The 56,741-nt window shown below is 63.3% G+C and carries 54 protein-coding genes (2 of these 54 running past the window's edge); 25 read left to right on the forward strand and 29 right to left on the reverse strand.

Annotation, left to right across the window (positions count from 1 at the left end):
* The 14 genes from BHD07_RS16990 to BHD07_RS17055 form a co-directional block, all read right to left on the reverse strand.
* Positions 1-626, reverse strand: the 5' portion of a protein-coding gene (locus tag BHD07_RS16990; protein ID WP_338281856.1) for a cupin domain-containing protein. Its footprint begins 346 nt before the window's first position; only the first 626 of its 972 coding nucleotides appear in the window; the start codon lies at positions 624-626; its stop codon lies off the left edge, out of view.
* Positions 627-698: 72 nt separating this feature from the next.
* A complete protein-coding gene (locus BHD07_RS16995; RefSeq protein WP_338281858.1) occupies positions 699-1,727 on the reverse strand; it encodes a LacI family DNA-binding transcriptional regulator in 1,029 nt (342 codons plus the stop codon).
* The gene (locus BHD07_RS17000) at positions 1,727-2,491 is read right to left on the reverse strand and encodes an SDR family NAD(P)-dependent oxidoreductase (protein ID WP_338281860.1); all 765 of its coding nucleotides are present in this window, start codon (positions 2,489-2,491) and stop codon (positions 1,727-1,729) included. Before BHD07_RS17000 ends, BHD07_RS16995 begins: the two co-directional genes overlap by 1 nt.
* Before the next feature lie 72 nt (positions 2,492-2,563).
* Positions 2,564-3,880, reverse strand: coding sequence for a histidinol dehydrogenase (gene hisD / locus BHD07_RS17005; protein ID WP_338281862.1), 1,317 nt, complete (start codon positions 3,878-3,880; stop codon positions 2,564-2,566).
* Positions 3,881-3,937: 57 nt separating this feature from the next.
* On the reverse strand, positions 3,938-5,002 hold the full coding sequence (locus BHD07_RS17010; protein ID WP_338281864.1) for an ABC transporter ATP-binding protein: 1,065 nt from the start codon (positions 5,000-5,002) through the stop codon (positions 3,938-3,940).
* 5 nt (positions 5,003-5,007) lie between these two features.
* Positions 5,008-5,889 carry a carbohydrate ABC transporter permease gene (locus tag BHD07_RS17015; protein ID WP_275599398.1) on the reverse strand — a complete coding sequence of 294 codons (882 nt, stop codon included), beginning with the start codon at positions 5,887-5,889 and terminating at the stop codon, positions 5,008-5,010.
* A 12-nt stretch (positions 5,890-5,901) separates the two neighbouring features.
* The gene (locus BHD07_RS17020; RefSeq protein WP_338281867.1) at positions 5,902-6,930 is read right to left on the reverse strand and encodes a carbohydrate ABC transporter permease; all 1,029 of its coding nucleotides are present in this window, start codon (positions 6,928-6,930) and stop codon (positions 5,902-5,904) included.
* 99 nt (positions 6,931-7,029) lie between these two features.
* Entirely contained in the window at positions 7,030-8,175 is a 1,146-nt protein-coding gene (locus tag BHD07_RS17025; RefSeq protein WP_338281870.1) for an ABC transporter substrate-binding protein, read from the reverse strand.
* A 283-nt stretch (positions 8,176-8,458) separates the two neighbouring features.
* The gene (locus tag BHD07_RS17030) at positions 8,459-9,265 is read right to left on the reverse strand and encodes a glucose 1-dehydrogenase (protein ID WP_338281872.1); all 807 of its coding nucleotides are present in this window, start codon (positions 9,263-9,265) and stop codon (positions 8,459-8,461) included.
* Positions 9,266-9,525: 260 nt separating this feature from the next.
* Complete coding sequence (locus tag BHD07_RS17035; protein WP_338281874.1) at positions 9,526-11,220, reverse strand: M20/M25/M40 family metallo-hydrolase; 1,695 nt, start codon at positions 11,218-11,220, stop codon at positions 9,526-9,528.
* A 152-nt stretch (positions 11,221-11,372) separates the two neighbouring features.
* A complete protein-coding gene (locus BHD07_RS17040; RefSeq protein WP_338281876.1) occupies positions 11,373-13,025 on the reverse strand; it encodes an MFS transporter in 1,653 nt (550 codons plus the stop codon).
* Positions 13,022-14,119 (reverse strand): HlyD family secretion protein, encoded by a 1,098-nt coding sequence (locus BHD07_RS17045; protein ID WP_338281878.1) that lies wholly within the window; start codon positions 14,117-14,119, stop codon positions 13,022-13,024. The genes BHD07_RS17040 and BHD07_RS17045 overlap by 4 nt, the downstream gene beginning before the upstream one ends.
* An 87-nt stretch (positions 14,120-14,206) precedes the next feature.
* Positions 14,207-14,620 (reverse strand): cupin domain-containing protein, encoded by a 414-nt coding sequence (locus BHD07_RS17050; protein ID WP_100671340.1) that lies wholly within the window; start codon positions 14,618-14,620, stop codon positions 14,207-14,209.
* Between the two features lie 78 nt (positions 14,621-14,698).
* Positions 14,699-15,451, reverse strand: coding sequence for an SDR family oxidoreductase (locus tag BHD07_RS17055; RefSeq protein ID WP_338281881.1), 753 nt, complete (start codon positions 15,449-15,451; stop codon positions 14,699-14,701).
* A 255-nt stretch (positions 15,452-15,706) separates the two neighbouring features.
* Between BHD07_RS17055 and BHD07_RS17060 the strand changes: the two genes are divergently transcribed.
* Positions 15,707-17,302 (forward strand): winged helix-turn-helix domain-containing tetratricopeptide repeat protein, encoded by a 1,596-nt coding sequence (locus tag BHD07_RS17060; RefSeq protein WP_338281883.1) that lies wholly within the window; start codon positions 15,707-15,709, stop codon positions 17,300-17,302.
* Between the two features lie 51 nt (positions 17,303-17,353).
* On the opposite strand, the gene BHD07_RS17065 is transcribed toward BHD07_RS17060, so the two are convergent.
* Positions 17,354-17,815: a YbhB/YbcL family Raf kinase inhibitor-like protein gene (locus BHD07_RS17065; protein ID WP_338281885.1), complete on the reverse strand. Its 462-nt coding sequence runs from the start codon at positions 17,813-17,815 to the stop codon at positions 17,354-17,356.
* A 323-nt stretch (positions 17,816-18,138) separates the two neighbouring features.
* Between BHD07_RS17065 and glgA the strand changes: the two genes are divergently transcribed.
* The 3 genes from glgA to BHD07_RS17080 all read left to right on the forward strand — a co-directional run bounded on the left by glgA (position 18,139) and on the right by BHD07_RS17080 (position 21,731).
* Positions 18,139-19,599, forward strand: a complete 1,461-nt coding sequence (gene glgA / locus BHD07_RS17070; RefSeq protein WP_338281887.1) for a glycogen synthase GlgA — start codon at positions 18,139-18,141, stop codon at positions 19,597-19,599.
* 312 nt (positions 19,600-19,911) lie between these two features.
* Complete coding sequence (locus BHD07_RS17075) at positions 19,912-20,823, forward strand: DMT family transporter (protein WP_026168730.1); 912 nt, start codon at positions 19,912-19,914, stop codon at positions 20,821-20,823.
* 131 nt (positions 20,824-20,954) lie between these two features.
* Complete coding sequence (locus BHD07_RS17080) at positions 20,955-21,731, forward strand: ABC transporter substrate-binding protein (protein ID WP_338281890.1); 777 nt, start codon at positions 20,955-20,957, stop codon at positions 21,729-21,731.
* 51 nt (positions 21,732-21,782) lie between these two features.
* On the opposite strand, the gene BHD07_RS17085 is transcribed toward BHD07_RS17080, so the two are convergent.
* The gene (locus tag BHD07_RS17085) at positions 21,783-23,048 is read right to left on the reverse strand and encodes an adenylate/guanylate cyclase domain-containing protein (protein WP_275599409.1); all 1,266 of its coding nucleotides are present in this window, start codon (positions 23,046-23,048) and stop codon (positions 21,783-21,785) included.
* A gap of 1 nt (position 23,049) precedes the next feature.
* The gene (locus BHD07_RS17090; RefSeq protein WP_102763653.1) at positions 23,050-23,601 is read right to left on the reverse strand and encodes a methylated-DNA--[protein]-cysteine S-methyltransferase; all 552 of its coding nucleotides are present in this window, start codon (positions 23,599-23,601) and stop codon (positions 23,050-23,052) included.
* A 211-nt stretch (positions 23,602-23,812) separates the two neighbouring features.
* Between BHD07_RS17090 and BHD07_RS17095 the strand changes: the two genes are divergently transcribed.
* The 8 genes from BHD07_RS17095 to BHD07_RS17130 all read left to right on the forward strand — a co-directional run bounded on the left by BHD07_RS17095 (position 23,813) and on the right by BHD07_RS17130 (position 32,205).
* Positions 23,813-24,370 (forward strand): DNA-3-methyladenine glycosylase, encoded by a 558-nt coding sequence (locus tag BHD07_RS17095; protein ID WP_338282309.1) that lies wholly within the window; start codon positions 23,813-23,815, stop codon positions 24,368-24,370.
* Positions 24,371-24,589: 219 nt separating this feature from the next.
* Positions 24,590-25,852, forward strand: a complete 1,263-nt coding sequence (locus BHD07_RS17100) for a DUF2254 domain-containing protein (RefSeq protein WP_338281894.1) — start codon at positions 24,590-24,592, stop codon at positions 25,850-25,852.
* Between the two features lie 172 nt (positions 25,853-26,024).
* Positions 26,025-26,912 carry an NAD(P)-dependent oxidoreductase gene (locus tag BHD07_RS17105; RefSeq protein ID WP_338281895.1) on the forward strand — a complete coding sequence of 296 codons (888 nt, stop codon included), beginning with the start codon at positions 26,025-26,027 and terminating at the stop codon, positions 26,910-26,912.
* A 197-nt stretch (positions 26,913-27,109) separates the two neighbouring features.
* Positions 27,110-27,922 carry a TIM barrel protein gene (locus BHD07_RS17110; RefSeq protein WP_338281896.1) on the forward strand — a complete coding sequence of 271 codons (813 nt, stop codon included), beginning with the start codon at positions 27,110-27,112 and terminating at the stop codon, positions 27,920-27,922.
* 239 nt (positions 27,923-28,161) lie between these two features.
* The gene (locus BHD07_RS17115) at positions 28,162-29,091 is read left to right on the forward strand and encodes a sugar ABC transporter substrate-binding protein (RefSeq protein WP_100671316.1); all 930 of its coding nucleotides are present in this window, start codon (positions 28,162-28,164) and stop codon (positions 29,089-29,091) included.
* A 130-nt stretch (positions 29,092-29,221) separates the two neighbouring features.
* On the forward strand, positions 29,222-30,763 hold the full coding sequence (locus BHD07_RS17120; protein ID WP_338281900.1) for a sugar ABC transporter ATP-binding protein: 1,542 nt from the start codon (positions 29,222-29,224) through the stop codon (positions 30,761-30,763).
* A 92-nt stretch (positions 30,764-30,855) separates the two neighbouring features.
* Entirely contained in the window at positions 30,856-31,881 is a 1,026-nt protein-coding gene (locus tag BHD07_RS17125) for an ABC transporter permease (protein ID WP_018096205.1), read from the forward strand.
* Between the two features lie 201 nt (positions 31,882-32,082).
* Positions 32,083-32,205, forward strand: a complete 123-nt coding sequence (locus BHD07_RS17130; RefSeq protein WP_272939028.1) for a hypothetical protein — start codon at positions 32,083-32,085, stop codon at positions 32,203-32,205.
* A 59-nt stretch (positions 32,206-32,264) separates the two neighbouring features.
* Here BHD07_RS17130 and BHD07_RS17135 read toward each other — a convergent pair whose 3' ends face one another.
* The gene (locus tag BHD07_RS17135; protein ID WP_338281909.1) at positions 32,265-32,753 is read right to left on the reverse strand and encodes a GNAT family N-acetyltransferase; all 489 of its coding nucleotides are present in this window, start codon (positions 32,751-32,753) and stop codon (positions 32,265-32,267) included.
* 102 nt (positions 32,754-32,855) lie between these two features.
* On the reverse strand, positions 32,856-33,746 hold the full coding sequence (locus BHD07_RS17140) for a LysR family transcriptional regulator (protein ID WP_198516670.1): 891 nt from the start codon (positions 33,744-33,746) through the stop codon (positions 32,856-32,858).
* Positions 33,747-33,914: 168 nt separating this feature from the next.
* On the opposite strand from BHD07_RS17140, the gene BHD07_RS17145 reads away from it, so the two are divergent.
* Entirely contained in the window at positions 33,915-34,811 is an 897-nt protein-coding gene (locus BHD07_RS17145) for a DMT family transporter (RefSeq protein WP_338281912.1), read from the forward strand.
* Between the two features lie 72 nt (positions 34,812-34,883).
* Here the strand turns inward: BHD07_RS17145 and BHD07_RS17150 are convergent, their stop codons facing one another.
* The gene (locus BHD07_RS17150) at positions 34,884-35,909 is read right to left on the reverse strand and encodes a LacI family DNA-binding transcriptional regulator (RefSeq protein ID WP_338281914.1); all 1,026 of its coding nucleotides are present in this window, start codon (positions 35,907-35,909) and stop codon (positions 34,884-34,886) included.
* Between the two features lie 270 nt (positions 35,910-36,179).
* On the opposite strand from BHD07_RS17150, the gene BHD07_RS17155 reads away from it, so the two are divergent.
* The 3 genes from BHD07_RS17155 to BHD07_RS17165 all read left to right on the forward strand — a co-directional run bounded on the left by BHD07_RS17155 (position 36,180) and on the right by BHD07_RS17165 (position 39,810).
* On the forward strand, positions 36,180-37,706 hold the full coding sequence (locus BHD07_RS17155; RefSeq protein WP_026168724.1) for a sugar ABC transporter ATP-binding protein: 1,527 nt from the start codon (positions 36,180-36,182) through the stop codon (positions 37,704-37,706).
* A 77-nt stretch (positions 37,707-37,783) separates the two neighbouring features.
* A complete protein-coding gene (locus tag BHD07_RS17160; RefSeq protein ID WP_100671302.1) occupies positions 37,784-38,794 on the forward strand; it encodes an ABC transporter permease in 1,011 nt (336 codons plus the stop codon).
* 80 nt (positions 38,795-38,874) lie between these two features.
* Positions 38,875-39,810, forward strand: coding sequence for a substrate-binding domain-containing protein (locus BHD07_RS17165; protein ID WP_018096197.1), 936 nt, complete (start codon positions 38,875-38,877; stop codon positions 39,808-39,810).
* 148 nt (positions 39,811-39,958) lie between these two features.
* Here the strand turns inward: BHD07_RS17165 and BHD07_RS17170 are convergent, their stop codons facing one another.
* Both BHD07_RS17170 and BHD07_RS17175 read right to left on the reverse strand, forming a co-directional pair.
* The gene (locus BHD07_RS17170) at positions 39,959-41,350 is read right to left on the reverse strand and encodes a sensor histidine kinase (RefSeq protein WP_338281919.1); all 1,392 of its coding nucleotides are present in this window, start codon (positions 41,348-41,350) and stop codon (positions 39,959-39,961) included.
* Positions 41,347-42,024, reverse strand: a complete 678-nt coding sequence (locus BHD07_RS17175; protein WP_018096195.1) for a response regulator — start codon at positions 42,022-42,024, stop codon at positions 41,347-41,349. The genes BHD07_RS17170 and BHD07_RS17175 overlap by 4 nt, the downstream gene beginning before the upstream one ends.
* A 77-nt stretch (positions 42,025-42,101) precedes the next feature.
* Here BHD07_RS17175 and BHD07_RS17180 point away from each other — a divergent pair, with 77 nt between their 5' ends.
* The 5 genes from BHD07_RS17180 (at position 42,102) to BHD07_RS17200 (ending at position 46,808) form a co-directional block, all read left to right on the forward strand.
* A complete protein-coding gene (locus tag BHD07_RS17180; protein ID WP_338281922.1) occupies positions 42,102-43,169 on the forward strand; it encodes an ABC transporter substrate-binding protein in 1,068 nt (355 codons plus the stop codon).
* A gap of 234 nt (positions 43,170-43,403) precedes the next feature.
* Complete coding sequence (locus tag BHD07_RS17185; RefSeq protein ID WP_018096193.1) at positions 43,404-44,348, forward strand: Bug family tripartite tricarboxylate transporter substrate binding protein; 945 nt, start codon at positions 43,404-43,406, stop codon at positions 44,346-44,348.
* On the forward strand, positions 44,345-44,836 hold the full coding sequence (locus BHD07_RS17190) for a tripartite tricarboxylate transporter TctB family protein (RefSeq protein WP_100671292.1): 492 nt from the start codon (positions 44,345-44,347) through the stop codon (positions 44,834-44,836). The genes BHD07_RS17185 and BHD07_RS17190 overlap by 4 nt, the downstream gene beginning before the upstream one ends.
* 125 nt (positions 44,837-44,961) lie before the next feature.
* Positions 44,962-46,479: a tripartite tricarboxylate transporter permease gene (locus BHD07_RS17195; RefSeq protein ID WP_018096191.1), complete on the forward strand. Its 1,518-nt coding sequence runs from the start codon at positions 44,962-44,964 to the stop codon at positions 46,477-46,479.
* A gap of 164 nt (positions 46,480-46,643) precedes the next feature.
* On the forward strand, positions 46,644-46,808 hold the full coding sequence (locus BHD07_RS17200; RefSeq protein ID WP_198516669.1) for a hypothetical protein: 165 nt from the start codon (positions 46,644-46,646) through the stop codon (positions 46,806-46,808).
* Between the two features lie 41 nt (positions 46,809-46,849).
* Here BHD07_RS17200 and BHD07_RS17205 read toward each other — a convergent pair whose 3' ends face one another.
* A complete protein-coding gene (locus BHD07_RS17205) occupies positions 46,850-47,206 on the reverse strand; it encodes a DUF6065 family protein (protein WP_338282311.1) in 357 nt (118 codons plus the stop codon).
* Between the two features lie 53 nt (positions 47,207-47,259).
* Complete coding sequence (locus BHD07_RS17210) at positions 47,260-48,294, reverse strand: glutamine synthetase beta-grasp domain-containing protein (RefSeq protein ID WP_018096189.1); 1,035 nt, start codon at positions 48,292-48,294, stop codon at positions 47,260-47,262.
* Positions 48,295-48,857: 563 nt separating this feature from the next.
* On the opposite strand from BHD07_RS17210, the gene BHD07_RS17215 reads away from it, so the two are divergent.
* A complete protein-coding gene (locus BHD07_RS17215; protein WP_018096187.1) occupies positions 48,858-49,043 on the forward strand; it encodes a DUF2735 domain-containing protein in 186 nt (61 codons plus the stop codon).
* A gap of 20 nt (positions 49,044-49,063) precedes the next feature.
* Here the strand turns inward: BHD07_RS17215 and BHD07_RS17220 are convergent, their stop codons facing one another.
* Positions 49,064-49,738 carry an HAD family hydrolase gene (locus tag BHD07_RS17220; RefSeq protein WP_338281928.1) on the reverse strand — a complete coding sequence of 225 codons (675 nt, stop codon included), beginning with the start codon at positions 49,736-49,738 and terminating at the stop codon, positions 49,064-49,066.
* Positions 49,739-49,892: 154 nt separating this feature from the next.
* Positions 49,893-50,957: a glycosyltransferase family 2 protein gene (locus BHD07_RS17225; protein ID WP_338281930.1), complete on the reverse strand. Its 1,065-nt coding sequence runs from the start codon at positions 50,955-50,957 to the stop codon at positions 49,893-49,895.
* A 338-nt stretch (positions 50,958-51,295) separates the two neighbouring features.
* On the opposite strand from BHD07_RS17225, the gene BHD07_RS17230 reads away from it, so the two are divergent.
* The 3 genes from BHD07_RS17230 (at position 51,296) to BHD07_RS17240 (ending at position 53,783) form a co-directional block, all read left to right on the forward strand.
* On the forward strand, positions 51,296-51,433 hold the full coding sequence (locus tag BHD07_RS17230; protein WP_338281932.1) for a hypothetical protein: 138 nt from the start codon (positions 51,296-51,298) through the stop codon (positions 51,431-51,433).
* Positions 51,421-52,896 carry a mannitol dehydrogenase family protein gene (locus BHD07_RS17235; protein WP_338281934.1) on the forward strand — a complete coding sequence of 492 codons (1,476 nt, stop codon included), beginning with the start codon at positions 51,421-51,423 and terminating at the stop codon, positions 52,894-52,896. The genes BHD07_RS17230 and BHD07_RS17235 overlap by 13 nt, the downstream gene beginning before the upstream one ends.
* 137 nt (positions 52,897-53,033) lie before the next feature.
* Complete coding sequence (locus BHD07_RS17240; protein WP_338281936.1) at positions 53,034-53,783, forward strand: SDR family oxidoreductase; 750 nt, start codon at positions 53,034-53,036, stop codon at positions 53,781-53,783.
* 35 nt (positions 53,784-53,818) lie between these two features.
* On the opposite strand, the gene mmsB is transcribed toward BHD07_RS17240, so the two are convergent.
* The 3 genes in view from mmsB to BHD07_RS17255 are tightly spaced (at most 45 nt apart) and all read right to left on the reverse strand, a layout consistent with a single transcriptional unit that may run on beyond the window.
* Positions 53,819-54,715: a 3-hydroxyisobutyrate dehydrogenase gene (gene mmsB, locus BHD07_RS17245; protein ID WP_338281937.1), complete on the reverse strand. Its 897-nt coding sequence runs from the start codon at positions 54,713-54,715 to the stop codon at positions 53,819-53,821.
* A 45-nt stretch (positions 54,716-54,760) separates the two neighbouring features.
* A complete protein-coding gene (locus BHD07_RS17250) occupies positions 54,761-55,822 on the reverse strand; it encodes an enoyl-CoA hydratase/isomerase family protein (RefSeq protein WP_338281939.1) in 1,062 nt (353 codons plus the stop codon).
* Positions 55,823-55,834: 12 nt separating this feature from the next.
* Positions 55,835-56,741: the 3' portion of an isobutyryl-CoA dehydrogenase gene (locus BHD07_RS17255; protein ID WP_338281941.1), read on the reverse strand. Its footprint extends 236 nt past the window's final position; the window shows 907 of its 1,143 coding nt (coding positions 237-1,143); its start codon lies off the right edge, out of view; it ends in the stop codon at positions 55,835-55,837.

The following is a 56,741-nucleotide window of genomic DNA, read 5'->3' on the forward strand; positions in this document are numbered from 1 at the left end:
TAGTCGCGTACCACGTCCTGAACCGGCGTTTCCGGGAAGGCCCTCAGCTCTTCCTCCGTCAGAAGCGGCATCGGCTTGATGCCATCGGGCAGCGACTGACCCTTCTTGGTATCGTAGAGCTTGCCGTTTTCGCCGAGAACCAAACCGTGATCCTTGGCATCCTCGATCACCTGCGGCGCCCAGATCACGCCGCCGCCGGCGTCGTCGCCGCCGAGTATGGCCATTATCATCCCGTAGTCCGTACCGATGTTCTCGAAGCCGCGGAAGATGCCGGTCGGAATGTTGAAGATGTCGCCCTCTTCGAGCACGACCTCGCCGGCCTTGCCCCAGCGCCCCCAAAAGAAGCGCCAGCGACCCTTGAGCACGAAGAAGACTTCGGCCGTGCGGTGCGAATGCAGCGAATTGCGGCACTTCGGCGGCTGGCCGGCAGCCCCGATGTTGAAGCCGGGCGTGTCCTTGATATGGACGTGCTGGTCAGCGCTTTCCGAGACGCCGCCCCCGATTATGGTGAAGTTTTCCTTCTGGTTCGAGCCCGGCGTATGAGCGTCGATGAAGGCGGTCCGGCATGGTTTCAATTCGCCATAGCGAACGATGCGCTTTTCCATTTCCGTCTGGGAGATGTGCATTTGTAATGCCTTTCATACGTATGCAAAATAGATTGCGGTCATGGCTTCGCCCTCCAGAGCCGGGCGATGTGGCTAGCGTGTCTCTCCTGTCCGCGCTTTTGCGCGGGTCGAGCCGCGCAGAACCAGGGCGCCATCAAGGGCGATGCGGCGCGCGGCCCCCTCCCCCTCTTTGATGTTCTGCATGAGCGTGGCCACCGTCTCGGCGACCATGTGGTCGACGTTCTGGCGGATCGTCGTCAGGTCGTAGGCGGGCCAGCGCGCCGGCGGCACGTCGTCGAAGCCGACGACGGAGACATCGTCGGGAACGCGCAGTCCCAGTTCGAAGCGCAGCACGTCCATTACGGCGAAGGCCATATGATCGTTGCAGACGAAGACGGCGTCGGGCCGCTCCGGTCCTGCAAACATGCGTCGGGCCGCCGACTGCGCCTCTTCATAGCGGAAGTTTCCGACCTCGCGTGCAAAGAGCGCGAGCCCCGCCGCCTCCAGCCCTTCGCGAAATCCCTGTTCGCGGTCGCGCTGCGTCGAGGCGCCCTCGAAGCCTGCGATGTAGCCGCAGCGTCTGTGGCCAAGTGAAACGAGCAATTCCGCCAGCTGGCGGCCCCCGCCGCGGTTGTCCGAAGTGACGGCCGAGAGCCGCTGGTCGTCCTGCAGGCGGTTGAACAGCACGATCGGGACGCCGGAGGCGTGGCAGCGCGCTGCCAGCTCAGAGGACATGTTCGCCGAGGCGAGCACGATGCCGTCCACCTGATAATCGAGGATTTCCTGGGTAATCTGGTCGACGTTCTCAGATGCGATCGAGGAGATGAAGACCAGCACATGATAGCCCTGGTCCTGCAACGCCTTCGACAGACGCTCGACTACCTCCGGATAGAAGTAATTTTCCAGATAGGCGACGACGAGGCCGATGATGCGGCTGCGGCCCGTGATCAGCGATCGGGCGAGCACGTTCGGTCGGTAGCCGAGCTCTTCGGCAGCCGCCCTGATCTTCTCCGCCGTCTTTTTCGAAACGGACGTCCCCGGCGTGAAGTAGCGCGACACGGCCGATTGGCTTACCCCCGCCAGGCGGGCAACATCGTTCGAGGTGACCTTCTCGTTTGCCATCAGTCCGCTGTCCACCCCCCATCAACCATCAGCGCGGTCCCCGTCACCATCGCCGAGGCATCGCTCGCAAGATAGGTGACGGCAGCCATAATGTCTTCCACGCGCCCGAGGCGCCCGAGCTTGATTTTCTCCTTTATCCACTGGACCCGCTCGGGTCGGGAAAAGGTCTGCTCCGTCAGCGGCGTGCGAATGAATGTCGGGCAGATCGTATTGACCCGAATGCCCTTCGGGCCCCACTCGATCGCCATTGATTTGGTGAAGCCCTCGACGGCGTGTTTCGTGGCGCTGTAGACGGCCCTGTCGATGCCGCCGACATGGGCCATCTGCGAGGAAATGTTGATGAGCGAGCCCGGCTCGCCGGCGGCAATCAACCCCTTGGCGACAGCCCGCGTGAGGAAATAGGCGCCGCGCACATTGAGCGCGAAGACCGCGTCGAAGTCCGCCGGAGCCGTATCCTCCGCCGGGCCATGGCGGGCGGTGCCCGCACTGTTGACCAGAACATGGAACGGTCCGTGGCGCGCGATTGCAGCCTCGGTCGCCTCGACATTGGCGACATCGAGCACCAGGGTTTCGGCCGAGAACCCCTGGGCGCGGATCGCCTCCACCGCTTCGGCAAGCCTCTCCGGCGAGCGCGCCGATAGTATCACATGGGCGCCCGCCTCCGCGAGCGCGACAGCGCAACCGAAGCCGATGCCCGACGAAGCTCCAGCGATCAGGGCACGCTTGTCGTCCAGGCGGAAGGAAGGCGTGCGGGGCAGGATCAATGCAGAAGCCTCCCTTGCTGCATCGCCGGGGCGGGCACGCGCGGGCCCACGCCGGGGGTTGTGTGAAGCGATCTATTCAAGCGCCGCGCCCTCCCCGTAACCGATGCTGCGCCCGCCATAGCGGCGAACCCGGACATTTGCCTGTTCGGCATGGCCGACGAAGCCTTCCAGAAGGCACAGGCGCGAGCAATAGGCGCCGATCTCCACTGCGGCTTCGTCCGTCAGTACCCGTTGGTAGGAATGCGTCTTCAGGAATTTTCCGACCCAGAGGCCGCCCGTATAACGGCCGGCCTTCCTGGTCGGCAGAGTGTGATTGGTGCCGATTACCTTGTCGCCATTGGCGACATTGGTTCGGGGTCCAAGGAAGAGCGCACCGTAGGAGTGCATGTTCTCCAGGAACCAATCGTCGCGGTCAGTCATGACCTGCACATGCTCGGAGGCGAGGTCGTTGGCGACATCGAGCATTTCCTCATAGGTATCGCACAGTATGACCTCGCCGTAATCGCGCCAGGAGGCACCTGCGGTTTCCGCCGTCGGCAGGATCGCAAGGATGCGATCGATCTCCGCAATGGTCCGGTGGGCGAGATCGTGCGAGTTGGTAACGAGCACCGCAGGCGAATTGTAGCCGTGTTCGGCCTGGCCAAGCAGGTCGGTTGCGCACAGCTCGGCGTCGACCGTTTCGTCGGCGATTACCATTGTCTCGGTCGGGCCGGCGAAGAGATCGATGCCGACGCGCCCGTACAACTGCCGCTTGGCTTCGGCGACGAAGGCGTTGCCAGGGCCGACCAGCATGTCGACCGGGTCGATCGTCTCGGTGCCGAGTGCCATCGCGCCCACCGCCTGCATGCCGCCCAGCACGTAGATCTCGTGGGCACCGGCCTTGTGCATCGCCGCCACGATCGCCGGGTGCGGCTCACCCTTCTGCGGGGGTGCGGAGGCAACTATGCGTGGCACGCCCGCGACCGCAGCCGTCAGCACCGACATATGGGCGGAGGCGACCATCGGGAACTTGCCGCCGGGCACGTAGCAACCGACCGACTGCACGGGAATGTTGCGATGCCCCAGGATCACGCCCGGGATCGTCTCGACCTCGATGTCCTTCATCGAAGCACGCTGGGCTTCGGCGAAGCGGCGTATCTGTTTCTGGGCGAAATCGATATCAGCCATGTCGCGGGCAGAGACCTTGGACATCGCGGCCTCGATCTCGGAGTGGCTCAGCCGGAAGGACGGCGGCGAAAATCCGTCGAACTTCTCCGAAAGTTCCCGAACCGCTTGATCGCCTCGCGTCTCGATGTCCTTCAGTGTCGCTTCGACGATCGCGCGAACCTTCGCGTCTTCCTCCGATCGCTGGGCCTCGGGCTTGCCGCGCTTGAGGTAGGTCACCGTCATGTTGTTCCTTCCCTTGGGACATTCCGGCCATGCGAAACCGCATGCCGATCGTATGTTTCAGTTTCCGGGTGTCCGCGCGATCCGCACACCCGTATCGGTATCGAACAGGTGGCAGATCGAGGCGGGGATCGCCGCATGCACGACATCGCCGATCTCGGCGCGGTATTCCTTGCCGGATTTGATGGAGACGAGCTGGTCGCCGATTCGGAAGCTTGCCATGGTGGCTTCGCCGAGAAGCTCCATCGAATAGACCTCGGCGCCGAACTCGCCGCCCTCGGAAACGAGCGAGGCGTCCTCGGCGCGGAAGCCGAGCGTCACCGGGCCCCTCACATTCGTCTGCAGACCGCCGACGGTGATGCCCGGCCCTCGGAAAGTGCCGTTGTCGATGTCGCCGGAGACAAGGTTCATCGCCGGCGAGCCTATGAAGGACGCAACGAACGTATTGGCGGGATTGTCATAGATATCCGTCGGAGTGCCCACCTGCTGGATGACGCCCTTGTTCATCACTACCACCCGATCGGCAAGCGTCATCGCCTCGATCTGGTCATGAGTGACGTAGATCGTCGTGACTTTCAGTGTGTGCTGCAGGTTCTTGATCTGAGCACGCGTCGAGACGCGAAGCTTTGCATCAAGATTCGAGAGCGGTTCGTCCATCAGGAAGGCTGCCGGCTGGCGCACGATGGCGCGCCCGAGCGCGACGCGCTGCCGCTGACCTCCGGAGAGGGCTGCAGGCCGGCGCTCCAGGAAATCCACCAACTCGACCATGCGGGCGGCCTGCATGACCTTCTCGTGGTGCAGTTCCTTCGGGACCTTGCGTACGCGTAGCGGAAAACGAATGTTCTCGTAGACGGTCATGTTGGGATAGAGGCCATAGCTCTGGAAAACCATCGAGATGTCCCGATCCTTTGGCTCCAGATTGTTGACTATGCGGTCGCCGAGCCAGATCTCGCCTTCGCTGATGTCGTCGAGCCCGGCGATCATGCGCATCGTCGTCGTCTTTCCGCAGCCGGACGGCCCGAGCAGCACCAGGAACTCCCGGTCGGCGATGTCGAGATCGAAATTGTTAACACCGACGAAATTGTGCCAACGCTTCGACACGTTCTTCAGGCGGATTTCAGCCATTGCGATTATCCCTTGACTGCGCCCGCGGTGAGCCCGCTGACGATCTGACGTTGGAAGAACATGACCAGCACGAAGAGCGGTGCGGTCGCGGAAACGACGGCTGCGACAGCGAACATCACGTTGCCCTCCTGCTGTATCGTCCCGAGGAAGCTCGCGATTTTCGGCACCATCGTTTGGTTGGGCTGCGACAGGAGCATCGCGGTGACGGCGAAATCGTTATAGGCAAGCAGGAAGGAGAACAGGCCCGTTGTGATCACGCCTGGCCACATGACGGGGATCACCACCATGCGGAAAGCCTGAAACCGTGAGCAACCGTCGACCATCGCGCTTTCGTCGAGATCCTTGGGGATCGACAGGAAAAACGAATGCAGCATCCAGAGGGTGAAAGGCTGGTTGATCGCCACCAGCACGATGATGGCGGTTGGCAGATGGCCCCAGATGTTCATTTCGAAAAAGGGCAGCAGATAGCCAGAGACCAGCGTGATGTGCGGCATGGCGCGGAACACCAGGGCCAGCATCAGCAGCCAGAAGGTATAACGGTAGCCGGAGCGCGCCAGCGCGTAGCCGCCGAGCGTGCCGAAGGTAAGCGAGATGACGACAACGGACACCGTGACGATGATCGTATTGAGGACCGAGGAGAAGAAGTCGCGCAGCACCCAGGCGCCGTAATAGCCGTCGCCGGTAAAGGCGGAACCGGTCTGGGCGATTGTGCGTGTGCCCTCGATGGCAAACCACCAGCTGTCGCGCGAGAAAAAATCCTGCTCGACCTTGAACGATCCCCAGACCGTCCAGATGAAGGGAAAAGCCGCCATCAACACCCAGAGCAGCACGAAGGTGGTGGAAAGGACCGTCAGCGGCAGGGGCCTTCTGCGTTTTTTGACAATCATCGCTGCTGCACCTCATCGACGGTTGAATTCGCGCCGGGTGCGCACGAGCACCGGCGATAGCAGGATCACGACGCCGATTATGGTCAGCATCGAGGTGGCCGCGGCCGAGCCGAAGAGCTGATCGACTTGGCCGCGCAGGTCGTTGAAGATCGACCAGGAGAGCGAGGTGGCATTTGCCTCGGCGCTGAAGCCGACGATCGGTTCGAAGACGCGGAAATTGTCCATTAGCTGCACCAGCGCGACGAAGGTGGCGAGCGGCATCAGATGTGGAATGACGACGAAACGGATGCGCTCCCACCGGTTGGCGCCGTCGATCATCGCGGATTCGAGGGTATCGTGCGGCACGGTTTGCAGGCCGGCATAGAAGACGACGAAAGAGAACGGTGCATTGTGCCAGATGCCGTAGACGAGAAGGGTGGTCCAGGTCAGAACCGCCGAGGATTTCAGAGACAATGTCGGATCGTTCAGCAACGATTGCAGCGTCGCGCCGAGGATGCCCTGCGGCGACGACATCCAGTAAAGGATCAGCGCGCCGACGAGCGGAGTCACGATCATGGGTAGCAGCGAGAAGAAGATGACCGGCCCCTTGTAGAACGGCGGAATGGCGTTCACCCCGAGCGCGATGCAGAAGCCGAGCAGCATGGCCAGCGGCGTGACCACGAAGGTGTAGGTCAGGGTGAAGGCGAGTGCCCTGTAGAAAGGCAGGTTGTAGATGCGCGAAGCGATATCGGCGAAGCCCGCATTGTCCGACAGGATCGCGCCGATTTCGGCGGTGGCCAAGTGATTGCGGTCGAGATAGGTGCCGAAGCCGTTGAAGCGGCCGAGCGGCTCGGCATGGCGCAGCTTTTCGGTCGCCTCGGCGTCCACGCGCGTTTCCGTGGTGCAGCCGGCGAAGGGAGCGCAGGTCTCGACTTCGGTCACGACCCGCTCGTGCTGGACGTAGAGCGACTGCACCGCGACCGAGACGATCGGCAAGGCGATGAAGAGCAGCATCGCCAGCAGCGACGGCATGATGAAGGCAAAGAAAGCCTTGTGAGGCATGCGCCCTCTCCTTGCTCATTTTGCATGTTGCATCTCGTCCCACGAGGCGGGACATTCCAACTGGCCACGGAGCGCGCGCGAAGCGGCGCTCCGTGTGCGTTATTTGAGGAATCCGCCCTCTCTGGCGGCCGCGCTGTAGGATGCCTCTACATCCTTCAGCGCCTCCTCGGCGCTTTCGCGTCCCTGCATGAACTCCGCCAGTTCGGAACCGAGAGCCGAGTGCAGCAGGCCCATATAGGGCAGCATCGGATAGGGCTTCGCGCCGCCATTTGCCGTTGCAAGCACGCCGACCGCATTGGGGCCGGGTACGTATCCCTTAGTCAACCAGGTCGCAAGAGCCGGATGCTTCTGACCGACCTCCGGCCGGACACCGTAGACCATGGCACGGAAGGATGCTTCTGCATCCTCGTCGGAGATGTTCTTGGCGATGGAGAAGCCGTCCCACCAGAGCGCTGCCGCAGGGGTCGAGCCGCCTCCAACGGTAGGCGCGGCGGCGAGAACCGTGTTGTCGGCAATCTCCGCCGGGGTCTTTGCCGGGTCGATCACGCCGCCGGCAAGCGACCCCCAACCGTTGATGATCGCCGTCTTTCCGGCCGCATAGCCCTTGACGATCTCGTCGGCATTGTAGGTCATGAAGTCGGGGTTCATGTACTCGGTCATCGCCTTCATGGTCTTCAGCGTGGCGAGGCCCTTTTCGTTGTTGATGGTCGGGGCTGCCGAACCCGCTTCGAAGAGCTCCCCGCCGTAACCGAGATACATGTTGACGAATTCGGCGGCGAGGTCCCAGCCGGCCTTGTTGGAGGCGGCGAGCGGATAGTCCATGAGACCCTTATCCTTGATCGCCTTGGCCGCCGCGAGAATATCCTCGTAGGACTTCGGCTGTTGAAGCCCCGCCTTTTCCAGAATGTCCTTGCGGAAGAAGAGATGCTGGGAGTTGCCCATGAAGGCGACCGCCATGATCTTGCCGTCGAGCTTGATAAGCTGGGTCGGCTGGAGATCCTGGCCGTATTTGGCGACGAGGTCGTCCAGCGGGCGCAGAAGACCCTCATTCAACAGTGGAACGATCGAGTTGTTGGCGATGACGGCGACGGTGTATTGCGCCGGATTCGTCGTCAGCGCGGGCACCTGCAGGTTCTTGTGCTCGCTCGTCTGGTTCTTGCTGACATTGACGGTCGCAGAGGCGCATTTCTCGGCCTCCGACGCGACAAGACGCAGCGCCTCGAAGTCGTTCGAAAGAATGCGCACCGTGCCTTTTTCTATGCCGCATTCCGCCCTGGCAGGCTGAACTGCGCTAAGGCCTGCCAGAATGATGGCAGCAGTTGACGCGAATAATGCCGGTTTTCTCATGTTCCCACCTTCTTTCTTGACGGCGTTTTCGTTCCAGGCGCCGCGTCTGCTCCCAACATCCTCGGCGTCGTTTAGTGCATCATATGTATTCTGCATACGTATGCAAGCTATTTTGCAGGCGTATGCAAAAATGCTGTGGGATATGGCTGGAAGCACGCTGCTCGCTGCAAAAATGCCCGTTTCAAAGGCAGCTGGTGATGCCACCGTCGACGTAGAGGATGTGACCGGTGACGAAGCTCGATGCGGCCGATGCCAGGAATACGGCGGCCCCTGCCAGCTCGCCGGTATCGCCCCAGCGGCCAAGCGGCGTTCTCTGCTCGAGCCATGTCGAGAACTTCTCGTCCGAAACCAGCGCACTGTTCAGTTCCGTCTTGAAGTAGCCCGGCGCAAGCCCGTTGACGCGGATGCCGTATCGGCCCCAGTCGAGCGCCATGCCCTTGGTCAGCATTTTCAACCCGCCTTTAGAAGCAGCATAGGGCGCGATCGAGGGACGCGCGAGTTCGCTCTGCACCGAACAGATATTGATTATCGTCCCCTCGCGGCGTTCGATCATCCCCTGAACGACCGCCTGACCGACGAGAAAGGCACTCGTCAAATTGGTTTCGATGACGCGCCTGAAGGCGTCTTCCGGGAATTCGTGAAGCGGGGTGCGGTGCTGTATTCCGGCATTGTTGACCAGAATGTCGATACGGCCTCGCTCGGCGAGAATATCGGCCACCGCTTGACCGATCTCGGCCGACTTGGTGACGTCGAAGGCTGAGGCTCCCACGGTGAAGCCGTGCTCTTCGAGTTCCGCCCGTGCACCGGCAAGGCGCGTCTCGTCGCGCCCGTTGAGGATGACTGACGCCCCCGCCTCGCAAAGAGCGCGCGCCATGGTGAGGCCGAGCCCGCCGCTCGATCCGGTAATAAGGGCAATCCGGCCGCTCAGATCGAAAAGCGCGGGAAGGCCGTTTATCCGCGGCGCGGCGTTTGAGGCACCATCTATCATGTGTCGGGCTCCTTGGGCGGGCGTACCACTCTCGGCACGGGGGGCATGGCGCAGCTTTGGCTCCGCTGCCATCCGGAACATAGGAGCAAACAGGGCCGCGGTACAGTTCCTGACCGGCGGGCCGGCAAAGTCCTCGGGTCGGCCCCAGGGGCCGGTGGAGATCCGCGCGAGAAAGCAGAATATTCCCAAAGGCTTGCTGTCGCGCGGCGGGAATCCTCGCGAGGGTTGGCTGACGATTTCCTGCCGATCTGCGTGCAGCGTCAGTCTCGGTGACCGTGGTCGTCGAGGAAGGTCCTGGCGATTTCGGAGACGATATCCGGGAGAACCCCGAAGGCATAGGGTTCATGGACGCGCTCGAACTTCTGGTGGAACTCCCGTCCCCAAGGCCCGAGATTGACTGTCGGGAACCGCAGCGCGTTCTCGGGTGGCCGATCGACCAGACGCGCGATCGGGGTGTTGTCCGAAACGACCTGGCTGCCGCTTGCGGCAAGCCCGAGGAAACTCATGTCCGAGATTCCGTAGAAATGCGGCTTCCAGACGAGGCTTCGCGCGGGATCGTTGCCAAGACCGGCACGGGCTTTCTCGATCGCCTGATGAAGGGAGCGGTCGTTCCCTTCGGTCAGGCGCAGATGGCTGGGCGGATACTGCAGGCCGGAGAAGCCGATGACAATGGCGGGGCCGGAAAGGCGCGCGAGACCGACCAGCCACTCCGTCAGTTGCCGCGTAGCGACGAGCGGATTGTCGCTCTGAGAGAATTCTCGTTCCTTCTCGGCATAGAGGGCTTCAAAGCCGTCTCCGAAGACGCGTGCTGCCGCCGCCCGCAATTCCTTGAACGACAGGAGGCGCGGCCTCGCCGGTATGGCGCCCGCACTTCCGCCGACGAGCTTGCCGTATTCCGCCGACTGTGCCGCAAACTTCTCGATGGCCTCGTTCGCGCCGGTCAGCACTTCCTCCCGGAAGCGCTCAAAGAGTGCGTCCGCCGTCATCGAATGATAGAGCCAGTTGAAAGCTATCCAGAAACGCTCCGGCGTCGTCACTTCGTAACCGTCGCGCAGATCCTTCGCCTCGAGGCAGATCGGCGGCGGCGAGATATCGTTGTCGTCTCGATCCGCCAGAGAGGCGTTCCCTTCCAGGCGTGCCAGGATCCCAGCCGCGATGGCCTGTGCGCTCACCCCTTCGAACGGATAGCTCGCATGAGAGCTGCAGCCAATCACCAGGGCAAAGGGTAGAAGCTTGCCGATCGTGCCGGCGTAGACGGCCCGTCCTTCGCTGCCGTCGCCCTGATCCGAGGTCACGTCGAGGTTGATGCCCCCGGCGATTTCGATATCGAAATCCGTGACCAGACCGGGCAACGCGTCCCGGAGCGATCGCATTCCCCGGCTTTCGCGTTCCTCGTCGGGGGTGGCGACCAGCATGAGATTGCCCTGTCGGTCGGTGTCGGCCGCGAATTGTTCGAGACAGGCGATGGCCACGGCAAGTCCGCTCTTCATGTCGAGCAGACCGCGGCCGGGGAGGAAGTCGCCACTCGCCAGATCCGCCAAGGCCCGCTCTTCCTGCTCGGATCGGTCGGTGCGCGCCGACAGGCTTTCGATGAGTGCATCCTTGAGCGCCAGGCTGTCGCATGCGAGGGCCTTGAGCTCGTGATAGTTGTCGGTCGAAACCGTGTCGAAATGGCCGGCCATGACCAGCGTTCGCTTACCCGTGCCGCGAACGAGCGCAACGACATTGCGGGTCAGCGGTTCGCCGTGACTTGCGACGAGGCGCAGGTCCTGCGGATGCGCCCGAAAATAGGGGAGTTCGCCAAGAAGACCATGGAGGCGATCCGCGAAGGATGCTTCACCCGGCGTGCCGGTTTCGCTCGGCCAGGACGTCATGCGCAGAGCGAATTGCCGGACGCGCTTGCTGTCGATCCGGCTTCCAGCCCGAGAGGCAGTCTCTTCTTGTGCACTCGTCATTGGCAATTCTCCGTCTTCAGTTCGACAGTTACCTTCGAAAGAGCCCACGCGTTCGGTCTTCACCAACGGTGCGGGGGACATGATTGCGTTGGAACTGAACGAGCTGATCTCGACGGTACGGGTAACTGACGGTGTCTCGAAAAGCGAGACCTTTATGATGCTGGGACGCGCTTGGTCGGAAAGGTCCGGTGACCCGATGGCCTGGCCGCCACACGGGCGCGGCCTTTTTCAGCACGCGCTTTCGCATAGCGCGAGAGGCCGATCTTGATGCCGACCAGCACGGGGGCGGCGATGACGAAGAGGAGGGCGATCGCGTTGAAGGCGGTGTCGAAGGCGATCACGGTAGACTGACCTGCCACGGCCCGGCCGAGGAGGTTCGCCGCCCCGCGGCTTGCGGCAGCCGCGTCCATTCCCTTTGCCGTCAGCATGGCAGCGGTGATCGTCAGCCGCTCGGCGACCCTGGGGGCTCCCGCGGTGACGCTGGCGCCGAGGACTGCGAGGTTGTGGGAGACGTTGTGCTCGATAAGCGTCTGGAGTGCGCCGACCCCTATGAGGCCGCCGAGCTGGCGGCCCGTATTGAAGAGGCCGATGCCGGAGGCGAGATTGCGGCTGTTGAGATTGCTGAAGGCGATCAGGGTGATGGACAGGAAAAGGAAGCCAAGGCCGGCACCGCGCAAAAGGAGGGCAGCCATCATGTCGCCCGCGCCGCTTTCGCTGGTCGATCCGGACAGCATCCACATCGCCGCCATGATCATCAGGATGCCGAAGGGCACGGTGGCGACCGGAGGAACACGGCGGAGCTGCATGAGAAAGGCTGCGATGAGGAGCGCGCCGATGAAGAGCGCACCGCTCGGCAACAGGAGCTGCCCGGCGTCTGTCGGCGTGAAGGCAAGGACGGACACGGCAAAGGACGGGATCAGGAACGCGCTCCCGAACAATGCGGCGCCGGCGACGAAACTGACGATGAAGGCGAAGCAGAAATCCTCCGTTTCGAACAGGGTAAAGTCCAACAGGCCCTGTCCTTTGGCGAGCACCTGCTGACCCAGAAAGGCCAGAAGCGTGGCTGTACCGATCACGGCCAGCCACAGGATCCGGGGCTCTTCCAACCAGTCCCACCGGCTGCCCTGGCTGAACACGTAGGTGAAGCAGAAAAGCGCAATGGAAATCAGGCAGAAGCCGATCCAGTCGAACGGCCGCCGCCCGCCTCGTGCGGGCATCGGGGCTTGCGCGATCAGCAGAAGCCCGGCAGCCGCCAGCGCCAGCGGAACGATGCCGAAGAAGATCCATGTCCAGGACTGGCTATCGAGCAGCCAGCCCTGAAGCGCCGGGGCGATCGTCGCGGGAGCGACGACGGACCCCATCGCGAACAGGGCCTGGAGGACCGGCTGGCGGGACCGCGGAAAAGCGAGAAAGATGATCGCCTGGCCGCCAACGAGCAGGGTGCCGCCGGAAAAGCCCTGAATCATTCGAAGGCCGACGAGAAGGTCCAGCCGGGCCGTCATGGCGGCGATGCCGCACGCCATGCCCATTGCCAGGGTCGAGCCGACGATAAGACTGCGCGGATCGAAGCGGTTCATCAGCCACGAGGCCGCCATGAACCCGATAAGCTTGAAAGCGGTGTAGCCGACATCCAACCAGGCGAACTCGTCGGGCGTCGCATATGTGTCGCCGATGATATCGCCGCGCCCGAGCGAGAGCACGGTGCTGGCGATCGCCTCGGTCAGCGTCGCAAGGACTATGCCGGCGACGAGAAGGCCCCCTGCCATGGATGTGTCGCGGCCCGACGTGGCGGTGGCGACGGTCATGAACCGCTCTCCAGATCGATCTCGACGCGCGCCGACAGGCCCGGCACGAGGCGGCCCGACAGCGGATTGCCGGCAAACCGGATCTTCACCGGAACGCGCTGGACGACGCGAACGAAGTTGCCCGTGGCGTTGTCTGCGGGCAGCAGGCTGAAGGCAGAGCCGCTGCCGGGCGCAAAACTGTCGACCACGCCTTCAAGCGTTCCGCTCGGGTAACCATCGATTGTGATGCTGGCGCGCTGACCGGGCCGGATGTTTTCGAGCTGGGTTTCCTTGAAATTCGCGACGATCCATACATTGTCGAGCGGAACGATGTCGAGCAGCGAAGCGCCCGGCGCGACGAGCCGGCCGACACGGACCTGCCGGTTGCCGATGACGCCGCCGACGGGCGCGCGCACCACGGTGCTCTCGAGATCGATCTGGGCGAGGTCGCGCGCGGCCTCCGCCTGCGCCACCGCAGCAACCGCGGCTTCGCGCTGTGCGGCAAGCACGGCGATGCGCTGCTGCTGAGCCTCCACCGTTGCGGAAGCCGCCAACAGGTTCGCCTCGGCGCTCGATTTCGCCGCGTCGCTTTCGTCGACATGTGCCTGGCTGATAGTGTTGCTGCGGATAAGCTCGCGGCGGCGGTCGGAGGCCTTGGTCGCCAGGTTCAACTCGGCCGCGACCGAACGTCGCTGCGCTTCGGCCTGGCGGATCAGGGAATGCTGAAGCGCCATCTCCGCGTCGACGTTGGCCAGCCGCGCCTTGGCCGCTTCGACATTGGCCACCGCTTGCGCGAGCTTTGCGCGGTAGTCCCGATCGTCGATCCGGAAGAGCACCTCACCCGCCCGGACCGCCTGGTTGTCCTCGACTTCGACCGCCGTGACGTAGCCCGCGACCTTTGGGGCAAGCGCGGTAACATCCCCCCGGACATAGGCGTTGTCTGTCGACGCCGCTCCGCTCTCGCGGGCCCAGGCCCATCCGGCAACCACGACGACGGCCGCCCCCAGGCACAGCGCCAGGCCGATCATCTTTTTCCTGTCGGGTCGCGCCACGGCGACACCGTTCCCGGACCTTGCGCCGGTGATGATCGCGACCTTGTCCTCGAGCGATTTCATCTTCTCAATTCCTGTTGGTGCCGGTTGCCGCAGCCCCGGCGCAGGGGTCTGCGCCAGAGCTGCGGCGTTGATGAGCGCTCTTCCCGTTCACTCCTTGAGGGGTGTCGTCAGCTCCGTTTCCTCGGTGTCGAGAACGAACACCGCCAGCAGCCGTGCAGGTTCGGTATCGCTGGCATTCGCACTCACTTGATGTCGGGAGCCTGGATCTTCGTAGAAGTTTTCGCCGGCCTGATAGACCTTTTCCGGGGAGCCGTTGACGCTGCTGCGGATCGCACCTTCGAGCACCGTCGCATAGATGAAGGCGGACTTCGGATGCGTGTGGGCGGGCGACCCGCCGCCCGGTCCGTATTCGACAAGGACGCCCCGCATGCTTTTGCCGGGCACGTTCGGAAGGACGTGATCGAATACGACGGTCACCTTGCCGGCAGGCCGGTCGCCTGCCGAGGCTGCAGTGAACGAGAGCGCTGCAAGAGCAACGGCCGAGAGAAATCGCGTGAACATTTCAGTTCTCCTTTGAGAGCGCTTGTGGTGTCGGCGCGGCCCGGTGCCGCGTCGGCTTTTCGATTGTTCGCGGGAGCCTCAGCCCGCGGCCTGGCGGCCGAGCCAATCCTCGAAGCGGATCGCGCCGAGGCGCGGGTTCTTGCCGGGGGTCAGCGATTGATCGTCAAGCACGGCGCCGAAGTAGCGCGCGTGGACATCGGGCAGGACCTTGCGCGGGTCCTCGGTCTGCCTCAGGAAGCGCCTGACCAGTTCATCGAGCGGTATCGCCTCGGGCCCGGCGACTTCGAGCGTGCCGTTGACCGGCGGTGCGACCGCAACCTCGGCGAGCGCTGCCACCACGTCGTCGGAGGCGATCGGCTGGATCAGCGCCGGCGACAGGCGTATCTCGTCGCCGACGGCGGCCGACTGGGCAATGCCGCCGACGAACTCGAAGAACTGCGTGGCACGCAGGATGGTGTAGGGAATGCCGGATGCCTTGATGAGGTTTTCCTGCGCGACCTTCGCACGGAAATATCCGTTGTCGGGAAGACGTTCGCTGCCGACTATCGACAGGGCGATGTGGTGGCGGACGCCGGCGGCAGCTTCCGCAGCCAGCAGGTTGCGGCCCGACGTCTCGAAGAATTCGAGGACGGCCTTGTCCTCCCACACCGGCGCATTCGCCACATCGACGACGACATCCGCACCGTCCAGGGCCCCCGCGAGGCCCTCGCGGGTGATGGTGTTCACGCCCGTGTTGGGGGAGGCGGCGAGCACATCGTGGCCGCGCTCGCGAAGGTTCTTCACAAGTTTCGATCCGATGAGGCCGGTGCCTCCGATAACGACGATCTTCATCGCTTGTCTCCGCTTCTCTCGACTGCAACCATTGCCGTCGGTCTGAAGAAAGAGTGCCTGCGCGCGTCGGGGAAGTCCCTGTGGCGGGCTTGAATTGCCCTTCAAGGAAGCTTGAATTTTCGTCCAAAGAACGGTTGCTCGACCGGCATGCCTTGCTGCCGGCGGAGCAGCCAGTTACGCGATGGCGTGCTATCAGATATTATTCGCCGGTTGCCCGGATAGCGAACCGAGGGCGGTCGGCCAGGGGATGCCGAAGTGCAATTCATGTTTGGAGACTACGTGCTCGACCAGGAGCGCCGGGAACTCACCCGGCGCGGAGAGGTCGTGTCCGTCGGACCGCAGGTCTTCGACCTCCTGCTGCATCTCGTCGGCACCCGCGACCGCGTCGTCAGCAAGGACGAGTTGCTCCAGGCGGTGTGGGGCGGCCGCATCGTCTCGGAATCGACGATCACCAGCCACATCAATGCGGTTCGCAAAGCCATTGGCGACACCGGCGGGGAGCAGCGCCTGATCCGGACGGTCGCCCGCAAGGGCTTCCGCTTCGTCGGCGACATCAGGGTCGGAGGGATCGCAGAAGTCCGACAGCCCGTCGGTGCCGGCGTCGCCTTAGAGGCCTCCGGCGGATCGGGAGAAGCACCCTCCGCGCTCGTCCTTCCGGACAAACCCTCCATCACCGTCCTGCCCTTTCAGAATCTCAGCGGCGATCCGGAGCAGGAATATTTCGCCGACGGCATCGTGGAGGACATCATCACCGCCCTTTCGCGCATCCGCTGGCTGTTCGTCATCGCGCGCAATTCGAGCTTTCGGTATAAAGGCCGGGCGGTGGAGGTGAAGGACGTCGGCAGGGAGCTTGGCGTGCGCTACGTGCTGGAAGGCAGCGTGCGCAAATCCGGAAACAGGGTGCGCATAACCGGGCAGCTCATCGACGCGACAACCGGGACGCATCTCTGGGCGGAGCGCTTCGAGGGCACCCTGGACGACATTTTCGAGCTGCAGGACCGGATGGCGGAAAGCGTCGTCGGCGCTATCGCACCGCAGGTCGAGCGGGCGGAAATGGAGCGCGCCAAGCGCAAGCCGACGGAAAGCCTCGACGCCCACGACTATTATCTGCGCGGAATGGCAAAACTGCACAGCGGAACCCATGAAGCAATCGAGGCCGCACTGCCCTTGTTCTATCGCGCGATCGAGCTCGATCAGGAATTTGCGTCCGCCTATGCCGGGGCGGCCTGGTGTTATTTCTGGCGCAAATTGAACGGCTGGATGGTCGATCGGGGCGAGGAAATAGCCGAGGGAGCGCGCCTGGCGCGGCGGGCGGTCGAACTCGGCCGCGACGATGCCGTAGCGCTGACGAGAAGCGGGCACGCGCTCGGACATCTCGTCGGAGACCTGGACGGCGGCATCGCGCTCATCGACAGGGCACGGCTGCTCAACCCCAACTTCGCCCCCGCCTGGTTTCTAGGCGGTTTCCTGCGCGTTTTCCGCGGTGAACCGGAGAGTGCGATCGAGCATATCGAGCATGCAGCCCGTCTGAGCCCGTTGGACCAGGAAATGTTCCGGATGCAGGCCGGAACGGCACTCGCGCATTTCTTCGCCGGCCGTTTCGATTCCGCCCTGGTCTGGGCGGAAAGGGCGCTGGGGAACCTGCCCAGCCTTTTGGTCGCGGTCGCCCTGGTGGCGGCGAGCCATGCTCTTGCCGGACGGACGGAGGAAGCGCAACGGGCGATGGAGCGCCTGCGCCGGCTCGACCCGTCGCTGCGCCTTTCCGACCTCCAGGACTGGCTGCCGATCCATCGCCCGGAGGATCTCGCGCGCTTCGCGGACGGACTGCGGCTGGCCGGGTTGCCCGAGTGACCGGATGCGGCGGAAAGCCGCTGGACACACCGTTTCTGGAAGTGCTTACCTCTAGCCTTCGTATGTGCCGACGATCTCCGCTTCTCCAACGAGATGTTTGCGGGCCCTCTCCCAGGCTTCCGCCGCGCCCACGTCGTCGGGGATCGAAAGATTGGCCGCGTCGAGGGCGGCGAGCCTGAACCGGTAACGGTGCACGCCTGTTCCGGAAGGCGGCTGCGGCCCGTCGTAACGGGCGTTACCGAAATCGTTCTTCATGAACTTGATCCCACGTTCGGGGCCGGTATCGACGGCCTGCGGAAGCTCGGTCCAATTGCCGGGAATGTTGATAATTCCGCAATGGCGGAACAAACCGCTCACCGCATCCGGATCCTCCACGATCAACGCGAAACTCGCAGTTCCCTCGGGCGTGCCCGTCCATTTCAGCGGGGGAAACAGGTTCTCGCCGAAACGGGTGTATTTCTGCGGTATCGGCTGGCCGTCGGCGAATACGGGACTGATCAGACTGAAGGTCATCAGTTGCCTCCTTCCATGTACAAGCAAATGCCGCAGCAATCTTTGCAGGTCCGGCGGGACGCTCGGCGCGGCTGCCGCGGAAACGAGAGCGCGGGGCATTGCCCCATCGGCGCCTCCTCGCGCGAATAGGAGAACCAAGAGCCGCGACTTGTGTTCCCGAAGGCGGCAGGCGCCGCAAATCCGGGCAGCGCGAACAGCGCCCGATAAGGCGGATAAAATTTCGCCGGACGACCGGAACTTTGATCCTCGTGATTGTGTTGATGGAGGGCACATCGGCGGCGAGTGGGCCGGTTGCAGTCAACACGTTTCCCGGAACATGAGCGATGCAGATACTGTCTGTCACGGCCGAAATTTTTCCGCTCGTCAAGACCGGCGGCCTGGCAGATGTAGCGGGATCGCTCCCCAAAGCACTCAGGGCTCACGGCATCCACACGCGCAGCTTCGTTCCGGGCTACCCCGGCGTCATGCGCGCGCTCAGCGACGCGACCCCCGTCGCCGCGTTCGAAAACCTGTTCGGCGAACGCGCCACCCTTATCGCGGCCAGGGCTCAGGGGCTGGATCTCTTCGTGCTCGATGCGCCGGCCTTCTATGACCGGGAAGGGGCTCTCTACGTGGACAGGCATGGCCGGGAATATGCGGACAACTGGAAGCGCTTCGCCGCCCTTTCGCTGGTCGCATCGCAAATCGCGGGCGGGCTCGTTCCCAACTGGCGGCCGCATATCATTCACGCACATGACTGGCACGCGGCGATGAGCCTCGTCTATCTGAAATACGCAGGCGACGACATCATTCCTCGCGTCCTGACCGTGCACAACCTCGCGTTCCAAGGGCAATTCCCGGCCCACTACTTCCCCGAGCTCGGCCTGCCGGCGGACGCCTATTCGATCGACGGCGTCGAATATTACGGCGATATCGGGTTCCTCAAGGGCGGCCTGCAGGCAGCCGATGCGATCACGGTCGTCAGCCCCACCTATGCGCGGGAAATCATGTCTCCGGCCTTCGGCATGGGGCTCGAAGGCGTGATGAACGAGCGGCATGCGGATGTCGTGGGCATCGTCAACGGCATAGACCTGGAAGTGTGGGATCCAACCTCGGATCCCTGCATCGAGCATCACTATTCGGCACGCGTGCCGCTGCGCCGCCTGCCCAACCGGCAGGTGCTGCTCCGGCATTTCGGCCTGCCGAACACCTGCGGGCCGGTCTTCGCCAGCGTCAACCGACTGACATGGCAGAAGGGCATGGATATGCTCGCCGCGACCGCCGGCGAGATTGTCAAGAATGGCGGCACCCTGATCATCCATGGGCAAGGCGAGGAGAAGCTGGAGGCCGCATTCATGGATCTCATGCGACGGTACCCGCAAAACATAAGCGTCAGCATCGGTTATGACGAGCAGCTTGCCCACAGGATCCATGCCGGCGCGGATGCGATGCTCGTTCCGTCCCGGTTCGAGCCCTGCGGCCTCACGCAGCTTTACGCTCTGCGCTACGGCTGCGTTCCGGTCGTCGCCCGCACGGGCGGCCTGTCGGAGACCATCATCGATGCCAACGATGCCGCGCTCCATGCCCATGTCGCGACGGGCATCCAGTTTGCGCCCATCGACGAGGACGGGCTACGCCATGCACTGCGCCGCACCTTCCGGCTCTACCGGCTGCGACGCGTCTGGGAGGGACTTCGCCGGCAAGGCATGAAAACCGACTGCTCGTGGCATCGCAGTGCGGCCCGCTATGCGGAGCTTTACAGCGAACTCCTCAATCCCGACATGCGTCTGGTCGGCAGCGCCTGACCTGGAAACTCCAGGAAAACTGCGCAGCGGTTTTCCGTCCGGAGCTTCGAAAGCAAAGGGCTGAGCATTCGGAGGAAAGCGGAAATGCGCCAGCGCGATACCGGGCGCGTGCCCCGCCTATCCCGCAATCCGCAATTTCGCGGAATGCTATCATTCGCAAAGGTGATGAATTGATAAGCAGTGCGGCATGGATTGCGCCGCCCGAATATGCGAATGGCTGCGGCAGGCCAGACGCCGGATTCGCTGAAGCCCGAGCTCCTGTCCGCAATGTTCCGCGGAAAACGCGGTCCCGCTCTGAAGGAATTCGCACCCATGGCCGTCGACAGCGTCCCCGGCAACCTTTCCCGTGAAAACGGCGCCGCCCGCGCCGGCGTGGTCGTCATGCTCCTCGGCATGTTGATGTTCTCGGTGAACGACGTCATGGGCAAGTGGCTCGTCGCCACCTACTCGGTCGGGCAGGTGGTGCTGATCCGCAGCATCGCCGCTGCCCTTCTGCTGGCGCCCTTTCTGTGGGTGAGCGGCCCGAGAAAGCTCTTTACCCTCGAGCGGCCCGGCCTTCAGTTTGCCCGCGTCGTCGCCTCGACGGCCGAGGTGGTCGCGTTCTATTTCGCTGTCGTCTACCTGCCGCTGGCCGACGTCATGACCTATTGGCTGGCGGCGCCGATCTATGTCGCGGCCGTTTCGCCGCTGGTGCTGAAGGAACCTGTCGGCTGGCGGCGCTGGACGGCGATCGGCATCGGCTTTGTCGGCGTCGTCGTCGCGCTCGAACCGTCGTCACAGGCCTTCACGCTGCCGGCCGTCATTTCGATTCTCGGCAGCATGACCTTCGCCTTCATGATGATTTCCGGGCGGTCGCTGCGCGGCACTCCGGATACGACGCTTGCCTTCTGGCAGATCGTCGGCGCCGCTGTCGCCGGCCTCGTCTGGGCACCCTTCGACTGGACACCTCTCAAACCGGTCGACACCGCGCTCATCTGCCTGCTGGGCGCCGTCGCGATGATCGCCCATGTGCTCGTCAACCGGGCGCTGAAGCTCGCCGACGCCGCAACGGTCGCCCCGCTGCAGTACACGCTGCTCTTCTGGGCAATCTTCTTCGGCTGGCTGATCTTCGGCGACACGCCGCGGCTGTCGATGGTGATCGGCGCCGCCCTCATCGTCGCTTCGGGCCTCTTCATTTTCTTCCGCGAACAGCAGCTGAAAAGGCAGGGGCGGCTGAAAGGCTGAGTCCCCGCCGCCGCCCCCCCGCATCAACGCGAAGAATATCGATTATCGCGCCTATCGATTTCGCTTATGTAAAATCTGTCCCTAAAGTTCTTTGGAAGCGCCGAACAAAGGCGCAACCGAGGGGAACGAACATGCGAAAGCTCATTCTGGCACTGGCACTCGCCGGCACTGCACTGTCTTCTTCCGCCGTTGCTGCGGAGAAGCTGAAGATCGGAACCGAGGGCGCCTATCCGCCCTTCAACTTCGTCGATTCCAGCGGGAAGATCGGCGGTTTCGACGTGGAAATCGGCCTCGCGCTCTGCGAGCGCATGAAAGTCGAGTGCGAAGTCGTCGCTCAGGATTGGGACGGCATCATTCCGGGCCTGCTTGCCAAGAAGTACGATATGATCATCGCCTCGATGTTCATCACCGAGGAGCGCAAGAAGCAGGTGGCTTTCAGCAATCCCTATTACCTCGCCGCGATGACGCATGCGGCACCGAAGGGTGCCGGCATCACCGACTTCAGCAACGAGGCGCTGAAGGGCAAGGTGATCGGCGCCCAGGCCGGCACGACCCAGGCCGACTATATCGCCGCCGTCTACCCGGATGCCGAGATCAAGCTCTATCCCACCCAGGACGAAGCCAATCTCGACATGGTCAACGGCAGGCTCGACCTGCAGGTCGGCGACATGCTGCCGCTGCTCGATTGGGTCACCAAGAACGACGACGGCAAGGGTTGCTGCGAGCTTATCGGCGAGCCGATCACCGACAAAAAATTCGTCGGCGACGGCGTCGGCATTGCTGTCCGTCAGGAGGACAATGAACTGCGCGAGAGGCTGAACAAGGCACTTGACGAGATCCGCGCCGACGGGACCTACAAGAAAATCAACGACAAGTATTTCACCATCGACGTCTATACGATGAAGTGACGGCGCATGCGTCTCATCCGGCCTGCCGACAGGCCGGATGAGACGCAGAATCTATTTTTTCCCCGAAAACGCGAACACATCGACCGGCTCGTCAAGCCCCCGCAAGACATAGGAACCCAGATTTTCCATCTGGCCTCTACAGCCTGCCTTTTCGACGAAGGCTCTTGAGAGCAGCACCGGACGCTTCAGCTCCTTCGTAAGGGTTTCGAGCCGCGAGGCGATGTTGACCGCCGGTCCGATCACCGTGAAATCGAGACGCCTGCGCGAACCGATATTGCCATACATCACATCGCCGACATGGACGCCGATGCCGTAGCCGAGCGGATCGTGGCCCTTGCGCAGGTTCTCCTCGTTGAGAACGGCAAGAGCGGCCTGTGCCTCGCCGATGGCTCCGAGAAGCTGACTGCAGGCACATGGATTGCTGAGCGGAAAGATCGCCAGAAGCCCGTCGCCCATGAATTTCAGGATCTCCCCGCCGTGCCGTTCGATCGGTTCCGACATGGCATCGAAATAGCCGTTGAGGAGTTCGATGACGTCGTCGCGGGGCCACAGGTCCGACAGCTTCGTGAAGTCGCGCAGATCGCAGATGAGGATCGCGGCACCCACCGTCACGCCGCTGCCGCGCGTGGTCGCTCCGGCAAGGATCTGCTCGCTCGCATGCGGCCCGACATAGGTCTCGAGAAGCGTGCGGGCGAAGCGGTTTTTCAGCCGGATCTCGCTGACAAGCGCCAGGGCCGGCAGAATGTCCTTCAGGAAGGCGAGATCATCGGGGCTAAATCCGCCCGGCCTGTCGCTCGCAAAGGTCACCGCGTGCCGCTTGCCGAGCGTATGGAGCAGCGGCCAGATGATGTATTCGGTCAGTCCCTCCGCGCGCAGTTCATCATAGAGCGGGTAATCCGGACCCGCGGCCATCGGGTCGTCAAGGCGTCTGCGCACCTCCTCCGCCCCCTCGTTGAAATCGCGCAAGGGGCTGCTCAGATATTGGGTGGTGTCCTCGACGCCATAGGCATAGGTATCGAGCTCCGCATCCGCCAGGCCCTTTCGCCACAGAATCCGTGCACCGATCCACTGCGGGTGGTGAATTCTGAAATGAAGCGTGGCGCGGGCGACGGGCACGCCCGCCTCCACCAGCCTGTCGCACATCTCCACGAAGATGTTGTCGATGAAGCGTTCATCGCGCGTCTCGATGACGAGCCAGTCGATGATCCGGCGCCGCCGCGCCGGCCATGTTCCCTCGCTTTCGCCTGGCAAAGGCGGGTGTGGCTCCGTCGGAGACTGAACCGCGACGTTCGCCTCGCTCGGATTCGTGATGGCCATTTCAAAACCCCAGGGATTGCTGCGCGGGCTCCGGCGGAGCGACCTTGACGCCTTCCATTTCGAGCATTCCGAGCTTGGTGGATGAACCGCCCGGCGCCGAGAAGCCGCCGATCTTGCCGCCGGCTGCGAGAACGCGGTGGCACGGGATGATCAATGCCACGGGATTCTTCGCCATCGCCTGGCCGACATCCCGGGCCGCCTCCGGACCTGCTCCGAGCTCCTTTGCAAGCGCGCCGTAGGTCGTCGTGCTTCCCCACGGGATCTTTCGCGCGGCCTGATAGACTTTCTCGAAGAAGGCGTCCTGCCCCTGCAGATCGAGATCGAAGCGGGAAAAATCGGTCTCCCTTCCCTCGAAATAGGCCTTCACCGCCGCAACCGCTTCGGCAACCCTCGGCGGCGGCTCTTGCGGGGCTCCGTCCGGCAAACGCCGCAGAAGCAGTCGCTCGGTGGATTCGGCGCTTCGCGTCGGCAGTTGGAAGCGCGTGATGCCCGCATCGCTCCAGGCGATGCCGCAGAAACCGCGCACGGTTTCGAAAATATGGTAGTGGTTCATGAGTTCGCTCTCCTCCAGCACCGCATGGCCGATCGAGGCACACCGGGTCGCTGTAGCGCTTCGAATTCCTTCATGGAGAATCGTGCGCCCGGGCGTTCAATTCAACCCGTTTTCCCTAGGGGGCGGCTAAAAAAGACGATCTGATTTTCGTCATTCATGCCTTGGCGCTCGCCGGATCTCTTGCGAGGATGCGGATAGCTTGAACCGACCGGTGCATCGCTTGACCTCAAAAGTCGACTTCTTCGCGCGCAGCGCAGTCCAGGTGGCGGCTGATTTGATCGGCGCCGCTTTCACCGTTTCCGGTGTCGGCGGCATTATCGTCGAAACGGAGGCCTATCTTCCGGACGACGCGGCGTCGCACAGTTTTGCAGGCGCCACGGCGCGCAATCGCGCCATGTTCGGTCCGCCGGCGCATGCCTACATCTATCTCTCCTACGGCCTGCACTGGTGCCTGAATTTCGTCTGCCTGCCCGGCAGCGCCGTCCTGATCCGCGCGATCGAACCGAAATGGGGCATAGAGACGATGCGGGCGAGACGTGGCGTCCGTGAAGAGAGGCTGCTGTGTTCCGGGCCGGGACGTGTCGGACAGGCGCTGGCGATCAGCCGGGAGCTGGACGGATTGCCGCTCGGAGAGGAGCCGTTCCGCCTCACCCCGCCATCCACGCAACCGCCGATCGCCACCGGCATCCGCGTCGGCATAACCAAGGCGGCAGAACAGCCCTGGCGGTTCGGGCTGGCCCGCTCATCCTTCGTGAGCCGCAAATTCTGAAGCAGCTTCGCCGGTCCGGTGAAGTCGTTCCCCGATACCCGTTCAAGTTGACACGGAGACCCGCTTCTGTCCTTAAGCTACACCCCGGCGCGTCTTATCGGACGCGAAATATCGCTGTAGCACTTTGATCTTCTGCATGTCGTTGTCTTCCGATCGGATAGATTAAAGGACAAATGTATCGACGGTTCGATCAGAGCTGATCGTAAGTGGACGAGCTTGATGACATCACGATGGACATGGTTGTTTTCGCAGATCACGCGGCGGATCTGGTTTCGAGCCACGCTTTTCTCCATTCTCGCGATTATAACCGCACTCATCGCAATTTTCCTTGGCCCGTTCATTCCGCGAGACCTTCCGAACCGAATAGGGGCGCACGCAGTCGACAACGTGCTGGGGATCATCGCTTCCAGCATGCTGACGGTCTCGACATTCTCGCTAAGCACGATGGTATCAGCCTACTCGGCGGCAACCAATAGCGTTACGCCACGGGCAACGAAGCTTCTCATGGAAGACAGCACGACACAGAACGTGCTCGCGACCTTCATCGGGTCGTTCCTGTTCAGCCTCGTCGGCATCATCGCTCTCAGCACCGGCGCCTGCGGCGACCAGGGCCGCCTTATTCTGTTCGTGGTGACGATCGGCGTCATCGTCCTGATCATCGTGACGCTGCTGCGCTGGATCGATCATCTATCGCGCCTCGGACGCGTTACCGAGACGACGGAACAGGTCGAGGCGGTCACGATCGAGGCAATGCGATCGCGGCGGCTACGACCTTACCTCGGCGGAAACCGGTTGGACGATGCCGCACGCATCCCCGCATCCGCCACGCCGGTCTTTATCGACAGGATCGGTTACATCCAGCATCTCGACGTAAGCGGGCTTTCCGCCATCGCGAACGATAGGAAGACCTGCATATTCGTCCGATTGATACCCGGCCAGCTTGTCGATCCAAACCGGCCCGTCGCTTCCGTCGACGGCACACCGGACGAGCATGTCTTTGCCGAGATTGCCAGGTGCTTCTCGGTGGGAGATACGCGTTCGTTCGATCAGGATCCGAGGTTCGGAGCAGCGGTGCTGGCTGAAATAGCGTCGCGCGCCCTGTCGCCGGCCGTCAACGACCCCCGGACCGCGATCGACGTCATCAGCCGTGCGTTGCGCGTGCTTGCCGTCTGGACCGAGCCCGTGGAGAAGGCGCTCCAGGACGAGGTGCTCTATCCAAAGGTCTACGTGCCGGCGATCGAACTCGACGAAGTTTTCGACGATCTGTTCACGCCAATCGCGCGGGACGGCGCTGCTATCGTCGAAATAGGAGTCCGCCTTCAGAAGGCGTTCGGCACGCTCGCCAAATTCAACCAGGACCGGTTTCGCGATGCAGCCATGCGGCATTCGAAAGAAGCGCTCGAGCGAGCGGAAGCGGCACTTGGCATTGCCAGCGATCTGCAGAGGCTGAGGCGGGAGGCTGACAAGGTCGGGAATGGCTGACAACTACCGGTGTCCCAGAACATGAACACGCTATGGCCGCATGGAAAAGTCCCGCTAGACGAATTCCGGAAAAAGGCGCCCGCAGTTTTCCGCCCGCATCCCGCTCGAATTCTCTAAGATCGCGGATACAGTCGTTCAACGTCCGGAACATGAAGGTAGAGGAGGCGATTAGATGACGAAATCGAACATAGGCTTCATCGGGCTCGGATTGATGGGTCAAGGGATGGCGGCAAATATTCTGAAAAAGGGTTGGCCGCTCCAGGTGATGGCGCATCGCAATCGGGCGCCGGTGGAGACGCTTATTGCCGAGGGCGCACGCGAAGCCAGGACGCCGCGCGAGATGGCGGAGCAATGCGACGTCATCGTCCTCTGCGTTACCGGCTCGCCTGAGGTCCTTTCGGTCATCGGTGGCCCGGAGGGCATTGCGAGCGCGGGCAGGCCGGTCACCATCGTCGATTGTTCCACATCCGATCCCTCCGTCACGACGAAGCTTGCAGCAGATCTCGCGGCAAGCGGCCTTACGCTGATCGACGCGCCGCTCAGCCGTACGCCGGCCGATGCCGCCGCGGGCACGCTCGATGTGATGGTCGGCGGCGCGGAATCAGACGTACAGCGCGTGTGGCCGGTACTCGAATGTTTCGCCGGTCGAATCATTCACACGGGGCCGACCGGCTCCGGTCACACGATGAAGCTGCTCAACAACTTCCTGTCGATGGGCTACGCGGCGCTCTATTCCGAAGCGCTGATGCTCGGACGCAAGGCCGGGCTGACGCCCGAGGTCTTCGACAGCGTCATTCGCGGCGGCCGGATGGATTGCCCCTTCTATCAGACCTTCTTCCGCTGGGTCCTGGAACGCGACCCGAACGCCCATAAATTCGCGATCCGCAACGGCTTCAAGGACATGAGCTATCTTGCCGGCTACGCCATTGCCGCCGGCGCCGCCAATCCGGTGGGGGCGGCCGTCCGGAACTCATTTGCACAGGCGGTCGGCGCGGGCCGCGGCGAGGACTATGTGCCGATGCTGTCGGATTTCATCGCCGAGGCGAACGGTCTCGAGTGAAAGCGGGGGCGAGCGCCCCTCGCCGGGCGCCATGACAGAATTCCATCAGCGGTGAAATGCAATCTTGCAGGGATGCAACATTGCCGCTGATCTGCGCCTTTGACTGCGTCTCGCGGAATGGTGAATGTGGCTGCGCCGGCAAATGGAACAAACGTTCCGGCATCACCGCATCACTATTCCCCCAGGAGACTTCCGGCATGACCGCCCTCCCCTTCGCCCTCAACCATATGGCCGCTCCCGGCCTCCCGGTCGACGCGTTCTTCTCGCTTGCGAGATCGCTCGGCATTTCCCTGGTCGAAATCCGCAACGACCTGACCGCCAACGCCATTGCCGACGGGACGCCTCCGGAGGAGGTGAAAGCCCTTGCGGAGAAGCACGGTCTGACGATCGTCTCGATCAACGCCTTGCAGCGCTTCAACGAATGGAATGAGCAACGGGCAGCCGAAGCGCGCGAACTCATCTCCTATGCACGCGACTGCGGTGCGAAGGCTCTGGTGCTGGTGCCCGTCAATGACGGCAGCGGCAAGGAGGACGGCGTGCGGCAAACCAACCTTCGGCAGGCGCTTGGGGCGCTGAAGCCGATGCTCGACGCGGCCGGCGTTATCGGTCTCGTGGAGCCGCTCGGCTTCGAGATCTGTTCGCTGCGCTCCAAGGCGGAGGCCGCCGAAGCGATCCGGGCAGTCTCGGGTCAATCGAGCTTCCGCCTGGTGCACGACACGTTCCACCATCACCTTGCTGGCGAAGACCAGCTTTTTGCGGATCTCACCGGCCTCGTACACATCTCCGGCGTCATCGACGAAAACCTGGCCGTCTCGGATATGCGCGATCCGCATCGCGTTCTCGTCGACGCCGCCGACAGGCTGGACAATCAAGGCCAGATTCGCCGGCTGCGGGACGAGGGCTATGCTGGCCCCTTCTCCTTCGAGCCCTTTGCCCCTTCGGTGCACGGACTTGCGGACCCGGCGGACGCCCTGCGAGAGAGCATGGACTACCTTCGGTCGCGGAGCTGATCGCCACCGGCAGTGGAAAGAGCTGGATTCCAAACCGGCGCGCCCGGGCGCTCTTGACGGCATCCCGATAAAATGGAATACATATTCCGTAATGTCAAAACACTGGTTTTTTTATTCCGTTTTGATCGGAAGCGTAGCGGGAGTGCCGCTTCCGGTCGAAGTCTGAACGCGATCTCGGGAAGAAGGTCGCGTTCCCGGCCGAAGAAGGTGTGGCCGGCACCAAGTGGAGGAGAAGAACAATGAAGAAATTTTTCATAGGCACTGCGATGGCCGTCGTGATGTCGACGGCCGCGCATGCGGAGACCATCGGCGTGTCGATGGCGCTCTTCGACGACAACTTCCTGACGGTGCTGCGCACCGGCATGCAGGATTACGCCAAGACGCTTGACGGCGTCGAGCTGCAGGTCGAAGACGCGCAGAACGACGTCGCCAAACAGCAGAGCCAGATCCAGAATTTCATCGCCGCCGGGGTCGATGCCATCATCGTCAACCCGGTCGACACCGATGCGACCGCCGCCATGTCGAAGATCGCCGCGGATGCCGGCATTCCGCTGGTCTATGTCAACCGCGAGCCGGTGAACGTCGATACGCTTCCGGACAAGCAGGCCTTCGTCGCGTCGAACGAACAGGAATCCGGCACGCTGCAGACAAAGGAAATCTGCAAGATGCTGGGCGGCAAGGGCAAGGCCGTGGTCATGATGGGCGAACTCTCCAACCAGGCTGCCCGCATGCGCACCAAGGACATCCACGACGTGATCGCGACCGACGAATGCAAGGGCATCGAGATCGTCGAGGAGCAGACCGCGAACTGGTCGCGCACCCAGGGCTCGGACCTCATGACGAACTGGCTTTCCGCCGGCCTCGAATTCGACGCCGTCATCTCCAACAACGACGAAATGGCGATCGGCGCGATCCAGGCGCTGAAGGCGGCCGGCCGCTCGATGGATTCCGTCGTCATCGGCGGCATCGACGCAACCCAGGACGCGCTCGCGGCCATGGCGGCCGGCGACCTCGACGTGACCGTTTTCCAGAATGCAGCCGGCCAGGGCAAGGGCTCGGTAGACGCCGCGCTGAAGCTCGCCAAGGGCGAGCCGGTGGAGAAAAAGGTCTATATTCCCTTCGAACTCGTCACGAAGGAGAACCTGGAGCAATATCAGGCGAAGAACTGACCGGCGCTGCCGGGGGCGCGGCAATGCCGCGCTCCCGAACGCCACGCCTGCTTCGGATTCGCACCGAGGAAGGCATGCTCCGCCACCGCGTGGACATTCCGGTTGAACCGGAACATGGGAGGCAACGAGAATGACACTCAGTCCCACGACAATGGCAGCCGTGCGCGCCAGCGGCGCCGTTCCGAAATCCGAATACCTTCTGACTGCAGAAGGCGTTCGCAAGGAATTTCCGGGTGTCGTCGCACTCGACGACGTGGAGTTCAAGCTGAAGCGCGGCACCGTGCATGCGCTCATGGGCGAGAACGGAGCCGGCAAGTCGACCTTGATGAAAATCCTCGCCGGGATCTATCATCCCGACCAGGGCGAGGTGAAACTCAGGGGCGCCGGCATCCGGCTGAAGTCGCCGCTCGACGCGCTCGAGAACGGCATCGCCATGATCCATCAGGAACTGAACCTGATGCCTTTCATGACCGTCGCCGAGAATATCTGGATCCGCCGGGAACCCAAGAACCGCTTCGGCTTCGTCGACCATGGCGAGATGCGCCGCATGACGGCAAAGCTTTTCGAGCGGCTAAAGATCGATCTTGATCCCGAGATCGAGGTCCGTCACCTCTCGGTCGCCAACCGCCAGATGGTCGAGATCGCCAAGGCGGTCTCCTACGAGTCCGACGTGTTGATCATGGACGAGCCCACCTCGGCGCTCACCGAACGCGAGGTGGCCCATCTGTTCGAGATCATCCGTGACCTGCGCTCGCAAGGTATCGGCATCGTCTACATCACCCACAAGATGAACGAGCTGTTCGAGATCGCCGACGAGTTCTCGGTTTTCCGCGACGGCAAATATATCGGCACCCACCTCTCGAACGAGGTCACCCGCGACGACATCATCCGCATGATGGTTGGACGTGAAATCACCCAGATGTTCCCGAAGGAGGAGGTGCCGATCGGCGACGTGGTGCTGTCGGTGAAGAACCTGACCCTCGACGGCGTCTTCCGCGACGTCTCCTTCGATGTGCGCGCCGGCGAGATCCTCGGCGTCGCAGGCCTCGTCGGATCCGGTCGCTCCAACGTCGCCGAGACGCTCTTCGGGGTCACGCCGGCCAGCTCGGGCACGATCGCGATCGATGGGAAAGAGGTCGTGATCGACAGCGCCAATAAGGCGATCCGCCATCGGATGGCGTTTCTGACCGAGGATCGCAAGGACACCGGCTGTCTGCTCATCCTCGACATTCTCGAAAACATGCAGATCGCCGTGCTGCAGGACAAATTCGTCAAGGGCGGCTTCGTCAGCGAGAGGGAGGTCACCGCCGCCTGCGAGGAGATGAGCCGCAAGCTCCGGGTCAAGACGCCGAACCTGCAGGAGCGCGTCGAGAATCTCTCGGGCGGCAACCAGCAGAAAGTGCTGATCGGCCGCTGGCTGCTCACCAATCCGCGCATCCTGATCCTCGACGAGCCGACGCGCGGCATCGATGTCGGCGCCAAGGCGGAGATCCACCGCCTGGTGACCGAGCTCGCCCGCAACGGCGTCGCGGTCATCATGATCTCGTCGGAAATGCCGGAAGTGCTCGGCATGAGCGACCGGATCATGGTGATGCACGAGGGCCGGGTCACCGGATTTCTCGACAGGGCGGAAGCTACCCAAATCAAGGTCATGGAGCTTGCGGCGCGATAGAGCGGGATGAGTGCGTGCGGCCTTCCGCACGCATTCCGCTCCGACCTTTGGAACCGATCAAGGCGAACTGCCGACCGCAGGGAGGAAAGAAGATGAATACCAATGTCGCAGCACAGGGCACGAGCTCATCCCTCGCCCGCTCGAGACGGCGCGTGCCGCCCGAGCTCAACATCTTCCTGGTGCTGATCGGTATCGCGCTCGTCTACGAGGTTCTCGGCTGGCTCTTCGTCGGCCAGAGCTTCCTGATGAATTCGCAACGCCTGACGATCATGATCCTGCAGGTATCGGTGATCGGCATCATCGCCGTCGGCGTCACGCAGGTCATCATCACGGGCGGCATCGACCTCTCGTCAGGTTCGGTCGTCGGCATGACCGCGATGATCTCGGCGAGCGTTGCGCAGGCCTCCACCTGGCCGCGGGCGCTTTATCCGTCCCTGACCGACCTGCCGGCCATCGTGCCGATCTGCCTTGGCGTCGGGATCGGTCTTCTTGCCGGCTTCATCAACGGCCAGCTCATCGCCAGGACCAAGATCCCGCCCTTCATCGCCACGCTCGGCATGATGGTTTCGGCCCGCGGCGTCTCCAAGTGGTACACGAAGGGCCAGCCGGTCTCGGGCCTCACCGAGCAGTTCAACTTCATCGGCACGGGCATCTGGCCGGTGATCGTGTTCCTCGTCGTGGCGCTCATATTCCACATCGCGCTGCGCTACACCCGCTACGGCAAGTTCACTTACGCGATCGGCGCCAATGTCCAGGCCGCGCGCGTCTCCGGCATCAATGTCGAAGCGCATCTGGTGAAAGTCTATGCGATCGCCGGCATGCTTGCGGGCCTCGCAGGCGTGGTCACCGCCGCCCGCGCCCAGACGGCACAGGCCGGCATGGGCGTCATGTACGAACTCGACGCGATCGCCGCGACCGTCATCGGCGGCACGTCGCTCACCGGCGGCGTCGGCCGCATCACCGGCACGGTGATCGGCACGGTGATCCTCGGCGTGATGACGTCCGGCTTCACCTTCCTCCGGGTCGACGCCTACTACCAGGAGATCGTCAAGGGCATCATCATCGTCGCCGCGGTTGTCGTCGACGTTTATCGCCAGAAAGGCCGCAAAAAAGCATAAAAATACTGCTCCTCCTCGAAAGAACTGGCCGGGACGAAGACATTCATCCCGGCCCTTTTCTTTTCTCGTCATGGTACTGGGCCGCTATATTGTCGCGAATGACATATGCTCGTCTTGCAAGGCAGCCCCTTTGGCTGCCCTATGGCTTCCGCTGCGCCGATAGACTATATCGCCGAAATGAAAAACTATCGGAGAATTACCATGTCCTCGCAGCGCCAGCTTGCGAAACACGCCCGCACCAGCTTCCTCCTCCAGCTCTGGAGCGCGATGATGCGGGTCCAGACCCGCGAAACGGCGGCCCTCTTCAGCTCCCGCCAACGTTAGGACAGGTACTGCGCTGCCGGCCATGTCTCAGCGGTCGAGGGCGATTGATGGTGTGCCGCTCACTGCCTCGCAGTCATTGGCAAAATCAAGCCCCACTGCGTCTCTTGAGGTGGTCCCAACGGCTCGAAACCCAGTTTCCTGTAGACGGCAATCGCCCGTTCATTGGCCGGGTGCGGATCGGTGCCGATAACCGGTACCCCCGCATCGAAGAGAGCCCTCATTCTCGCCCCGATAAATGCTGTCCCGTGCCCGACCCCGATCATTTCGGGGTCTCCTATGTATTGATCGATCCCCCGCGATCCCTTGGGAAGCTTGGCGAAATGGTGGTTTTCCCAGCCGTGGACGGTATAGTCCTGCATGAACGCAAAGGGGCGTTCGGCGGTTGAAACAATCCAACGCGCCACGCGAGGATCAGCCAGGTCTGCTGCATCGTGCGACCCGTCCGAGCCCCACCATGCGCGGACATGCGGGTTCGATCGCCATGCTGCGAGCAAAGGGAGATCATTCACCGTCGCTTTGCGAAAACTGTATCGGTCGGCCGCCGTCATTCAACGAACTTAGCACGTCGCTGGCCGGTAGAAACAGGCCCTACCTCGCTTCAGCCAGGCTCGCTGCCATGCGACTCTGGCTGAGCGCTTATGAGTGACCACCTAGCTCGCCAGGACGAGCCCTCCGTAACGACTGATTTCCTTCTCGATTTCGGCGACGAGCGTTTCGAGCGCGGAATTTCTCGCCTTCCTGGCGCGGCGCACGACATAGGCCAAGGCAGGCGGCGCCGGCAGGTGCTCGGAGACGATCTGCATCTCGGGGCGCAGATGGCGGCCGCTCAGAAGCGCTACGCCCATGGCCGAATTTACCGCGGCCACGATGCCGGCCGCGCTTGCACATTCGAACACGGTTTCAAGAACCACCCCTCCATCCTGTCCGATATCGAGCGCCCATCTTCGGTAGAAGCATTCGTCATCGAAGGACAGGAAGGGTATCGGGCCTTGCTGCGGCAGCGACAATTCCGGATGCTTGACCCAGTGAAGCTCCTCGCGGAACAGGACGACGTCGGTCGGTCGGACCTCATGAGCGAAGACCTGCAGGATCGCAGCCTCCAATTCGCCCCGATCCAGCATTGCCCGCAGGACTAGACTCATGCGGACCTTGGTGCGGACGGCGACGTGAGGATGCAGGCGGCGAAATCTCGCTAATATGCGCGCAAGATCGCTGCAGGCGGTGTCTTCGGTCAGGCCGAGAGCGATGCGCCCCTTGAGCGACGTTTTCGACAAACTCAGAAGCGCCTCGTCATGCAGCCCGAGGATTCGCCCGGCATAGTCCAGCAAATCCTCCCCGGCCGCGGTGAACATCGCTCCGCCCGGCTTGCGGCCGAGCAGGTCGCAATCGAGGCTCGTCTCGAGCCGTTTGACCTTGTGGCTGACGGCTGACTGCGACAAACCCAGAGCCTCGGCCGCGCGCGTGATCCCCCCGTGATGGCGAATTGCCCACAAGGCGCGCAGCGCATCGATTTCCAAACGTCGGCCGTTGAGCTCTTTCATCGCGATCGCCGTCATGAATATTGCGTGAATTATGCGGACCAAGTGCCCATTTGGCAATTTCACATTGCCGATCCGGCTGCGATGTCATGTTGCTATCGAAATTTGTCATGTGCAAAAGGGATCGCCGCCACCTAAGGCTGGGGAACGAACGACACGCCCGAGAGCGCCATGACCCACCAGCCCATCTCGCTGCCCGCAGCGAAACAGCATCGTCTCCTCTGGCCCCTCATGGCGACGCTACTGGTCGTCGGCTGGAGTTCCGGCTTCGTCGGCATTCGCTATGCAAGCGAAGAGGCGAGCGTAATGCTGGTTCTGTTCTGGCGCACGCTTTTGTCGGGGGTGATCCTGCTGCCCTTCGCGCTGATCATCGGTCCGCGGCTGCGGATGCGCGGCGTCGTGGAACAGATGCTGTTCGGCGTCATGTCGGTCTTCCTTTATCTCGGTGGCTTCGCACTGGCCATCGAACAGCGGGTTCCGACGGGACTGGTCGCACTCATCTCGGACCTCTTGCCGTTGGCGATTGCCGCCCTGTCGCAACCGGTTTTGGGCGAACGCCTGAGCGCGCGGCAATGGTTCGGAACGGCAATCGCCGTTTTCGGCGTGCTGATCGTCTCGTTCGACAGCCTCAGCTTCGGCACGGCCCCGTTGTGGGCATATGGATTGACGGTGGGCTCCATGCTTGTTTTTGCGCTCGCCTCGGTTCTGCACAAGCGACGGCGCACCCGGCACATGCCCGTGCACCAAAGCCTTTGCATCCATACCCTGACCGGTTCGGTGCTGTTCGGGCTGTGCGCTATGATGCAAGGGAACCTCGCCCCACCGTTGACGCCCGCTTTCGGCGTGGGGATGGTCTGGCTGGTTCTGTTCGCAACCTTTGCCGCCTATTCGGTCTACTACACGAGCTTGCGTCTCTTCCCGGTGGCCCAGGTCAGCGCTGCGATCTATCTCAGTCCGCCTGTCACCATGCTGTGGGCCTGGGCGCTGTTTTCCGAGCCCCTGACCCCGGCTGTCTTGATGGGGCTGACGGTGACGCTGGTCGGCGTTTGGATGACCTCGCGCGGCTGAGCCCTCGAGAATCTTTGATGGGGAACTGCGTGTTTCCACAGGCTGAAGCGGGGCAGCGGCAGTGAAGCCTTCTCAACCCCATCGTGCAGACGGCGAAGATACGGAGTTTCGCACCACGAGATCGGGCCTGAGGAATATCTCGGTCTCGGCCGGGCTGCGGTCGGAGAGAAGCTCCAAGAGAAGCGCCATGGCGTGTTTGCCGATCAGCGTGCGCGGCTGGCGGATCGTCGTCAAAGCCGGCGTCATGAATGTCGCCTGCGGCACGTCGTCGAAGCCTGTGACCGAGAAATCGCGCGGTATGTCATAGCCGCGTGCCTTCAGCCCGATCATCACCCCGAGTGCCGTCTGATCGTTGACGCACATGAATGCCGTCGGCAGCGTGTCGCGCACGAAGAGCCGCTCGACGGCAGCCCTGCCGCTCTCGAGCGTGCCGTCGCCCTCCTGGACCAGCCGAAATTCCGCCGGCACCCCCGCCGCATCGAGGCCCGCATCATAGCCGGCGCGCCGCCGCTTATAGGCAAGGCGGGTCCGCGAATCGCCGATGAAAGCGATCTTGCGATGACCTTCGGCGATGAGGAGGTCGACCACCTTGCGGGCGCCCTCGACATCGTCGACACCCACATAGGGTATGCCGCCGTTGAAGACGGGCTCGAATATGCCGACGCTCGGCGGCAGCCGCGCCGCTATCGTCTCGTGGCCGAAGGGCAGGATGCCGGTAAAGAGGATCAGACCCGCCGCCTGGTTGGAGTTGAGAAACTTCAGATATTCGACCGCGCGCTGGGCGTCGTTCTGGGTATGGCCGATCAGCACGCCGTATCCGTGCGACCGTGCCTCGTTTTCCAGGCCGACCAGGATGCTCGAAAAGTTCGGATCGCCGATATCCGGGGCGACGACCAGGATCATGTTCGAGCGGCCGAGGCGCAGGCTGCGAGCCATGGCATTGGTCGTATAACCGGTGATCGCGATCGCCTGGTTGACCTTCAGCCGCGTGGATTTGGCGACCTTCTCCGGGTTGTGGATTGCCCGCGATACCGTCGCGATCGAAACTTCAGCGATCCTGGCGACGTCTTCGATGGTTGCGGGCGTGGAATCCGACACTGCGCTCTGCCTTGCGTCTCCCTACTGCGTGTTTCCCTAAATCCCGATTTAGAGATAAAAACAAGCAGCTAATCAATCTGCTACGGCGGACTTTGCGTGTCTGACAAGAACGCGCGGCGCTGTACACGGCGGGACACTACACACACCGCGGGCAACGTCAAAGGCGGTCCGGCAAATTCCTGTGCATGCCGTTATGTAAACCTTTACATCGGGAGTGTAAAGGTTTACATAACGTCCATGGGCGGTCGGGAGCCGCAATGGGGGAAATCGATGAATCCGGAGACGGTAGACGCCGCGCGCGTCGTGCTGGAGGCGCGGCGGATCAGCAAGTCCTTCAGCGGCGTGCAGGTGCTCTTCAGTGTCAATTTCGAGCTTCGCGCCGGCGAGATCCATGCCCTGATGGGCGAGAACGGCGCCGGCAAGTCGACCCTCGTCAAGATTCTTTCAGGGTTCGAGCAACCGTCCTCGGGCGAGGTCCTGCTCGATGGCCAGCCGGTAACGCTTCCTGCAAACGGCGCGGCCGAAGCGCTGGGCATCGTCATCATCCACCAGGAATTCAATCTCGCCGAACATCTGACCGTTGCCGAAAGCCTGTTTCTCGGTCGCGAGGTGACGCGTTTCGGCGTGCTCGACCGCAAATATATGCGCGCGGAGGCGCGCCGGGTTCTCGATCTGCTCGGCTGCCACGTGGACGCGAACGCGCTGATCGGCAGTCTTTCAATCGCCGAAAAACAGATGGTCGAGATCGCCAAGGCCATCAGCCGCGACGCGCGGATCGTCTTCATGGACGAACCGACGGCCGTTCTCTCCCGCGAGGAGACCAACTTCCTTTTCCGGCAGGTGCGCAAGCTGCGCGATAGAGGCACGAGCTTCGTCTTCGTGTCGCACAAGCTCGACGAGGTCATCGAACTGACCGACCGGGTGACGGTGCTGCGCGACGGGCAGTGGGTGAAGACCGCCGCGACATCGATGCTCGACGGCGAGTCGATTGCGCAGCTCATGGTCGGCCGCGAAATGTCGAGTCTCTATCCCGCCAAGAATGAGCCGAACGTCGACGAAGAGGTCGTGCTGCGAGTCGACGCCGTCTCGACCGACTATGTGAAGGACGCCAGCTTCGAGGTGCGCAAAGGCGAAATACTGGGCTTTTCGGGCATGATCGGCTCCGGCCGCACCGAACTCATGGAAGCGGTCGCCGGCCTCAGGCCCCGCCTGTCGGGCGAGGTGACGATCCGTGGAGAGACCGCGCCTTCAGGCGACGTGCACGCGGCCAACCGGCGCGGTCTTGCCTACATGACCAAGGACCGCAAGGCGAAAGGCCTGCTGCTCAACTCCGGCATGACGACGAACCTGACCTTGCAGTCGCTCGGCCGGCATGCCCGCATCGGCTATCTCAGCCCGGCAAGCGAGGCGGCTGCGCTCGAAAGGGCCCGCCGCCGCTTCGACATCCGCGTGCGCGACGGCAATGTCGTCGCCAGGCGCATGTCCGGCGGCAACCAGCAGAAGCTGCTGCTCGCCAAGGTGATGGAAACGGAACCGGACATCATCATCATCGACGAGCCGACACGCGGCATCGACGTCGGCACCAAGCAGCAGATCTATCATTTCATCTCGGCGCTCGCGCGCGACGGCCGCTCGATCATCGTCGTCTCTTCCGAAATGCCCGAGGTCATCGGGCTTTGCACCAGGGTCGCGGTGATGCGCGAGGGACGCATCGTCGGCATGCTCGAGGGAGACGAGATCTCCGAGCAGGAGATCATGCGCTACGCAGCCGGACTGAAGAAAATGGCTGCCGCCTGACCGCTTGGACGCGCGGCGAAGGCAGGCACAGGAAAAGGAATTCCCCCGGCTCGGGGGCGGGAGAGGTTGATCTGGACATGAGCGTGAACGAGGAAAGCATCCAAAGCACAACGCACCGCCGGACGTGGCGGGACGTCGATCTCAGGGCCGTGGCGCCGTTTGCCGCCCTTGCACTGCTGTTGATCGTCGGTGCCATGGTCAACCCCAACTTCATCAGTCTCAACAACCTCGCCAACGTCGCCACCCGCAGCGCCTTCATCGCCATCATCGCTGTTGGCGCCACCTTCGTCATTTCCGCAGGCGACCTCGACCTTTCGGTCGGCTCGATGGTCGCCTTCGTCGCAAGCCTGATGATCCTGTTCATGAATTCCGGCGTGATTGCCGATCCGGCACTGATGCTCACGGCTGCGGTCCTCTTTGCGGTCGTCGCCGGTAGCGCCTGCGGGCTCGCCAACGGGCTGATCACCACGGTCGGCAGGATCGAGCCCTTCATCGCGACGCTCGGCACGATGGGCATCTATCGCGGCCTTACCACCTGGCTTTCGCAAGGCGGCGCGATCACCCTGCGCGAGCCGGAAATACAGGAGCTCTATCGCCCGGCCTATTTCGGCAGCATTCTCGGCATGCCAGTGCCGATCGCGATCATCCTCGCGGTCACCGCCGTCGCCGCCTTCATCCTTTATCGCACGCGTTACGGCCGGCACGTGGTCGCGGTCGGCTCCAACAGCGACGTGGCTCGCTATTCCGGCATCGCCGTCAATCGCGTGCGCACCATCGCCTTCGTCATCCAGGGTCTCTGCGTCGCCGTCGCCGTGCTGCTCTACGTGCCGCGCCTCGGCTCCACCTCGGCCACGACCGGCATCCTCTGGGAACTGCAGGCCATCACCGCCGTCGTCGTCGGCGGAACGGCGCTCAAGGGCGGCGCCGGCCGCGTCTGGGGCACGATCTGCGGTGCCTTCATTCTCGAATTGGTCGGAAACATCATGCTCCTGTCGAACTTCATCAGCGAATACCTGATCGGCGCGATGCAGGGTGCGATCATCATCATCGCGATGCTCGTCCAGCGCTCGCTGGTACGCAAATCGTGACCAAGCCGGATCGAGCGCGATCCGGCCACATCAACCAAGACCTAGAATCATTGGGAGGAAGAAGCATGCGAAAGGGATTAATGGGCATTGCTGCCGTCACGATGATGGCACTGACGGGTGCAGCCCATGCACAAGACAAGAACGTCACGATCGGCGTGTCGATCCCGGCGGCCGACCATGGCTGGACCGCCGGCGTCGTGTTCCACGCCGAGCGCGTTGCCAAGCTGCTCATGGAGCAGCATCCGGGCCTCAACGTCATCGTCAAGACCTCGCCGGATCCGGCGAGCCAGGCCAACGCCGTGCAGGACCTCGAAACCCAGGGGATCGACGCCCTCGTGATCCTGCCGACCGACCCCGATCCGCTGGTCAATGCGATCAAGGAAATCAAGGGCAAGGGCACCTTCGTGGCGCTGGTGGACCGCGCGCCCTCGACCAACGACAACAGCGTGCGTGACCTCTATGTCGCCGGCAACAACCCGGCACTCGGCCAGGTCGCCGGCGAATATATCAAGGCCACGACGCCGGAAGCCAAGGTGGTCGTCATTCGCGGCCTGCCGATCCCGATCGACCAGCAGCGTCAGGACGGCTTCGACAAGGGCATCGCCGGCTCCAAGGTCGAAATCCTGGACCGCCAGTACGGCAACTGGAATCGCGACGACGCCTTCAAGGTCATGCAGGACTACCTGACCAAGTATCCGCAGATCGACGTCGTTTGGTGTCAGGATGACGACATGGCCGTCGGCGTGCTGCAGGCGATCGACCAGGCCAAGCGCACCGACATCCAGTATGTGGTCGCCGGAGCCGGTTCGAAGGACATGATCAAGCGGGTCATGGACGGCGACAAGATGATCCCGGTCGACGTGCTCTACCCGCCGGCGATGGTCGGCACGGCACTCGAAATGACCGTTGCCAACTTCTACGGCCAGGTCCCGGTTCGCGGCACCTACACGATCGACGCGACGCTGGTGACGAAGGAAAACGCCAAGGACTTCTATTTCCCCGATTCGCCGTTCTGACCGGACGTCGGAGCTAATCAAGACACGGCCTGCCTGAGGCTTTCCTCGGGCGGGTCTTTTCTTTGGCGTTTATACAACGGACACCCCCTCCGCCCTGCCGGGCAGAGGGGGTGTCCGTTGGCGCCTTCGCGGCCGCCTGTAATCAGCCTCACCCCGCCGGAAACGCCGCCACCACCTTCAACCCTCGACCGGCGTCACCCTCGTCCAGCCGCATGGTCCCCCCGTAAAGCCCGACGATTTCCTCGACGATCGGGAGGCCCAGTCCGGTACCGGGGGCTTCCTCGCCGCCGCGCCGGAAACGCTTGAGCGCCGCCTCGCGCAGCTCCGCCGGAATGCCCGGGCCATTGTCCTCCACTTCCAGCAGGACCGCGTGGTCCCCGCTCCCGACGCGCACGGTCACCTCCGCCCCGCGGCCGGCATAAAGCAACGCGTTGCCGATCAGGTTCTTCAGGAGTTCGCCGATAAGCAGGGGCTCGGCGCGGATCCAGTGCTCGCCCTCGCCGGCAAAGCCGAGATCGATGCCGGCTTCGCCCGCCGCCGGTACGTGGTCCGCCGTGACGGCGCGGGCAAGCCCGACGAGTTCGACCCGCTCCAATCCCCGCGCCTCGTCTCGGCCCGCGGCATCGATCTTGGCCATCAGCAGCAGCTGCGCGAGAATGCGCTCGGCATTGGCGACAGCCTCGTCCGCCTTCATCGCCGCCGCGCGGGTTTCCTCGATCGTCGTCGACCGCTGCGCAAGCGCAAGCTGCGTACGGATGATAGCAAGCGGGGTTCTGAGCTGATGGCTGGCATTGCCGGTGAAGTGCCGCAGCGCATCGAGGGCCGATTGCAGGCGGACCATGAAAGAGTTCACGGTATCGACGAGCCCCTGGACTTCGTTCGGCACCTGCTCGCGGATCGGATGCAGATCGTCGGGGCTGCGCTCGGCGATCGCATCGCCAAGCCGATAGAGCGGCCTCAGGGAAAAGGTGACGGCGACCCAGACGATCATCGCCGCCCCGGCGATCATCAGCCCGAGGCGCAGGGCCGAGCGGATGATGATGGTCTGCGCGAGCTGGCGCCGGGCGATCGTCGTCTCCGCGACGGTGACGACGAAGGGAACGGAATTGACCCCGGTCGAGGCGGAGCGTCTGAGTGCCGCCACGCGGATAGGTTCGCCGCGAAAGACGGCATCTGCGAAGCTCGTCGATTGACCGGTGCTTTCGGAAAGCGAAGGCAGGGTCTGATAGCCGGTGATGAACTCGCCGGGCGGGCCGTCCACCCGGTAAAAGACCCGGTCCTGCGCCGCCGATGTCAGCATCTCGAGCGCAACATAGGGGATGTCGACCTGTAACGAGCCGTCTTCGGCGACGACCACGCGCTCGGCGATCGCCAGCGCCGATCCGGCAAGCACCCGGTCCGAGACGGCATTTGCCGTCTTGACGGCTTCCCGGTAGGTATCCGCCAGCGCGACGACGCCGATCACGGCTGTCGAGATCAGCAGCCAGCCGAGCAGCCTGCGCCGCAGCGAATAGACGACCTTTCCGGGGGCGGCTGTCATTCGGGACCGGCCGTCTTGTCGAGATAATAGCCGATGCCGCGGGCGGTCCGTACGGTCAGCCCGAAGGGCGCCAGCCGCTTGCGCAGCCGGCTCACATATTGCTCGATCGCATTGGGGCTCAGATCGTCGTCCAGGCCCGTCAGCGATTGCACGATGGCGTCCTTGGCGACGACCTTACCGGCGCGCATGAACAGAAGCTCGAGAAGACCGAGCTCGCGCGCCGGAATCTCGATCGGCATGCCTGCCGAGGAGAAACTGCGCGAGGTGAGATCGAGCGAGACATTGCCATAGCTGACGACGGAGGCCCGCAACCCCGCCTGCCGGCGCAGGAGGACGCGCACGCGCGCCTCGAACTCGCCGATATCGAAAGGCTTGATCAGGTAATCGTCGGCGCCGAGGTCGAGTCCCTTGATCCTCTCCTCCGGCGTACCGCGCGCCGTCAGGATGAGAACCGCCGCGCGGTTCTGCCGTGCCCGCATGGCACGCAGCACGTCCAGGCCATCCATCTCCGGCAGGTTCAAATCGAGGATCACCAGATCGAAGCTCTCGGCCGCGGCAACCGCATGCGCGGATGCGCCGTCGCTCACGACGTCGACGGCATAGCCGCTGCCCCGCAGAAGCGTCGAAAGGCCCTCCGCCAGGGCCCGATTGTCCTCAACCAGCAAGATACGCAATATCGCCTCTCCCGGGGATCACTCTATCGCTCGCGAGCTTGCTTGTGAACGGCAGCGCTCTCAGGCATTGTGAATTCATGCGGTTCTTGATTTCTCTCGGTTTTTTGATCCTGTCGGCCGCGGTCGCCGAGGCCGCGCCGACGTTCTTCCCGGCTCTCTCCGGTGACGGCGCCGCACCGGTCCTGACCGTCTATTCCTCGCTCGACGAACCCCTGGCGAGACCGATGATCGACGGCTTCCAGAAGGCCAATCCCGATGTCGCGGTCCGCTACGAGGACATGCTGACCGGCGAGATCTACGACAGGATCGTCAAGGAGACCGATGCCGGCGAGAAGACCGCCGATTTCGCCTTTTCCTCCGCCATGGACCTGCAGGTCAAGCTCAGCAATGACGGTTATGCGCAACGCAGCGACCTGCCTATGAGCGGGCGCTGGCCTGCCTGGGCAAACTGGCGCAACACGGCTTACGCTCTCACCTTCGAGCCGGCCGTCTTCGTCTACCACAAGCCGAGCTTCAGGAACGAGCAGCCGCCGGCGACGCGCGCCGAATTCGTCGATTACCTCAAGCGGAAAGGAAACGCCGTCTTCGGCCGCATCGGCACCTACGACATCGAACGCTCCGGCGTCGGCTTCCTCTTCATGTCGCGCGACCAGGAGCAGTTCGGCGACATCTGGACGGTGATCCGCACCATGGGGTCGGCCGGAGTGAAGCTCTATTCGACCAGTCAGGCGATCCTGGAGAGGATTTCCGACGGGCGCTTCGTGCTCGGCTACAACATCCTCGGCTCCTATGCGGCCGACTGGGCATCGCGGCATCCCGATGTCGGCATCGTGCTGCCGAAGGACTATACGGTCGTCATGTCGCGCATCGGGCTGGTGCCGCAGGCCGCAGCCGCCCCCGAACTTGGCCGCCGCTATCTCGAATTCTTCATGTCGAAGGAGGGCCAGACGATCATGGCGCGGGAGCTGCAGATCCCGGCGGTCAGCCCCGAAGTCGCCGGCGAGAACACCGCGAACACCATGCGGGAAATGCTCGGAGGTCAGTTGAAACCCGTACCGGTCAGTCCCGGGCTGATGGTCTATCTCGACCAGGTCAAGCGGGCGCGGCTGATTGCCCGCTGGAACGAGATGCTGCGCCTGCAGTGAATAATAAGCAGGCAAACAAGTCATTTACGCGAAACGGACTTGATGTCAGGTTAATGTCAGCTTTCTATGTTGCTTAAGGTCGCCGGCGAACCGTGGAGGCGGACCGCCGGCAGCGTATCGGGAGGATTCACCAGTCCGGTCTAAGGTCGCCGTCGATGTCGACCAGCCGCTTCTCCCCTTCGCGAACGATAATCAATGTGCGCGTGACGAAGCGCGCCTCACGGAGGACCGACCTTGAAACACTTCTTCCTCGCATCCATTCTCGCCGGCGCAATTGCTCTGCCGGCCTATGCCGCCGACTACACGATCATCGCGCCGGCCAATCCCGGCGGCGGCTGGGACCAGACCGCCCGTTCGATGCAGACCGTCCTGCAGCAGGAGGGCATTTCCGGCAACGTGCAGGTCCAGAACGTTCCGGGCGCCGGCGGCACGATCGGCCTTGCCCAGTTCGCAAGCCAGCAGAAGGGCAACCCGAACGCGCTCCTCGTCGGCGGTTACGTCATGGTTGGCGCCATCCTCACCAACAACTCGCCGGTCACCCTCAAGGACGTGACGCCGATCGCGCGGCTTACGGGCGAATACGAAGCGATCGTCGTCCCCGCCGCCTCCGAGATCCAGACGATGAAAGATCTCGTCGAGGCGCTGAAGAAGGATCCGGGCGCGGTTTCCTGGGCAGGCGGCTCGGCCGGCGGTACCGACCATATCGCGGTAGGCCTGATTGCCAAGGCCGCTGGTGTCGATCCGACCAAGATCAACTACATCGCCTATTCCGGCGGCGGCGAGGCGCTTGCCGCGATCCTCGGCAGCCAGGTAACCGCCGGCATTTCCGGTTACGGTGAATTCGAGTCCCAGGTGAAGGCCGGAACGCTCCGTCTGCTCGCCGTCTCCAGCGCCGAACGCCTCGAGGGTATCGACGCGCCGACGCTGAAGGAATCCGGCGTCGACGTCGTGGTCGAAAACTGGCGCATGGTCGCCGCTGCCCCGGGCCTCACGGAAGAACAGAAGGCGGCAGTCTCCGCCGACATCGAGAAGCTTGCCAAATCCGCAGGCTGGCAGGAAGTACTGAAGACCAAAGGCTGGCAGGACACCTATCTCGCCGGCGCCGCCTTCGACGAGCAGCTCGCCAAGGACATTTCCGCCACGGAAACCGTCCTGAAGGACATCGGGCTGGTCAAATGAACAAGGGGAACAACCCTTCCGTCGAAACGCGCCGCCCCGACCGGGCGGCGCTGGTCATCGCCGCCGTTCTGGCAGCAATCGCCGGTGTGATCTTCTGGGACGTGTCTCGCCTGAGCGGCCTTGCCGGCTACTCGCAAGTCGGGCCGATGACCGTGCCCTACGCGATCGCCTGCTGTCTCATCGCGCTTGCTGTCTGGACGGCGGTCGAAGCCTGGCGGGGCGACTTTCCCGAACGCGAGCACCAGCAGGCGGGTCCGGTTGTCTGGATCGTCGCCGGGCTTGCGGCGCAGATGCTGCTCTTGAACACGCTCGGCTTCTCGATCGCGACCGGCATCCTCTTCGCCCTCACGGCCCGCGGCTTCGGCAAACGCAAATTGTGGCTGACCGTGCCGGTCGGCGTCGTGTTCAGTTTCATCGTCTGGGCTATCTTCGCCAAGCTGCTGCAATTGTCGCTGCCCGCAGGGCCGCTGGAACGCCTGTTCTTCTAGAGCGGGATCAGGAAACGTGTGTGCGGTCTTCCGCCCGCATCCCGCTCTTAACCTATCAGATCGATCACGTTCATGATTTCAGGTTCGATCCTGGAATCACCGTGATCTAAAGAAGGCCGACGACCATGGGTACTTTCGATTTCCTGCTGCAGGGGCTGCTGGTCGCTGCCCAGCCGATGAACCTTCTCTACGCACTCATCGGCGTAACGCTCGGCACCGCCGTCGGCGTGCTGCCCGGCATCGGTCCCGCATTGACCGTCGCACTGCTCCTGCCGGTCACCTATCAGCTCGATCCGGCCGGGTCGCTCATCATGTTCGCCGGCATATATTATGGCGGCATGTATGGGGGTTCGACGACGTCGATCCTGCTCAACACGCCCGGCGAAAGCGCCTCGATCGTCACCGCCCTCGAGGGCAACAAGATGGCGCGTGCCGGCCGTGGCGGTCCGGCGCTTGCCACGGCAGCCATCGGCTCCTTCGTCGCCGGCCTCATCGCCACGCTCGGATTGGCCTTCATTGCGCCCTATATCGTCAAGCTGGCGCTCGTCTTCGGCCCGCGCGAATATTTCGCGCTGATGGTGCTCGCCTTCGTCACCGTCTCCTCCGCCTTCGGCGACTCGACGCTGCGGGGGCTCACCTCGCTCTTCGTCGGCCTGACCCTTGCCTGCATCGGCATCGACCAGCTGACCGGCCAGGCGCGCCTTTCTTTCGGCGTGCCCGACCTCCTCGACGGCATCGAGGTGACGACTCTCGCCGTCGCCATGTTCGCGATCGGCGAGACGCTGTTCATCGCCGCGCAAGGCGACCGCGGCCCGGACAAGGTGGAAGCGGTCAAGGGCTCGGTCTGGATGAGCGCCACGGATTGGGCGCGCTCCTGGAAGCCGTGGCTGCGCGGCACCTTCATCGGCTTTCCCATCGGCGCCATGCCGGCCGGGGGCGCCGAGATCGGCACTTTCCTCTCCTATGCGGCGGAGAAGCGCCTGACCAAACATCCGGAGGAATTCGGCAACGGCGCCATCGAAGGCGTGGCTGGCCCGGAAGCCGCCAACAACGCATCCGCTGCAGGCACGCTGGTGCCGCTCCTCACGCTCGGCCTGCCGACCACGGCGACGGCCGCGATCATGCTCGCCGGCTTCCAGCAATACGGGCTGCAGCCGGGGCCGCTGCTCTTCGCCACCAATCCGCAGCTCGTCTGGGGTCTGATCGCCAGCCTCCTCATCGCCAATTTCATGCTGCTTGTCCTCAACCTGCCGCTGATCGGCCTCTGGGTGAGGCTGTTGACGATCCCGAAGCCGTGGCTCTATGCGGGCATCCTGCTCTTCGCAACGCTCGGCACCATCGGCGCCAATCCCTCGGTCTTCGAACTCGGCATGCTGCTGGCCTTCGGCCTGCTGGGCTACGTCATGCGCGTCTTCGGCTATCCGATCGCGCCGGTGGTCGTCGGCCTGATCCTCGGGCCGCTCGCCGAACAGCAGCTCCGCAGGGCGCTCTCGATCAGCCAGGGCGACATCACCGTGCTCTTCACGTCGCCGATCGCGGCCGTGCTCCTGGTGATCGCCGCGCTCGCGCTGGTCGTGCCGCTGATCCTCAGGGCCCGCGGCCGCGGCGAAGTGCTCGCACAACTCGCCGCCAGCGAAGACTGAGCGGCTTCCGACGATCTGGCAGGCCCGATCGGCTGCCGCCCCTATTGCTGGACGCGTGCGGGCCTGCTTTCGCTGCATGGCTGGGCTGAGGTTTTGTGCATTGCAAAACAACCCCGCCGGACCCATCTTTTGCTCATCGAATAGAAAACGAAAGCGAGCAAGAGATGACCAGCAAGAACCGCATGGGCTTCATCGGCCGCGCCTTCGCCGTACTCGGCGCCGCAACCGCTGCTGCCGCCGCCGTCGAAGGCCATCGCCGCCCCAAAGCACAGGATCTCCGCACCCTCGGCATCGATCCCGCAGCCTTCCCGGGCAATCGCCGGGGCTGACCTGCCCGGCGTCCCCAGCCTGAAACAGGATCGCGTCGCCATCAGGCGACGCGATCCTGTTTCAGGGAACTGCCCTCCCATTGCGACCGTCGTCCGAACGGCACCTCAACCGGACGCGATGATCCTCCGGCCCATGACGCCGAGCCCCCCCGCACGAAACCGGAAAGATGTGAGGTCGGCTCGCCGCTTCGAACGACCCCCTGCCCTGCCCGGGTGAACTGCCATTTCATGGTGAATGTGCAGGGCGACCAATCCGTCCCGATGATATCCGTCAGCGCTGTGATGCCGCCTTCGGCCTGTTCAACGGTCCCCGTCACGAACTGGCAGGGAATGTGAAAAGGCGCCGGAATGGGAAGATCTTCAAATAAAAATGGCGCCGGCAAACTGGCCGGCGCCACCAAGATTTTACAGTCCCGCGCGCTTTGAGCTCATGCGGGCATCCAACAAGAGATCAAGCGACCTTGGCAACCGCCGTCGGCACGCTCGCGATCGTCTTCAGGATGACCGAAGCGATCTGGTAGGGGTCTCCCTGGGAGTTCGGGCGGCGATCTTCGAGATAGCCGCGGTAGCCGTTGTTGACGAAGCTGTGCGGAACGCGAATGGAGGCGCCGCGGTCGGCCACGCCGTAGCTGAACTTGTCCCACGGCGCCGTCTCGTGCTTGCCGGTCAGGCGCAAGTGGTTGTCCGGGCCGTAGACGTTGATGTGGTCGTGCAGGTTCTTCTCGAAGGCGGCCATCAGCGCTTCGAAATAATCCTTGCCTCCGACTTCGCGCAGATAGGCAGTCGAGAAGTTGGCGTGCATGCCGGAGCCGTTCCAGTCCGTGTCGCCGAGCGGCTTGCAGTGGAACTCGACGTCGATGCCGTATTTCTCCGTCAGGCGCAGCAGAAGGTAGCGCGCCAGCCAGACTTCATCGGCAGCCTTCTTGGAGCCCTTGCCGAAAACCTGGAATTCCCATTGGCCCTTGGCCACTTCGGCGTTGATGCCTTCGTGGTTGATGCCCGCGGCCAGGCAGATGTCGAGATGCTCTTCGACGATCTGGCGCGCGATGTCGCCGACATTCTTGTAGCCGACGCCGGTGTAGTACGGGCCCTGCGGCGCCGGATAGCCCTGCTCCGGGAAGCCCAGCGGGCGGCCGTTCTTGTAGAAGAAATATTCCTGCTCGAAGCCGAACCAGGCGCTTTCATCATCGAGGACCGTTGCACGGGTATTCGACGGATGCGGCGTCTTGCCGTCCGGCATCATGACCTCGCACATGACCAATGCGCCGTTCGTGCGGACCGGGTCGGGATAGACCGCAACCGGCTTCAGCACGCAATCGGAGCTGCGCCCTTCGGCCTGCTGTGTCGAGCTGCCGTCGAAGCCCCAGAGCGGAAGCTGCTCGAGCGTCGGAAAAGCGTCGAATTCCTTGATCTGCGTCTTCCCGCGGAGATTTGGAACGGGCGTGTAGCCATCGAGCCAGATGTACTCGAGCTTATACTTGGTCATTAGCGAATCTCTCTAACGTGGTGCTGCATGGTTTGAGCAAATCCTGACAGCTTCAGCGCTACACAACGCCCAACCGCCAGGGATCGAATACCATGAAGCATCAAGCGTGCCAGTTGGGCTCCGGAGAGAGACTTTTTTCGGCCGGCGGCACCGCGGCGGGGCGAATCGGCGCGGACGCGCCCCGCGGACGCAGCCGGAAAAGATCGTCGGCGGGACCCGCAAAGCCCGGCATTTTTACGCGGTTTGGGGCCGGCCTGGGCAGAAAAACAAGCAGCAATTCAAATCGATACCGCGGTCTCCTCACTTGCGGAAAGGTGCCAGGTGCCGCTTCTCCTGCTCATCCTTATCGGCGTCCGCGGCCCGAACATTTCTGCCCAAAAATTATTTGGCAGGCGCCGCTGCCTAAAAAATCGCACTTGCGACCGTTGCATCCGTGAATGCTCCGGAGAATGCTCGCAATTCCGGCACGGAATTGAACGAAATTTCGGCAATTCGCGTAAATCATGTGCAAATCCTGCCTGGTTGCACTATGTTTCTCCCCAGAACTCACGGGAGACCAGAGCATGGCCACGAGTCTTTACGGCAAGTCTGCGACGATCCTGAAGTTTCCGGCCGCTGTGTCGCGGAAGGCCGAGGAACGGCGTTCCGAAGCCCAGCGCAAACTGGACCTCGCACCGTCGGACGTGTGCGCCGCCGTCGATGGTTGCTGGTATCACGAAGAAGCCCTGAGCGACGATACGAAGCACTGAAGCGGAGCGGTCATTCCCGCTCACCGCCGCCCGCCGACCTCGTCGATATGGTGCAACATATCGGCCGGGTCGTCGAAAATGCGGTAAGCGCCGGCTTGCCGCAGTTCCTCATGTCCGTAGCCTCCGCTCAGCAAGCCGATGGCCAAGGCACGGCAGCGCACCGCCGCCAGCATGTCCCAGATACTGTCGCCGACCACCACTGCCGTCTCGATCGGGGCGCCGAGCTGTTCCGCGGCGGCGAGAAAGAGATCCGGATCGGGCTTGGCATATTTTACGAGGTCTCGCGTCACGACCGGCACGACCGCCGGATCGACGCCGAGAGCGGCGAGATTGACGGCGGCCGTCTCCATCCGCCCGCTCGTGGCGATCGCATAGGAGATCTTCGCATCGGTGAGCCAGGTTAGGAGCTCGCGCGCGCCGGGCAACGGTCTTATGCTGTCTGCCTGCCGCCTGTAGGCCTCGGCGTGGCGCTGACGCAATCGCGCAACCCTGTCACCGCTGATTTCCATGTTCGTTTCGCGCAGGAGCTGGTCGGTGAAGAGCCCGCCGCTCATGCCGATCTTGCGATGGATGCGCCAGACCGAAAGGTCGATCCCTTCCGCGTCGAGCGCTTCCTTCCAGGCAAGCACGTGCTGGTAGACGCTGTCGACGAGTGTGCCGTCCAGATCGAACAGGAAGACGGGTTCGATGCGCATGCTCTTTCTCCCGGTAACGGCCTTTGCGCGTCCGATCGGACGCACGGGCCATGGCGCCGTCACCTGCGAAAATATGGGTCAGGTTTCGCAGCCGAACAGGCAGCCTGTCTACTTTTCCTTTGTGAACCCTGATCGCGTCTGCGTGCAAGTGCAACTACCCCATCGCATGGCGAATGGTTCTCGAAATCCGGGTCAGGAAGGCCGGCCGCGAGGAAGCGACGAGCTTCCATGAAAGGACCGCCTGCGCCATGCGCCGCGGCAGCAGCCCGACAGAGACGAACCAGGCTGCCAGCATGGCACGACGGCGCAGCGAGACGTTCATCTGCATGCTGGCGACGGCACCGTGAGCGGCGAGGCCGAGCCTCGAATCCGCAGCCACCGGATGGCGTGCGCCGTCCACGCAGAGCGATGCAAGACGCTCCTCCAGATGCACCGGGTCGCGCAGGTTCGCTTTCGGCGAAACCGATAGACCGACATCGGCCGCCTGTTCGTTGAGGGCATGCAGTCGGTGAAAATCATGCTCCACCCTCCAGCGCGCCCTCTGCCCGAGTTTTTCGGCGAAGACAGAATGATTGCTGCCGTGCATTCGGTAGGCGCCGAGGCAGGCTTCGAGCGACGTCACCTTCCCGTAGAGCGGGGCGAGCGTGACAAGGTAGCCGTCTGCACCCTGCCGGAACTCGGCTTCCGGAACCGGCATGATGACATCGAGAGCCGCGCGTGCAAAAGCCAGTCCGCTGGTGACCGTCGTCTGGTATCGTGCGCGGCGCGCCAGTTGCGGCGTTACGTCACCGGAGTCGAACGGGACCTCCGGGGGCGGGAAGATGTCCTTGACGCGCAGATCCTCGTCCACCAGATGCAGCCGGAACTGCATCTGGGCCGTGTCGTCGCTCCACTGGGCAAGCAATTCGGAAACGGCAGCCGGGTAGAGATAGTCGTCGGCGTCGAGGAAGAGAACGATCGCCCCTCGACTTGCCGCAAAGCCGGTGTTGAAAGCGGCTGCGTGACCGCCATTTTCCTCCCGCAGGCAGGCCTTGATCCGTCCGCCGTAGGACGCGATCACCTCCGCCGACCCGTCGGTCGACGCATCGTCTACGACGATGACCTCGACCTGCGCGTGGTCCTGGTCGAGGGCGCTGTCGATCGCGCGGCTCAGGAACCGCGCATAATTGTAATTCGCTATGATGATGGAGACAGGAAGATGGTCTCGGATGGAATGCATCGCAGTGAACCTCGCTTTTCGGCTTTGGTCGCGGCGAACCTTCTCATGCAGGTCCTTGAGGGTGATGCCCGTCCCGAAAGCACAGCCTCTCGGGCTGCGGTGAAGACAACGGCGCGGTTGCGCCGGGCGGGCGGCGAAGATCGTGCTCGATCCTGCGTGAGCCTCCCCAGTTTTGTGGCATTTGAGTGACCGCTGCAGCGGTGGCACGCCGGTCTGCAGCCTTACCGTGCCGATGATCGAGCGTATGCCCGGATAGGCAGCAAAGTGACCTCGGTTGACGCGCCTCCGGCGGCTGATATACCAGTTTTGCAGCCAGAACGACGCAGGGAGGAAGCCGCGTGGATGCCAGACACCCCGACACCATGAAGGTGATCGCCACGCGATTGACGGCGCCAGGCGCGACATTGCAGCCCGCGAACGCGATGCCGGTCGCAGGCACCGGACAAGCGGGTACCGGAAACGGATGGGCCTTCTGATGCGGCTTTCGAGAAAGACGATCGACCGCCTGCCGCACACCGTCAAAAGGCCCGATTACGACCTCGGTCCAGTTACCGTCGGCATCGTACACCTCGGTATTGGTGCCTTTCATCGCGCGCATCAGGCCGCGTACACCGATGCGCTGCTCTCCGAGAATCCGTCCTGGGGCATCTGCGGCGTCTCGCTGCGCAGCCCGGAAACGCGCGACGCGCTTCAACCGCAGGACGGGCTCTACACCCTCGCCGTCCAGGACGGCGAAGGCTCCGATCTCAGCGTGATCGGCAGTGTCGTCGAGCTCCTTTGCGCGCCGGAGGACCCGGAAGCCGTCCTTCGCCGCATGGCGGACCCCGCCACGCGTATCGTGTCGCTGACGATCACCGAGAAGGGCTATTGCCACAATCCAGCAACCGGCACGCTCGACGAAGGCCATCCGGACATCGTTCACGATCTCGCAAACCCCGCGCGGCCGCGATCGGCAATCGGCTTCATCGTCGAGGCGATTTCGCGTCGCGTCAGCGCCGGTATCGCCCCCTTCACGCTGCTCTCCTGCGACAATCTTCCGGGGAACGGCCATGTTCTGAAGCGTATCGTCACGCAGTTCGCGGAACTGCGCGATCCGGCCCTCGCCGCCGTCATCCGCAACGTCGCGTCGCCTTCGACCATGGTGGACCGCATCGTTCCGGCCACCACCGACGGCGACCGGAGTGCGGTCGCAGCGGCAATGGGGCTCGAAGATGCCTGGCCGATCATGACCGAACCCTTCCGGCAATGGGTGATCGAGGAGGATTTCCCACTCGGCCGCCCGGCATGGGAAAAGGCGGGAGCGCTCTTCGTCCAAGACGTCTCCGCCTTCGAGTTCATGAAGCTCCGGCTTCTGAACGGAAGCCATTCCACACTCGCCTATCTCGGCTATCTCGCCGGTGCCGAGACGGTGGCGGATGCCATGTCCCTTCCGGGCATGGAAGCTTTGGTCGAAGGGTTGATGCGCCACGAGGTGAGCCCCACCCTTCCGGAACTGCCCGGCTTCGACCTTCCGGCCTATCGGGCCGAACTCCTTCAGCGCTTTCGCAATCCGGCGCTTCGCCACCGCACCTGGCAGATCGCAATGGATGGCTCGCAGAAGCTGCCGCAGCGCCTCCTCGGCTCGATCAGGGACCGGCTGCACGCCGAGGCCGGCTATGACCGGCTCGCGCTCGGGGTCGCCGCCTGGATGCGCTATGCGCGCGGCCTGGACGAGGCGGGGCGTCCCATCGACGTGCGCGATCCGCATGCTGCCCGGATTGCCGGGCTTGCGCAGGGAATTGACGAGCCGGATCGCATCGTCGATGCCTTTCTGACGATGACGGACGTCTTCGGCACGGACCTTCCGGCGAGCGCTCCATTTCGCGCCGCGCTGATCAAGGCGCTGGATGGACTCCTCCGGAACGGGTCGGCGGCAACGCTTCGAAGCTACGGGGCTTAGAGCGGGACGAGGCAAAAAAGTGTATGCGGTTTTCCACCCGCATCCCGCGTCTCAACTTCTTGGAACCGATCACGATCCTGTTTTTAGGTCGACCCGACCTTAAAACATCGTGATCTAAGAACGGGCGAAGGAAGGCCATGTTCGATCTCAGCGGCAGGACGGCTCTGGTTACCGGCGGCGGACGCGGCCTCGGGCTGGAGATGGCGAAGGCGCTCGCCAGGGCCGGCGCCTGGACGGTGATCAACGGCCGCAACGGCCAAGGCCTGGAAGAGGCGCGCAAGCGGCTCCAAGGCGACGGCATCGAGATCGGGATTGCGGCCGGCGACATAACCCGCGATGCGCCGGCGATCATCGCCGCCACGGTCGAAAAGACGGGCGGGCTCGACATTCTCATCCACGCTGTCGGCGAACGCGACCGCCGCGGGACGGAAGCGATGGAACCGCACGAATTTGCGGCTCTGTTGAACACCGACCTGACCGCGGCCTACGCCGTGGCAAAGACTGCCCTTCCCTATCTCAGGCGCTCCGCGGCCGGTCGGTTGATCTTCGTGACCTCGATCGCCGCCTTCGCGGCGCGGGCCGGCGATCCCGCCTATACGGCGGCGAAGGGCGGGCTCGCCGCACTGACGCGCTCGCTCGCGGTCGAACTCGGCGCCGACAATCTCACCGTTAACGCGATCGCGCCCGGCTGGTTTGCAACCGAGACCAATGCGCATCTCGCAACCGATCCGGCGCTCAAAGCCTTCGTCGACGTCCGCATTCCGCTGAAGCGCTGGGGGCGGCCGGAAGAAATCGCCCCCGCCGCCGTCTTCCTCGCCTCGCCGGCCGCGAGCTTCGTCAACGGCATCACGCTCACCGTCGACGGCGGAATGACCGTGCAGATGTGAGGATTGGTGGATGCCGGCAGGCCAGAGGGGGCAAGCTACCCCTCCTTCGCCTCCTCGTTCCCCCTGAGCAGATGGATCAGCGCGGAGAAATCCTCTGCCCCGTGACCGAGCTTCTCGAAAAGGCTGTAAAGCTGTGTCGCCTGTGCCCCCATCGGCGTCGCCGCACCGCTGGCGCTGGCCGCCTGCTGCGAGAGTTTCAGATCCTTGAGCATGAGGCTCGCGGCGAAACCGGGCTTGTAGCCACCATTTGCAGGCGAGGCCGGAACCGGGCCGGGCACCGGGCAATAGGTCGTCAGCGACCAGCACTGGCCCGACGAGGTAGAGGCCACGTCGAAGAGCGCCTGATGCGAGAGGCCGAGCCGTTCGGCGAGCACGAAGGCCTCGCAGACCGCCGCCATGGAAACGCCGAGGATCATATTGTTGCAGATCTTCGCCGCCTGGCCGGCGCCGGCGTCGCCGCAATGGACGATCTTCTTGCCCATGGCTTCGAGCAGGTGCTTGCCGCGCGAGAAGGCGCCCTCGCTCCCTCCGACCATGAAGGTCAGCGTAGCGGCCGCCGCCCCCGCCGTGCCGCCGGAGACCGGCGCGTCGAGCGAAGGGCAGCCAGCCCTTTCGGCAAGGCCGTGAACCTTGCGCGCGCTTTCGACGTCGATCGTCGAGCTGTCGATCAGAAGCGTGCCGGGATCGACGAAGCCGAGCAGTTCGTCCCACACATAAAGGACATGCGCGCTCGCCGGCAACATGGTGATGACGCATTCCATCTCACGCACGGCCTGCGCGATCGAGCCGGCGACCGAAACGCCCGTCTTGGCGGCGGCATTGCGCGAGGCTTCCGAAAGGTCGAAGCCGGCGACCGCGTGGCCCGCCTTCACCAGATTGGCGGCCATAGGTCCGCCCATGTTGCCAAGCCCGATAAAGGCGATCTTCGTCATCTTGCCTCTCCTCCTCAACTGAACCTGTCGCGAACTGCCCGCGCCTTATGCCTTTCCGGCGAAGAGCGGCGCGCCGTCATTCCTCCCGAAGCGGGCGAGCATCTCGGGGGTAGCTTCCGAAAGCCCAACCGACCATTTCGGATTCCTGTCCTTGTCGATCACCGCGGCCCTGACGCCCTCGTAGAAATCCGGGTTGGAAAGCATGGCGAGGGTGGCGGCATATTCCCGCTCGAGGCATTCGTTGAGCGTTGCGCTGGAGCGCCCTGCCCTTAGGAGCGACAGCGTCAGTTTGAGGCTGATCGCCGATCGGGTCTTCAGGAGTTCGAGCGTCTCGCGCGCGAAATCCGACCCGTCCTTTTCCAGTGCCGCGAGGATCTCCTCCACGGCATCGAAGGCGAAGCAGCGGTCGATGACGGACAGATGGTCGAGCAGGGCCGATGCCGGGGGCTCGCTCGAAACGGCGCGGATCGCCGCCGAAACGTCATCGGCCGTGGCCGAGGTGGAGAGCGAGGCGATGAGCTCGCCTATCCTCTCGGAGGGAACGAAACTGTCGGCGAGCCGCGCATGGATGACCGCCGCCGCACCGACATCGCGGCCCGTCAGCCCGAGATAGGTACCGAACTCGCCGGGCGCGCGCGGCAGGAGCCAGGTCGCGCCGACATCGGTGAAATAGCCGATCCCCGTTTCCGGCATCGCGAAGCGCGTCCTCTCGGTCACGATCCGATGGCTGCCATGGGAGGAAACGCCGACGCCGCCGCCCATCACGATCCCGTCCATGATCGCGATATAGGGCTTGGAATAGGCTGAAATTCGGCTGTTGACGATGAACTCCTCGCGCCAGAACTGCGCGCCCTCCTCAGGCCGTTCGCGGCCGCTTTCGTAGATCATCCGGATGTCGCCGCCGGCGCAGAGGCCCCGTTCGCCCTCGCCCGTGACAAGCACTGCGGCAATCTCCGGGTCGCGCTCGAACTCGGTCAGCGCCGCAGCGATCGCGCGGATCATCGTGCGATTGAGGCTGTTCAGTGCGCGGGGACGGTTGAGCCGCAGCCTGCCGATCGCGCCCTGGCGCTCGACAATGACCTCCGGAAGCGTGGTCTGCATGTCCATCGAAAATCCTTCCTAGGTCCGACCCATGATCGCACGCGACACGATCAGCCGCATGATCTCGTTCGTACCTTCGAGTATCTGGTGCACCCTCAGGTCGCGGACAATCTTCTCGACGCCGTAGTCGGCGAGATAGCCGTAGCCGCCATGCAATTGCAGTGCGTCATTGGCGACAGCAAAGCAGCAATCTGTGACAAAACGTTTGGCCATCGCGCAGAGCTTCGGCGCCTCCGGGTCCGCCGCATCGAGGGCGCAGGCCGCCCGCCAGAGGAAGGTCCGAGCGATTTCCAGATCCGTCGCCATATCGGCGAGGCGGAACTGCAGCGCCTGGAATTCGCCGATCGCCTTCCCGAAGGCCCGGCGCTCCTGGACATAGGCAAGCGCCTTGTCAAAAGCGGATTGCGCGCCGCCGAGCGAGGCGGCGGCGATGTTGAGCCTCCCGCCGTCGAGACCGGCCATGGCGATCCTGAAGCCTTCGCCCTCGGCACCCAAGCGGTTCTCGACGGGAACGCGAACATTGTCGAGCATCACCGCCCGCGTGGGCTGGGCATGCCAGCCCATCTTCTTTTCATTGGCGCCGAAGGTGAGCCCAGGAGAGTCCTTCTCGACGACAAAGGCTGAGATCCCCTTCGGCCCGTCCTCGCCGGTGCGTGCCATGACGATATAAAGGCCGGACTCGCCGGCACCGGAAATGAACTGTTTCTGGCCGGTAAGCAGATAGGCGTCACCCTCGGGCACCGCCTTTGTCTTGAGCGCGGCCGCGTCCGAGCCGGAGCCGGGTTCCGTCAGGCAATAGCTCGCCAGGACGTCCATCGTGAGAAGCGGCGGAAGCAGGCGCCGGCGCTGCGCGTCCGTGCCGTAGCGATCGATCATGCCGGCGCACATATTGTGGATCGAAACGAAGGAGGCGATCGCGGGGCAG

The sequence above is a fragment of the Sinorhizobium sp. KGO-5 genome (genome assembly GCF_036245905.1).
GTDB lineage: Bacteria > Pseudomonadota > Alphaproteobacteria > Rhizobiales > Rhizobiaceae > Sinorhizobium > Sinorhizobium meliloti_A.

Excerpts from the sequence above, each read along its gene's own strand:
- BHD07_RS17140 (WP_198516670.1), bottom strand. The coding sequence starts at position 33,746 with ATGAAAGAGCTCAACGGCCGACGTTTGGAAATCGATGCGCTGCGCGCC.
- glgA (WP_338281887.1), top strand. The coding sequence starts at position 18,139 with ATGCAGATACTGTCTGTCACGGCCGAAATTTTTCCGCTCGTCAAGACC.
- mmsB (WP_338281937.1), bottom strand. The coding sequence starts at position 54,715 with ATGACGAAGATCGCCTTTATCGGGCTTGGCAACATGGGCGGACCTATG.
- BHD07_RS17250 (WP_338281939.1), bottom strand. The coding sequence starts at position 55,822 with ATGGACATGCAGACCACGCTTCCGGAGGTCATTGTCGAGCGCCAGGGC.
- BHD07_RS17120 (WP_338281900.1), top strand. The coding sequence starts at position 29,222 with ATGACACTCAGTCCCACGACAATGGCAGCCGTGCGCGCCAGCGGCGCC.
- BHD07_RS17085 (WP_275599409.1), bottom strand. The coding sequence starts at position 23,048 with ATGGCCATCACGAATCCGAGCGAGGCGAACGTCGCGGTTCAGTCTCCG.
- BHD07_RS17080 (WP_338281890.1), top strand. The coding sequence starts at position 20,955 with ATGCGAAAGCTCATTCTGGCACTGGCACTCGCCGGCACTGCACTGTCT.
- BHD07_RS17165 (WP_018096197.1), top strand. The coding sequence starts at position 38,875 with ATGGGCATTGCTGCCGTCACGATGATGGCACTGACGGGTGCAGCCCAT.
- BHD07_RS17090 (WP_102763653.1), bottom strand. The coding sequence starts at position 23,601 with ATGAACCACTACCATATTTTCGAAACCGTGCGCGGTTTCTGCGGCATC.
- BHD07_RS17200 (WP_198516669.1), top strand. The coding sequence starts at position 46,644 with ATGACCAGCAAGAACCGCATGGGCTTCATCGGCCGCGCCTTCGCCGTA.
- BHD07_RS17040 (WP_338281876.1), bottom strand. The coding sequence starts at position 13,025 with ATGACCGTCGCCACCGCCACGTCGGGCCGCGACACATCCATGGCAGGG.
- BHD07_RS17065 (WP_338281885.1), bottom strand. The coding sequence starts at position 17,815 with ATGACCTTCAGTCTGATCAGTCCCGTATTCGCCGACGGCCAGCCGATA.
- BHD07_RS17115 (WP_100671316.1), top strand. The coding sequence starts at position 28,162 with ATGAAGAAATTTTTCATAGGCACTGCGATGGCCGTCGTGATGTCGACG.
- BHD07_RS17210 (WP_018096189.1), bottom strand. The coding sequence starts at position 48,294 with ATGACCAAGTATAAGCTCGAGTACATCTGGCTCGATGGCTACACGCCC.
- BHD07_RS17130 (WP_272939028.1), top strand. The coding sequence starts at position 32,083 with ATGTCCTCGCAGCGCCAGCTTGCGAAACACGCCCGCACCAGCTTCCTC.
- BHD07_RS17180 (WP_338281922.1), top strand. The coding sequence starts at position 42,102 with ATGCGGTTCTTGATTTCTCTCGGTTTTTTGATCCTGTCGGCCGCGGTC.
- BHD07_RS17145 (WP_338281912.1), top strand. The coding sequence starts at position 33,915 with ATGACCCACCAGCCCATCTCGCTGCCCGCAGCGAAACAGCATCGTCTC.
- BHD07_RS17045 (WP_338281878.1), bottom strand. The coding sequence starts at position 14,119 with ATGAAATCGCTCGAGGACAAGGTCGCGATCATCACCGGCGCAAGGTCC.
- BHD07_RS17215 (WP_018096187.1), top strand. The coding sequence starts at position 48,858 with ATGGCCACGAGTCTTTACGGCAAGTCTGCGACGATCCTGAAGTTTCCG.
- BHD07_RS17110 (WP_338281896.1), top strand. The coding sequence starts at position 27,110 with ATGACCGCCCTCCCCTTCGCCCTCAACCATATGGCCGCTCCCGGCCTC.
- BHD07_RS17050 (WP_100671340.1), bottom strand. The coding sequence starts at position 14,620 with ATGTTCACGCGATTTCTCTCGGCCGTTGCTCTTGCAGCGCTCTCGTTC.
- BHD07_RS17170 (WP_338281919.1), bottom strand. The coding sequence starts at position 41,350 with ATGACAGCCGCCCCCGGAAAGGTCGTCTATTCGCTGCGGCGCAGGCTG.
- BHD07_RS17195 (WP_018096191.1), top strand. The coding sequence starts at position 44,962 with ATGGGTACTTTCGATTTCCTGCTGCAGGGGCTGCTGGTCGCTGCCCAG.
- BHD07_RS17190 (WP_100671292.1), top strand. The coding sequence starts at position 44,345 with ATGAACAAGGGGAACAACCCTTCCGTCGAAACGCGCCGCCCCGACCGG.
- hisD (WP_338281862.1), bottom strand. The coding sequence starts at position 3,880 with ATGACGGTGACCTACCTCAAGCGCGGCAAGCCCGAGGCCCAGCGATCG.
- BHD07_RS17135 (WP_338281909.1), bottom strand. The coding sequence starts at position 32,753 with ATGACGGCGGCCGACCGATACAGTTTTCGCAAAGCGACGGTGAATGAT.
- BHD07_RS17155 (WP_026168724.1), top strand. The coding sequence starts at position 36,180 with ATGAATCCGGAGACGGTAGACGCCGCGCGCGTCGTGCTGGAGGCGCGG.
- BHD07_RS17225 (WP_338281930.1), bottom strand. The coding sequence starts at position 50,957 with ATGCATTCCATCCGAGACCATCTTCCTGTCTCCATCATCATAGCGAAT.
- BHD07_RS17030 (WP_338281872.1), bottom strand. The coding sequence starts at position 9,265 with ATGATAGATGGTGCCTCAAACGCCGCGCCGCGGATAAACGGCCTTCCC.
- BHD07_RS17220 (WP_338281928.1), bottom strand. The coding sequence starts at position 49,738 with ATGCGCATCGAACCCGTCTTCCTGTTCGATCTGGACGGCACACTCGTC.
- BHD07_RS17055 (WP_338281881.1), bottom strand. The coding sequence starts at position 15,451 with ATGAAGATCGTCGTTATCGGAGGCACCGGCCTCATCGGATCGAAACTT.
- BHD07_RS17035 (WP_338281874.1), bottom strand. The coding sequence starts at position 11,220 with ATGACGAGTGCACAAGAAGAGACTGCCTCTCGGGCTGGAAGCCGGATC.
- BHD07_RS17105 (WP_338281895.1), top strand. The coding sequence starts at position 26,025 with ATGACGAAATCGAACATAGGCTTCATCGGGCTCGGATTGATGGGTCAA.
- BHD07_RS17075 (WP_026168730.1), top strand. The coding sequence starts at position 19,912 with ATGGCCGTCGACAGCGTCCCCGGCAACCTTTCCCGTGAAAACGGCGCC.
- BHD07_RS16995 (WP_338281858.1), bottom strand. The coding sequence starts at position 1,727 with ATGGCAAACGAGAAGGTCACCTCGAACGATGTTGCCCGCCTGGCGGGG.
- BHD07_RS17015 (WP_275599398.1), bottom strand. The coding sequence starts at position 5,889 with ATGATTGTCAAAAAACGCAGAAGGCCCCTGCCGCTGACGGTCCTTTCC.
- BHD07_RS17020 (WP_338281867.1), bottom strand. The coding sequence starts at position 6,930 with ATGCCTCACAAGGCTTTCTTTGCCTTCATCATGCCGTCGCTGCTGGCG.
- BHD07_RS17235 (WP_338281934.1), top strand. The coding sequence starts at position 51,421 with ATGGGCCTTCTGATGCGGCTTTCGAGAAAGACGATCGACCGCCTGCCG.
- BHD07_RS17240 (WP_338281936.1), top strand. The coding sequence starts at position 53,034 with ATGTTCGATCTCAGCGGCAGGACGGCTCTGGTTACCGGCGGCGGACGC.
- BHD07_RS17010 (WP_338281864.1), bottom strand. The coding sequence starts at position 5,002 with ATGGCTGAAATCCGCCTGAAGAACGTGTCGAAGCGTTGGCACAATTTC.
- BHD07_RS17125 (WP_018096205.1), top strand. The coding sequence starts at position 30,856 with ATGAATACCAATGTCGCAGCACAGGGCACGAGCTCATCCCTCGCCCGC.
- BHD07_RS17160 (WP_100671302.1), top strand. The coding sequence starts at position 37,784 with ATGAGCGTGAACGAGGAAAGCATCCAAAGCACAACGCACCGCCGGACG.
- BHD07_RS17100 (WP_338281894.1), top strand. The coding sequence starts at position 24,590 with ATGACATCACGATGGACATGGTTGTTTTCGCAGATCACGCGGCGGATC.